This is a genomic window from Burkholderia latens, assembly GCF_902499045.1.
Classification (GTDB): domain Bacteria; phylum Pseudomonadota; class Gammaproteobacteria; order Burkholderiales; family Burkholderiaceae; genus Burkholderia; species Burkholderia latens.
The window spans coordinates 56,820-112,248 of record NZ_CABVPL010000018.1 but is presented as its reverse complement, the minus strand read 5'-3'; the positions used below and the strand labels follow the sequence as shown (position 1 = coordinate 112,248).

At 65.0% G+C, this 55,429-nt stretch carries 51 protein-coding genes and 1 pseudogene (1 of these 52 running past the window's edge); 24 read left to right on the top strand and 28 right to left on the bottom strand.

Translation table 11 applies throughout. The annotated features are described in order from the left end of the window. From BSE24067_RS15065 to BSE24067_RS15035, 7 genes are all read left to right on the top strand, one after another. Positions 1–1,159: phage tail protein (locus tag BSE24067_RS15065; protein WP_174904792.1), on the top strand; the 1,159-nt coding region annotated here is incomplete at its 5' end. A gap of 491 nt (positions 1,160–1,650) precedes the next feature. Further along, the gene (locus tag BSE24067_RS15060; protein ID WP_174904791.1) at positions 1,651–1,911 is read left to right on the top strand and encodes a hypothetical protein; all 261 of its coding nucleotides are present in this window, start codon (positions 1,651–1,653) and stop codon (positions 1,909–1,911) included. Between the two features lie 9 nt (positions 1,912–1,920). After that, a complete protein-coding gene (locus BSE24067_RS15055) occupies positions 1,921–4,311 on the top strand; it encodes a type VI secretion system Vgr family protein (RefSeq protein ID WP_279612900.1) in 2,391 nt (796 codons plus the stop codon). Positions 4,312–5,025: 714 nt separating this feature from the next. Continuing rightward, entirely contained in the window at positions 5,026–6,255 is a 1,230-nt protein-coding gene (locus BSE24067_RS15050) for an esterase/lipase family protein (protein WP_151063877.1), read from the top strand. A gap of 68 nt (positions 6,256–6,323) precedes the next feature. Further along, positions 6,324–7,541 (top strand): T6SS immunity protein Tli4 family protein, encoded by a 1,218-nt coding sequence (locus BSE24067_RS15045; protein WP_151063878.1) that lies wholly within the window; start codon positions 6,324–6,326, stop codon positions 7,539–7,541. A gap of 16 nt (positions 7,542–7,557) precedes the next feature. Beyond that, positions 7,558–7,821: a PAAR domain-containing protein gene (locus BSE24067_RS15040; protein ID WP_151063879.1), complete on the top strand. Its 264-nt coding sequence runs from the start codon at positions 7,558–7,560 to the stop codon at positions 7,819–7,821. An 88-nt stretch (positions 7,822–7,909) separates the two neighbouring features. Further along, the gene (locus BSE24067_RS15035; protein WP_151063880.1) at positions 7,910–8,164 is read left to right on the top strand and encodes a hypothetical protein; all 255 of its coding nucleotides are present in this window, start codon (positions 7,910–7,912) and stop codon (positions 8,162–8,164) included. Here the strand turns inward: BSE24067_RS15035 and BSE24067_RS15030 are convergent. After that, positions 8,125–9,312, bottom strand: coding sequence for a glycosyltransferase (locus BSE24067_RS15030; RefSeq protein WP_151063881.1), 1,188 nt, complete (start codon positions 9,310–9,312; stop codon positions 8,125–8,127). The genes BSE24067_RS15035 and BSE24067_RS15030 overlap by 40 nt on opposite strands. 428 nt (positions 9,313–9,740) lie before the next feature. Here BSE24067_RS15030 and ispH point away from each other — a divergent pair, with 428 nt between their 5' ends. Together ispH and hpnH are read left to right on the top strand one after the other, a co-directional pair. Continuing rightward, positions 9,741–10,682: a 4-hydroxy-3-methylbut-2-enyl diphosphate reductase gene (gene ispH / locus BSE24067_RS15025; protein WP_151063882.1), complete on the top strand. Its 942-nt coding sequence runs from the start codon at positions 9,741–9,743 to the stop codon at positions 10,680–10,682. 12 nt (positions 10,683–10,694) lie between these two features. Then, positions 10,695–11,855, top strand: a complete 1,161-nt coding sequence (gene hpnH, locus BSE24067_RS15020) for an adenosyl-hopene transferase HpnH (RefSeq protein ID WP_040138877.1) — start codon at positions 10,695–10,697, stop codon at positions 11,853–11,855. Between the two features lie 142 nt (positions 11,856–11,997). Here hpnH and BSE24067_RS15015 read toward each other — a convergent pair whose 3' ends face one another. The 4 genes from BSE24067_RS15015 to BSE24067_RS15000 all read right to left on the bottom strand — a co-directional run bounded on the left by BSE24067_RS15015 (position 11,998) and on the right by BSE24067_RS15000 (position 13,522). Beyond that, positions 11,998–12,258 carry a hypothetical protein gene (locus tag BSE24067_RS15015; protein WP_151063883.1) on the bottom strand — a complete coding sequence of 87 codons (261 nt, stop codon included), beginning with the start codon at positions 12,256–12,258 and terminating at the stop codon, positions 11,998–12,000. Between the two features lie 180 nt (positions 12,259–12,438). Next, positions 12,439–12,918: a hypothetical protein gene (locus BSE24067_RS15010; protein ID WP_151063884.1), complete on the bottom strand. Its 480-nt coding sequence runs from the start codon at positions 12,916–12,918 to the stop codon at positions 12,439–12,441. Then, positions 12,915–13,130, bottom strand: coding sequence for a hypothetical protein (locus tag BSE24067_RS15005; protein ID WP_151063885.1), 216 nt, complete (start codon positions 13,128–13,130; stop codon positions 12,915–12,917). Before BSE24067_RS15005 ends, BSE24067_RS15010 begins: the two co-directional genes overlap by 4 nt. A 14-nt stretch (positions 13,131–13,144) precedes the next feature. Continuing rightward, a complete protein-coding gene (locus BSE24067_RS15000) occupies positions 13,145–13,522 on the bottom strand; it encodes a hypothetical protein (protein WP_151063886.1) in 378 nt (125 codons plus the stop codon). Between the two features lie 505 nt (positions 13,523–14,027). On the opposite strand from BSE24067_RS15000, the gene BSE24067_RS14995 reads away from it, so the two are divergent. Together BSE24067_RS14995 and BSE24067_RS14990 are read left to right on the top strand one after the other, a co-directional pair. After that, positions 14,028–14,381 carry a DOPA 4,5-dioxygenase family protein gene (locus tag BSE24067_RS14995; protein WP_151063887.1) on the top strand — a complete coding sequence of 118 codons (354 nt, stop codon included), beginning with the start codon at positions 14,028–14,030 and terminating at the stop codon, positions 14,379–14,381. A gap of 166 nt (positions 14,382–14,547) precedes the next feature. Further along, entirely contained in the window at positions 14,548–14,979 is a 432-nt protein-coding gene (locus BSE24067_RS14990) for a nuclear transport factor 2 family protein (protein ID WP_151063888.1), read from the top strand. Positions 14,980–15,069: 90 nt separating this feature from the next. Here BSE24067_RS14990 and trhA read toward each other — a convergent pair whose 3' ends face one another. From trhA to BSE24067_RS14960, 6 genes are all read right to left on the bottom strand, one after another. Next, a complete protein-coding gene (trhA, locus tag BSE24067_RS14985) occupies positions 15,070–15,690 on the bottom strand; it encodes a PAQR family membrane homeostasis protein TrhA (RefSeq protein ID WP_151063889.1) in 621 nt (206 codons plus the stop codon). A 187-nt stretch (positions 15,691–15,877) separates the two neighbouring features. Then, the gene (locus tag BSE24067_RS14980; RefSeq protein WP_059598899.1) at positions 15,878–16,084 is read right to left on the bottom strand and encodes a YbdD/YjiX family protein; all 207 of its coding nucleotides are present in this window, start codon (positions 16,082–16,084) and stop codon (positions 15,878–15,880) included. Between the two features lie 12 nt (positions 16,085–16,096). Continuing rightward, the gene (locus BSE24067_RS14975; RefSeq protein ID WP_151063890.1) at positions 16,097–18,175 is read right to left on the bottom strand and encodes a carbon starvation CstA family protein; all 2,079 of its coding nucleotides are present in this window, start codon (positions 18,173–18,175) and stop codon (positions 16,097–16,099) included. 358 nt (positions 18,176–18,533) lie between these two features. Beyond that, a complete protein-coding gene (locus BSE24067_RS14970) occupies positions 18,534–18,962 on the bottom strand; it encodes a PRC-barrel domain-containing protein (RefSeq protein ID WP_151063891.1) in 429 nt (142 codons plus the stop codon). A gap of 393 nt (positions 18,963–19,355) precedes the next feature. After that, the gene (locus tag BSE24067_RS14965) at positions 19,356–20,486 is read right to left on the bottom strand and encodes a 3-deoxy-7-phosphoheptulonate synthase (protein WP_151063892.1); all 1,131 of its coding nucleotides are present in this window, start codon (positions 20,484–20,486) and stop codon (positions 19,356–19,358) included. A 184-nt stretch (positions 20,487–20,670) separates the two neighbouring features. Continuing rightward, a complete protein-coding gene (locus tag BSE24067_RS14960) occupies positions 20,671–21,381 on the bottom strand; it encodes a YceH family protein (RefSeq protein WP_151063893.1) in 711 nt (236 codons plus the stop codon). A 422-nt stretch (positions 21,382–21,803) separates the two neighbouring features. Here BSE24067_RS14960 and BSE24067_RS14955 point away from each other — a divergent pair, with 422 nt between their 5' ends. Further along, positions 21,804–22,568, top strand: coding sequence for an SDR family oxidoreductase (locus tag BSE24067_RS14955; protein WP_151063894.1), 765 nt, complete (start codon positions 21,804–21,806; stop codon positions 22,566–22,568). Positions 22,569–22,581: 13 nt separating this feature from the next. On the opposite strand, the gene BSE24067_RS14950 is transcribed toward BSE24067_RS14955, so the two are convergent. Genes BSE24067_RS14950 through BSE24067_RS14940 form a run of 3 tightly spaced genes read right to left on the bottom strand, consistent with a single transcriptional unit; the run spans position 22,582 to position 25,016 of the window. After that, positions 22,582–23,286 carry an MOSC domain-containing protein gene (locus BSE24067_RS14950; protein ID WP_151063895.1) on the bottom strand — a complete coding sequence of 235 codons (705 nt, stop codon included), beginning with the start codon at positions 23,284–23,286 and terminating at the stop codon, positions 22,582–22,584. Beyond that, positions 23,283–24,179 carry a dihydrodipicolinate synthase family protein gene (locus tag BSE24067_RS14945; RefSeq protein WP_151063896.1) on the bottom strand — a complete coding sequence of 299 codons (897 nt, stop codon included), beginning with the start codon at positions 24,177–24,179 and terminating at the stop codon, positions 23,283–23,285. Before BSE24067_RS14945 ends, BSE24067_RS14950 begins: the two co-directional genes overlap by 4 nt. A gap of 54 nt (positions 24,180–24,233) precedes the next feature. Then, entirely contained in the window at positions 24,234–25,016 is a 783-nt protein-coding gene (locus tag BSE24067_RS14940) for an aldolase (RefSeq protein ID WP_151063897.1), read from the bottom strand. A gap of 135 nt (positions 25,017–25,151) precedes the next feature. Here BSE24067_RS14940 and BSE24067_RS14935 point away from each other — a divergent pair, with 135 nt between their 5' ends. Both BSE24067_RS14935 and hutC read left to right on the top strand, forming a co-directional pair. Then, a complete protein-coding gene (locus tag BSE24067_RS14935) occupies positions 25,152–25,694 on the top strand; it encodes a helix-turn-helix domain-containing protein (RefSeq protein WP_151063898.1) in 543 nt (180 codons plus the stop codon). A 31-nt stretch (positions 25,695–25,725) separates the two neighbouring features. Further along, a complete protein-coding gene (hutC, locus tag BSE24067_RS14930) occupies positions 25,726–26,463 on the top strand; it encodes a histidine utilization repressor (RefSeq protein WP_151063899.1) in 738 nt (245 codons plus the stop codon). 108 nt (positions 26,464–26,571) lie between these two features. Here hutC and BSE24067_RS14925 read toward each other — a convergent pair whose 3' ends face one another. Beyond that, positions 26,572–27,420: a phytanoyl-CoA dioxygenase family protein gene (locus BSE24067_RS14925; RefSeq protein ID WP_151063900.1), complete on the bottom strand. Its 849-nt coding sequence runs from the start codon at positions 27,418–27,420 to the stop codon at positions 26,572–26,574. A gap of 47 nt (positions 27,421–27,467) precedes the next feature. Then, positions 27,468–28,271: an ABC transporter substrate-binding protein gene (locus BSE24067_RS14920; protein ID WP_151063901.1), complete on the bottom strand. Its 804-nt coding sequence runs from the start codon at positions 28,269–28,271 to the stop codon at positions 27,468–27,470. Between the two features lie 324 nt (positions 28,272–28,595). Between BSE24067_RS14920 and BSE24067_RS14915 the strand changes: the two genes are divergently transcribed. Both BSE24067_RS14915 and BSE24067_RS14910 read left to right on the top strand, forming a co-directional pair. Beyond that, on the top strand, positions 28,596–28,778 hold the full coding sequence (locus tag BSE24067_RS14915; protein WP_151063902.1) for a hypothetical protein: 183 nt from the start codon (positions 28,596–28,598) through the stop codon (positions 28,776–28,778). A 53-nt stretch (positions 28,779–28,831) separates the two neighbouring features. After that, a complete protein-coding gene (locus BSE24067_RS14910) occupies positions 28,832–29,704 on the top strand; it encodes a LysR family transcriptional regulator (protein WP_151063903.1) in 873 nt (290 codons plus the stop codon). Positions 29,705–29,782: 78 nt separating this feature from the next. Here BSE24067_RS14910 and BSE24067_RS14905 read toward each other — a convergent pair whose 3' ends face one another. Then, positions 29,783–30,967, bottom strand: coding sequence for an amidohydrolase family protein (locus BSE24067_RS14905; RefSeq protein WP_151063904.1), 1,185 nt, complete (start codon positions 30,965–30,967; stop codon positions 29,783–29,785). A gap of 93 nt (positions 30,968–31,060) precedes the next feature. Then, positions 31,061–32,260, bottom strand: a complete 1,200-nt coding sequence (locus tag BSE24067_RS14900) for an amidohydrolase family protein (protein ID WP_151063905.1) — start codon at positions 32,258–32,260, stop codon at positions 31,061–31,063. 500 nt (positions 32,261–32,760) lie between these two features. Here BSE24067_RS14900 and BSE24067_RS14895 point away from each other — a divergent pair, with 500 nt between their 5' ends. After that, positions 32,761–33,387 (top strand): outer membrane lipoprotein, encoded by a 627-nt coding sequence (locus BSE24067_RS14895; RefSeq protein WP_151063907.1) that lies wholly within the window; start codon positions 32,761–32,763, stop codon positions 33,385–33,387. A gap of 464 nt (positions 33,388–33,851) precedes the next feature. Then, on the top strand, positions 33,852–34,358 hold the full coding sequence (locus tag BSE24067_RS14890; RefSeq protein ID WP_151063908.1) for a GNAT family N-acetyltransferase: 507 nt from the start codon (positions 33,852–33,854) through the stop codon (positions 34,356–34,358). A 101-nt stretch (positions 34,359–34,459) separates the two neighbouring features. Here the strand turns inward: BSE24067_RS14890 and BSE24067_RS14885 are convergent, their stop codons facing one another. Next, on the bottom strand, positions 34,460–36,454 hold the full coding sequence (locus BSE24067_RS14885) for a glycosyl hydrolase family 28 protein (RefSeq protein WP_151063909.1): 1,995 nt from the start codon (positions 36,452–36,454) through the stop codon (positions 34,460–34,462). A gap of 325 nt (positions 36,455–36,779) precedes the next feature. Between BSE24067_RS14885 and BSE24067_RS14880 the strand changes: the two genes are divergently transcribed. Continuing rightward, positions 36,780–38,138, top strand: a complete 1,359-nt coding sequence (locus tag BSE24067_RS14880; protein WP_151063910.1) for an aspartate aminotransferase family protein — start codon at positions 36,780–36,782, stop codon at positions 38,136–38,138. A 71-nt stretch (positions 38,139–38,209) separates the two neighbouring features. On the opposite strand, the gene BSE24067_RS14875 is transcribed toward BSE24067_RS14880, so the two are convergent. The 8 genes from BSE24067_RS14875 to BSE24067_RS14840 all read right to left on the bottom strand — a co-directional run bounded on the left by BSE24067_RS14875 (position 38,210) and on the right by BSE24067_RS14840 (position 48,501). Beyond that, positions 38,210–38,827: a 3'-5' exonuclease gene (locus tag BSE24067_RS14875; protein WP_151063911.1), complete on the bottom strand. Its 618-nt coding sequence runs from the start codon at positions 38,825–38,827 to the stop codon at positions 38,210–38,212. A gap of 231 nt (positions 38,828–39,058) precedes the next feature. Continuing rightward, complete coding sequence (locus BSE24067_RS14870; RefSeq protein ID WP_151063912.1) at positions 39,059–40,780, bottom strand: tannase/feruloyl esterase family alpha/beta hydrolase; 1,722 nt, start codon at positions 40,778–40,780, stop codon at positions 39,059–39,061. A 33-nt stretch (positions 40,781–40,813) separates the two neighbouring features. Next, the gene (locus BSE24067_RS14865) at positions 40,814–41,962 is read right to left on the bottom strand and encodes a porin (RefSeq protein ID WP_151063913.1); all 1,149 of its coding nucleotides are present in this window, start codon (positions 41,960–41,962) and stop codon (positions 40,814–40,816) included. A 66-nt stretch (positions 41,963–42,028) separates the two neighbouring features. Beyond that, entirely contained in the window at positions 42,029–43,234 is a 1,206-nt protein-coding gene (gene mhpT, locus BSE24067_RS14860; RefSeq protein WP_151063914.1) for a 3-(3-hydroxy-phenyl)propionate transporter MhpT, read from the bottom strand. 218 nt (positions 43,235–43,452) lie between these two features. Further along, complete coding sequence (locus BSE24067_RS14855) at positions 43,453–45,369, bottom strand: feruloyl-CoA synthase (RefSeq protein WP_151063915.1); 1,917 nt, start codon at positions 45,367–45,369, stop codon at positions 43,453–43,455. Then, positions 45,366–46,814: an aldehyde dehydrogenase gene (locus tag BSE24067_RS14850; RefSeq protein WP_151063916.1), complete on the bottom strand. Its 1,449-nt coding sequence runs from the start codon at positions 46,812–46,814 to the stop codon at positions 45,366–45,368. The genes BSE24067_RS14855 and BSE24067_RS14850 overlap by 4 nt, the downstream gene beginning before the upstream one ends. 95 nt (positions 46,815–46,909) lie before the next feature. After that, entirely contained in the window at positions 46,910–47,740 is an 831-nt protein-coding gene (locus BSE24067_RS14845) for a p-hydroxycinnamoyl CoA hydratase/lyase (RefSeq protein WP_151063917.1), read from the bottom strand. Positions 47,741–47,988: 248 nt separating this feature from the next. Then, positions 47,989–48,501, bottom strand: a complete 513-nt coding sequence (locus BSE24067_RS14840) for a MarR family winged helix-turn-helix transcriptional regulator (RefSeq protein ID WP_151063918.1) — start codon at positions 48,499–48,501, stop codon at positions 47,989–47,991. Between the two features lie 230 nt (positions 48,502–48,731). On the opposite strand from BSE24067_RS14840, the gene BSE24067_RS14835 reads away from it, so the two are divergent. Genes BSE24067_RS14835 through BSE24067_RS14825 form a run of 3 tightly spaced genes read left to right on the top strand, consistent with a single transcriptional unit; the run spans position 48,732 to position 53,688 of the window. Next, positions 48,732–48,983 carry a PAAR domain-containing protein gene (locus tag BSE24067_RS14835; RefSeq protein ID WP_151063919.1) on the top strand — a complete coding sequence of 84 codons (252 nt, stop codon included), beginning with the start codon at positions 48,732–48,734 and terminating at the stop codon, positions 48,981–48,983. Positions 48,984–49,001: 18 nt separating this feature from the next. Beyond that, positions 49,002–52,847 (top strand): type VI secretion system Vgr family protein, encoded by a 3,846-nt coding sequence (locus BSE24067_RS14830; RefSeq protein WP_151063920.1) that lies wholly within the window; start codon positions 49,002–49,004, stop codon positions 52,845–52,847. A gap of 1 nt (position 52,848) precedes the next feature. Beyond that, positions 52,849–53,688 carry a hypothetical protein gene (locus BSE24067_RS14825; RefSeq protein ID WP_151063921.1) on the top strand — a complete coding sequence of 280 codons (840 nt, stop codon included), beginning with the start codon at positions 52,849–52,851 and terminating at the stop codon, positions 53,686–53,688. 58 nt (positions 53,689–53,746) lie between these two features. Here BSE24067_RS14825 and BSE24067_RS32545 read toward each other — a convergent pair. Next, positions 53,747–53,971: pseudogene (locus BSE24067_RS32545) on the bottom strand (SMP-30/gluconolactonase/LRE family protein); the annotation flags it as partial. Positions 53,972–54,020: 49 nt separating this feature from the next. Between BSE24067_RS32545 and BSE24067_RS32540 the strand changes: the two are divergent. Together BSE24067_RS32540 and BSE24067_RS14815 are read left to right on the top strand one after the other, a co-directional pair. Next, positions 54,021–54,662, top strand: coding sequence for a hypothetical protein (locus BSE24067_RS32540; protein WP_244130505.1), 642 nt, complete (start codon positions 54,021–54,023; stop codon positions 54,660–54,662). Then, positions 54,628–55,429: the 5' portion of a hypothetical protein gene (locus tag BSE24067_RS14815; protein ID WP_244130506.1), read on the top strand. Its footprint extends 74 nt past the window's final position; the window shows 802 of its 876 coding nt (coding positions 1–802); its start codon is at positions 54,628–54,630; its stop codon lies beyond the right edge, outside the window. Before BSE24067_RS32540 ends, BSE24067_RS14815 begins: the two co-directional genes overlap by 35 nt.

The window sequence follows — 55,429 nt, the reverse complement described above, 5'->3', positions numbered from 1 at the left end:
GGATGCCACCGCCGCGGCCGAAGCCGCCGCCCAACGCCACAACGAAGCCGCCGCGCAAGCCGAGGCCGCGGTCCAGCGGCACGCCGAAGCGACCGCGCTGACCGAAGCGCTCGCGCAGCGTCACGCCGATGCCGAAGCCGCGTCGCAGCGCCATGCCGCGGCGATCGCGGAAGCCGAGGCCGCCGCGCAACGTCATCACGCCGCCGCCGTCGAGGCCGACGCGGCCGCGCAGCGCCATGCGGCAGCGGCGGCTGCGGCGGAGGCCGCCGCGAAGCGCCACGCGGAAGCGACTGCCGAAGCAGAAGCCGCGACGCAGCGCCACGCTGCCGCGATCGCCGAAGCCGAAGCGCTCGCGCAGCGTCATATGCAGGCGATCGCCGACGCGGAGGCGGCTGCCAAGCGCCACGCCGAAGCGACCGCCGAAGCCGAAGCGATCACGCAGCGTCACACCGAAGCGATCGCGCAAGCCGAAGCCGCCGCGCGACGCCACGCGGACGCGACCGCGGAGGCCGAAGCCGTCAAGCAGCGTCACGCGGATGCGATCGCGCAGGCCGAAGCGGCGGCCGAGCGCCACGCGAAGGCGATCGCCGACGCGGAAGCGCTGGTCGAAGCGGTCGTGAAGGACGCCGCGACGGCCGTCGCGACCGACGTGGCCGCGACGGCTGCCGAGCACGCGGCCGAGCCGGCGGCGGCCGTCGCCGAGCCGGCAACGGCCGAAGAAGTCGCGCCAGCGGCGGGCGACACGATCACCGACGTCGTCGCGACGACCGCCGCCGATATCGACACCGCGATCGAACTCGCCCCGGCCGCCGAAGCAGCGAACGCGCCGGCCGAAAAGTCGACGCTGCACGTCGCGCGCCCGTCGCAGAACGAGCTGACGCTGAGCATCAACGGACAATCGATCACGCTGCATCCTGAACAACTGGGCCAGCTGATCGAAGAACTCGCGCATGCGCGCGCGTCGATGCAGCCGGAACCGCCGCCGGGCATTCCGGCCGGCTGGCGCTTCGTGACGACGAAGAACCCGATGATGGCCGTGCAGAAACAGTCGAACGGCGATCGCCTGCTGGTCGCGCGCCACACCGGCTACGGCTGGGTGCCGTTCACGTTCTCGCCGGACGTCGTGATCCAGATGTACATGATGCTGACGCAGCGGTAAGCGCGCGGCCCCTCCGCCATGTAAACCGTAAACGGCCCGACCGGCTCGCACCGACCGAACGCACCCCAAAATTGGATTATCTAGTCCAATCCTTGGGGTGTTTTTCATGGTGCGAAACCGCGCGGGAAATCCATGGGCTAAAGCGCCTGTCAGCCGCTGATTGGATGACGGGCCGTTGGAAATCGCGGACCTTCCAACAGATCACATCGCGTGGCGGCGCTTGACAACATTTCACAATCTAATTTCCAAGCGCATTAATAGGACAAGTTTGATTTCAGTCGCGGCACATCTGTCAAAGCTGACAGGATTACGAATAGCTCGATTGACAGTTGCCAACGTAGTTCGTAATGTCGAACTTTCGGCAGTGTGACGACTGGCTTTGCAATCTTCCAGATACATGACTGCATCACCGTAAGATTGAACCAGCGGTCGGCAAGCGGGGTAAGTTGCAAGGCGTGGGCGACCGTCGAGACCTGAGAGCATAAATAACAATGAATCCAACAGAACTTGTCCGCGTAGTAGCGGCGCAGTTTCAGAATTTTGAAAGACTACTGTCCGGCTTTACGCAATCCCGTCGGTTACTGCGAGTGCAGTTTGCGTCATCAATGGGTCTGCCAGGTGATTCCGTCTTGCCACATCAACTCACTGCAAGCGAAGGTATTTGTCAACCGCTCAAGGTGACCCTGCAAGCGCTGTCTAGCGATATCTCGATGCCACTGAAGACATTCATTGGCGCGCCGGTGGCGTTCTAGGTAGGCGACATCGCAGGCACTGAACGCACTATTTGCGCAATCGTTTGTGAAACACGCCAACTCGCTGCCGATGGTGGCTTTGTCCTTTACGAATTCGTGTGCGCCGATGCGCTTTCGTTGCTGGATCGACGCGTGACGTGGCGTGTATTTCGCGATGCATCCGTCGTCGATATTTCACACACGATCATTCAAGAGCACACGACCGGCAATCAGATCATCGGTGCAGCGTTTCGACTCGATACGAGCGCGCTTGGCACCTACCCAAATCGGGGATTCACGATGCAGGCGAAGGAAAGCGATCTCGCATTTCTGACTCGCTTATGGCGTCGCGAAGGCATTAGTTGGTACTTCACACATGAGATCGAATACGGCGCCCCTATTCACACGTTGCACCTTGTTGATAAAAACGACGCGTGGAAGGCAAACCCGGCCGGACTTGTACGCTTCAATCGAGCTGATGCAACGGAGCCGAACGACACGATTTTTGCGTGGGAAGCATATAGAGAACTTGCCCCCGGTACTATATACGCCGCATCCCATGATTATCAAACCGCCGGTGTCAAACAACTCGACGCCACGCCATCACAGGACCAAGGCGAACATGGCAAAGCCCTAGCCGCAACGCTGACCCAATATTGGTACGACTCGCCGCACATCGCGGAAAATGCAGACCACTACGAACAGGTTATGCAGCGTCGCCAACTTGCAGTTTCCCAAGGGGCGAAGCATTTTGCCGGCCAAAGTGTCGTCCGTGCGTTCGTGGGTGGCGCAGGCACGGTCTTTTCGATGGTCGGCCATCCGGAAATCGACAGGCATTCAGCCGAAGAGCGTCGATTCGTGTTGACGCACGTGGAAACACGCGTGCGGAACAGCCTTCTTCCGAACTCTCCTGGGAAAGGGAAGTTCGAAATCGAGGAAGATAGCCCGATCGTCAATCGCTTCGAGTGTGTTCGTGCATCGACGCATATCGTCCCGATGTGGGACGCGTCCTGCGTACCATCTGTCGGCCCCATCAGTGCGCGCGTGGTCGGAAACGGCGAAGTCGATGTCGACGAACAAGGACGCATATGTGTTCAATTCCTGTTTGCTCGACGAGACGATCATCGCGATAGCGGCGCAAGCGGCACACCACGCGATTCCGCACGTGTACGCGTCGCGCAACCATGGGCGGATGCACAATCCGGAACGGCGTTCTGGCCGCGTGTCGGTTCCGAGGTTCTCGTTCTATTCATGCAGAACGATCCGGATAAGCCGATCGTCGTCGCAAACATGTTCGACGCACGACATGCGCCGGTGCAGTTCGCCAGCGCGGGAAATCTGCCGGACAACGCGCCGCTGTACGGCATCCGGTCAAAGGAAATCGGCGGTTCCGGGTATGGCGAACTGCAATTTGATGATACGACTGCACAGACAAAGACCAAGCTATCGTCCGAACACGGCAAAACTCAGCTCAATCAGGGCTGGATCGGCCATCCTCGCGACAAGGGTGCATCGGAAAAGCGCGGCGAAGGCTTTGAACTTCGCACCGATCTATCCGGAGCGATTCGAGCCGCGCGAGGGATGCTGCTTTCCGCGGACGCTCGCAACAATGCAAGCGGGCGCGTGCTGGATCGAGCGGAATTGACCGGTCAGTTGGAACTGGCGCTATCTATCGCGAAAAGGCTGAGTGAACTGTCATCGACGCATGATGCTTACGAGACCGATACCGGACCGCAAGAAAAGTTGACGAACGGCATTCGAGAATGGGCAGACGACGGCGGAGTGGCGGCGATCGGGGTTACTGCGCCGGATGGTATCGCGATGTCCAGTCCGGCAAACGTTCTGACCGTCGCAGGCGGGCATGTTGAATCAGTGGCCGCACAGGACGCGAATATCAGCGCCGGCCGTCGCATTCTGATGCGCGCTGCGCAGGGGTTATCCGCATTCGCCAAAGCCGGAATGAAGCTCATGGTGGGATCGGGTGACCTGACCATTCAAGCGCATCAAGGCAAGGGCGAAATCGGCACGTCCGAGCGCTTGCATATTTACTCGCTAGAAAAACTGGTTCTGGAAGCACCGGAACTGGAACTGCGAACCAACGGCGCGGTGATAAAAATTGCGAATGGGAAAATCGTCCAGTCGTCAACAGGCGAGCATCGAATTGAATCGAGCGGCTTTCAGGCTGTCACGGGCGGTGGCGGCACGGCCGACCTACCGAACATGCCAACGTCATCCATGAAGACAGATGAACGGTTTAAGGTGGTCGGGCCAGACGGAAAGCCGCATGTCGGGCTCGCGCACAAGGTCATAGACGATGTCGGTGGCGTACGTGATCAAGGAAAGCTGGCGGCCGATGGCACGCACGCGCTAATTGCGGACGATAGCGAGATTCGTCCGATTAAATTCGTGCCGGTTGACTGAACACAAGATACGATCAATAGAAATGGCTACCGTTGGAACTGCAAACGATAATTCCGAGTGCGGAGTGAAACAAGCGTATCGTCGCGTCGCACTTCGGTTCGACGTGAACGGCAACCCGTACTTTGACAGCGTTACGAGTCCGGAATCGTTCAAAGTGTGCGCGCTCGGCAAACTGCCGCCGCGACACGTCATTCCGGTGATTTTCGTGCCTGGCATCATGGGAACGAATCTCTGTGGAAACGACAAAGCGACCAAGCCGGGCGAGCCTGCATGGAGCCCGCCGAATGGCAAGATGGCTGGCCTCGGGGAGTGGTTCCGACGACTACGTCAAAGCGCCGCAGCGAGACAGATGCAAATCGGCCCGGATCGCGTGAAAGTCGACAACCGGGGAAAAGTCAGCATACCGCGCTATTTATTCTCGTTGACGAATGACGAGGCGAAACGTAGAGGGTGGGGAGAAATTCATTTTGACAGCTATGGCGGAATCCTTGCAGCACTTGAATACGCGCTGAACGAACCGTTCATTGAACCCGAGCTACCTTCGGACGCGCAAAAGCCAAAGGAGGTGTGGCAAGTAGCACAGACACTCCAACGAATCGTAAAGGATCGAAAGATCGACGTTCGTCCCGAGTGGGGCCCGCAAGGCGTGACAATCGATCCGATTGCAGCCGATGAATTCTCGCGCGTGTCGCAGTACTACTATCCGGTGTGGGTGTGCGGTTACAACTGCTTGCCTCGAATGAGGCGTCTGCGGATCAACTTATTAAACGCATCAACGAAGCCGTCGAATACTACAAAAAGGGCTCTTATTGGATTTCCACCGGCAAAGTCATCGTCGTTACCCATTCTATGGGCGGACTCGTTGCACGCCGCGCGGCACAGAAACTTGCGGGCACGTCCGACAACGCCTCCTCAGACAACGACGACGCTTCAAGCAGTGAAGCACCCGAACAGGCTGACGTCTCGTACCGCACCCCTGGCGAACAACAAGCTTCCGACGATGTAGCCCCTGCCACAGGCAACGCCGGCCCAACAACAATTCTAGGCATCGTGCATGGAGTGCAACCAGTAGGCGGCGCACCTGTCGTGTATCGACGGTTTCGCGCCGGCACAGAAGTCAATGGGAAATTCAACATCGAAGGTGCATTGGTCGCGGAGATCATGGGGTGGAGTGCGGCCGATATTGTATGCGTGATGGGAAACTCATCCGGCCCTCTGGAACTATTACCAACGAAGAATTTCCCTGCAGGCTGGCTTAAATTCACGCGCCACGTAAATGAAAAGAAAGCTGATGCGATGCCATCGCTCCCCCTGTCCGATCCTTACAGCGAAATATACTCAAAAACAGTAAAAGACGTATGGTGGGGAATGGTGAATGCTGACCTCATAAATCCGGCCGGCCTCGATAAGGACAAAATATCAGATGACATTCAATTCTACAAACTAGCCATCGGTCGAGCAGAAAAATTTCACGACAACTTGCAACTATACTGCCACCCTACCACATATGCATATTACGGCGCCGATAAGAATCAGGTGGCATTTGGTCGCATCACATGGTCCACGAGAGATGACATTGGAGCAGAATTTGAATGGCAACTTCCTACGATAAAAACAAATGATTTCGATTTATTTGGACAATCAGTTTTGAGATTTGGCCATCAAAAATCCGTATTCAAACTGGAGAATGCTCCACACCCCCCTAAGGATGGACAAACGGGTGACGTGGAATTTTCCGGTGATGGGACCGTTCCCTTTGACTCGGGTAATATGATCGCAAAAGGCGACTCTAAGCCCATCACGTTCCGGATGTCGGGTTTCGACCATCAGATGTCATACAACAATGAATCCGTGCGCGAGTGTGTGCTATGGTGCATCGCGAAGATTGTACAGCTTGCGCCGCCAGTTCAGCAGTCTGGTGCATCCACTCAAGGAGGCGAATGAAGGTGCAGCGACTAATAGCATCGATATTTGTATTTTTTTCCGTGACTTGCATGGCTGGCGAATCGAACATGAACGAATCGAAAACATACTGTGTGGGGCGATATCTTGTCGATGTTCCGGCAAATATGACGCTATCCGCACAGATGGGCGAATATATGTTTGGCCCAGTTCAAACAAACACACGATATCCAAGCCTCGAAGCATTCCAAAAGAGAATGCTTAGCAGGGAATCTGGACTAAAGAAAGCAAAAGACAAGAGCGACCTGAAGTTCGATCGCGCCATCGACGTCGGCGACGCAAGCAAAATTCTCCTCAAATCGACGGTTTTGTATGGCACAAAAATCGAAGGGTTCGAGGCATATAAATGGATCGGCGGCCGAACGTTTTTCATGGATATTGAAGCTATCGATTCAAAAAATTATGCGGATGTTATTGCCAAACTGCAGACCAAGCTTTTACCCAGCCTTCGCGGTCGGCAGCCCGACGAGATTCCCAAGCCATCGGGATTCTGCATTCGAGACGGCTTCTTTGCCGATGACGGTCAATCGCCGCAGCATGAGATTGCGTCAGCTACATTCGAGTTGTCGAATTCACCTGGTTTGCTGATACACGTTGCGACAATGACGGCAAAGCCGGACGAAAAGACCTTGCTACAGCGGGTGGATAGCGGCGTAGCACCGGGGGCGCTGAAATCGCTGGTGTCTGGCATTCGCACGTTGCAACGTGGCGAACATGACGTGAACGGGCGTAAGGGGGAGGAGGGCTTGTGGTCGCTACCCACGGATGCGGGCTTCCGCGCTTATCAGTTCCACTGGGAGGCGCAGGGTGAACACTTGGCGCCACTGAAGCCGACGCTTTCAGTCGAATTGACGACTCGCGCCGACCAACGACCCGGCTTGACCGAGGAACAGGCAATCAAGCTATTCGAATCAATTGTGAATTCGGTGCGACTACGCCCAACATCTGGCGATGATCAGGTAGGCGAAGCGGGAACGCCGCCAGTTCCATTGAATACCATCGTTCGGACGGGAGCAGTTTGTCCGCAGAGCGGCTGGTGGACATGTCCCGAAGCGAATGGGCTTTCTGTCGTCGGCAGTCGCCGTCAATACTTCGAACTCGGGACGGTCATGCCATCAATCGAAATATTGAATCAGCCTGGCATTCTAGATCGCATGTTGGGTCGGGAGTCCAAGCACAGCGTACCGACAACGTGGACGCTTGTGGCTATTGACGACGCTGCGCCGCCTGACGCGATGGGTACGGGTACCCTCCCTCCGCAAGGGTGACGGAGAACGACGACCGATGCGCAACGTTATTCGAGTAGGTGATGCAACAGACCATGGCGGACAAGTGCTGGGCGGGGCGTCAAATTTCGACGTAGACGGAAAGGCGGTCGCACGTAAGGGCGACCCTTGTATCTGCCCGATCGAGGGACATCAGGTATGTGTGATCGCCGAAGGTGACCCGAATTTCGTTGTTGAAGGTCGTCCGGTAGCGTTCGATGGGCATAAAACGACATGCGGAGCAACGCTGCGATCTAGCATGTCGGGATTCGGCGTCACCTGATCTCTCTCATTCGTATTCGACGTGATGCGACAGAAACGCCGTATGACCGCTGCACAGCTCCGTCTGTTGATGGCTGCATGAGGCTCGCATGGTGTCCGTGAATCAAGGGGCGCTATTTGAACTCTCGTTCTACCCCGACGGCAAGACACAACTTGCAACGACAGTCATCTCGATCCCCGCACTCCGTCTGAGCGACGGCATGATGCAATCCGCCACCTTGCCGAAAACGAAACAGCCCGACCGGTTCGCACCAATCGGGCTGTTCACTTTCCGGTTACCGGAAGGCAACCTGCCGGGACACGCTCAGCGCTCCACCGGCGCCTGCACGCGCGCCTTCCACTGACCGCCCTTGCCGCGCCAGTAGCGCCACGCGGACGCGAACGTCGCGCCGACGTAGAACAGCGCGACGAGCGGCAGCGCGGGTGCCCACAGCGGCGAGCGGCGGTAATAGCGCAGCATCGGCGCATACGCCGTGCACATCGACGCCCACGCGAGCCACGCCGGCCATGCGCGCGCGCCGTACGCGAGCGCGGCCACCGGCGGCACGAGATAGATGATCGTCATTCCGAGCAGCGTGCCGGCGAGCAGCAGCGGCGAATAGTGCAACTGCGTGAACGCGGTGCGCGCGATCATGTTCCAGATGTCGCGCCAGCTGTCGTACGGACGCAGCGACACGCTGCGCTCGGCCAGGTCGAGCCGGATCGGATGCCGGCCGCTGCCGCGATGCTTGATCTGCGCGGCGAGGCTGCAGTCGTCGATCAGCGCGCCGCGAATCGACTCGATGCCGCCCGCCTCGTCGAGCGCGCTGCGCTTGACCAGCATGCAGCCGCCTGCGGCGCCGGCCGTCCGGTTGCGCGGATTGTTGATCCACGAGAACGGGTAAAGCTTCGCGAAGAAGAACACGAACGCCGGGATCAGCGCCTTTTCCCAGAACGAATCGCAGCGCAGCCGCACCATCAGCGACACGAGATCGCGCTGTTCGGCCTGCGCGCGCGTGACGAGCTGAGTCACCGCGTCGGGCGGGTGGCCGATGTCGGCATCCGTCAGCAGCAGGTAGTCGGCCGGCAGCCCGAGCGTGCGCACCGCCGCGATGCCCTGCGACTGCGCCCATACCTTCCCCGACCACCCGGCCGGCAGCGGCTTCGCCGACAGCACCGTCAGGCGGTCGGCGCGGTTGATCGCAAGCGCGGCCGCGCGGGCGGCGTCGGCGGTGCCGTCGTCGCTGTGGTCGTCGACGATGATCAGGTGAAACTCGCCCGGATAGTCCTGCTCGAGCAGCGACTTTGCCGCGTCGCCGATCACGTCGACCTCGTTGCGCGCCGGCACGACGGCAACGACCGCCGGCCAGCCGGCCTCGGCGGCGGCACCGCGCGCCTGCGGCGGCAACGTGCCCGCCGGCCGCGCGCGCCAGAAGCCGCCGCGCGCGACGAGCAACACGATCCAGATCAGCAACGACAGGCCGGACACCAGGAAGGTAAGGGCAAGCATCATCGGCAGGCCTCCTGCCGGATACCGGGACGCGCGACGCCGGATCGGGCGCCGCCGGGTGCGGTTTCAATAAGGGTCGGATTTAAAACACCCAGAACCGCATGCGCGGCAGGGCAATACGCGTAAGAATCGACGGTCATCGAATGGCCTTGAAATGAGCGCGATGCCGGGCGGCCGGACGGGCTGCCCGCGAAACCGCGCAGTTTACCGGGTTCCGCGCACGCGAGCGCCGACGCGTGTCTGCGCCGAATGCAACACGCCGAAACAGCACCAGAGCAAGGACGGCGCGATAGGGTTAAAATGCGCGATTAATTCGGGGTTCCGGGGCCTGGCCTGGCCGGTTCGTTCCTGCCTTCATAACATCAAGCCGGGGCGAGCGAGCTGTGCCAGCTCCTCGAACCTCGGCGTCTGTCGTCGGAGTTCGCTCACTTATGCGAGTCATCCTTGCCCAGCCCCGCGGCTTTTGTGCGGGGGTTGTCCGTGCGATCGAGATCGTCGATCGCGCGCTGCAACAGCACGGCGCGCCGGTCTATGTGCGTCACGAGATCGTGCATAACCGGCATGTCGTCGAAAATCTGCGTAATAAAGGGGCACGATTCGTTGAGGAACTCGACGAGGTGCCGCACGGCGCTGTCGCGATCTTCAGCGCGCACGGTGTCGCCCAGACGGTCGAACGCGACGCTCAAACGCGCGGGCTCGACGTGCTGGACGCCACCTGCCCGCTCGTCACGAAAGTGCACGTGCAGGGCCGCCAGTACGTCGCGGCGGGCCGCCGGCTGATCCTGATCGGCCATGCCGGCCATCCGGAAGTCGAGGGCACGATCGGCCAGATCCCGGCCGAGGTGATCCTCGTGCAGAGCGAGGCCGAAGTCGATACGCTGACGCTGCCGGTCGATACACCGGTTGCGTACGTGACGCAAACGACGCTGTCGGTCGACGACACGCGCGGCATCATCGAAGCGCTGCAGCGCCGGTTCACCGACATCGTCGGCCCGGACACGCGCGACATCTGCTACGCGACGCAGAACCGCCAGGCCGCCGTGCGCGAGTTGAGCGGCCAGGTCGACGTGCTGCTGGTCGTCGGTGCGACGAACAGCTCGAACTCGAACCGCCTGCGCGAGATCGGCACCGAAAGCGGCGTGCCGAGCTATCTGGTCGCCGACGGCTCGGAAGTGAAGGCCGAATGGTTCGCGGGCGTGCAGACGGTCGGCCTGACCGCCGGCGCGTCGGCACCCGAGGAAATGGTTGAGGATGTGATCGGCGCGCTGCGCGCGCTGGGGCCCGTCGAGGTCACGACGATGGCGGGCCGTGAAGAAAAAGTCGAATTCAAGTTGCCGGCGAAGCTTACGCAAGCTGTCGCCCGCGAAGTTTAAGGAGGACATCTCTTGTCTATTCCGCTGCTCCAGCAAGTCCGCGTCGGCGCATACATCATGCGCCAACACCTGTCCGGCAACAAACGCTACCCGCTCGCGCTGATGCTCGAGCCGCTGTTCCGCTGCAACCTCGCGTGTAACGGCTGCGGCAAGATCGACTATCCGGACCCGATCCTGAACCAGCGCCTGTCCGTCCAGGAATGCCTGGAAGCCGTCGACGAATGCGGCGCGCCGATCGTGTCGATCGCCGGCGGCGAGCCGCTGCTCCACAAGGAGATGCCGGAGATCGTCAAGGGCATCATGAAGCGCAAGAAATTCGTGTACCTGTGCACGAACGCGCTCCTGATGGAAAAGAAGATGGACGACTACGAGCCGAATCCGTACTTCGTGTGGTCGGTCCACCTCGACGGCGACAAGGAAATGCACGACCATTCGGTGTCGCAGGAAGGCGTGTACGACAAGGCCGTCGCGGCGATCAAGGAAGCGAAGCGCCGCGGCTTCCGCGTGAACATCAACTGCACGCTGTTCAACGATGCGATCCCCGAGCGCGTCGCGAAGTTCTTCGATACGCTGAAGCCGATCGGCGTCGACGGCATCACCGTGTCGCCGGGCTATGCATACGAGCGCGCGCCGGATCAGCAGCACTTCCTGAACCGCGACAAGACGAAGAACCTGTTCCGCGAGATCCTGAAGCGCGGCGAAGGCGGCAAGCGCTGGTCGTTCAGCCAGTCGTCGCTGTTCCTCGACTTCCTGGCCGGCAACCAGACGTACAAGTGCACGCCGTGGGGCAACCCCGCGCGTACCGTGTTCGGGTGGCAGAAGCCGTGCTATCTGGTCGGCGAAGGTTACGTGAAGACCTTCAAGGAACTGATGGAAGACACGAACTGGGACAACTACGGCGTCGGCAACTACGAGAAGTGCGCGGACTGCATGGTCCACTGCGGCTTCGAAGCCACCGCCGTGATGGACACGATCGCGCATCCGCTGAAGGCGCTGCGCGTCAGCAAGAAGGGCATCAAGACCGACGGCCCGTTCGCACCGGACATCTCGATCGCTAACCAGCGCCCGGCCGAGTACGTGTTCTCGCGCCACGTCGAGATCAAGCTCGAGGAAATCCAGCGCGCCGGCAAGGGCAAGCTGCAGAAGCCGGCGAAGCCGGCAGCGGCGGCCTGAGCGGGTTTCGCCGCGCGGGGGGTTCCCGCCTCGCGCACGCAGGCAGCTGAAAAGCGCCACGGAGTTCATTGGCTCCGTGGCGCTTTCGTTTTGTCCGGCGTCGACGAGCGATGCGGCGCGCTCGCGCACGGAATGCGTACGCTCAGTGCCTCGACTCCGCCGCCGCGATCAGTTGCCATGCGGCCGGGCCGGGATCGAGCAACGGATCCGACGGCGGATCGACGTCGTGGTGATGCGCTTCGTCGGACGGCAGCCGCTGCCCCTTCGCAATGCCGATTTCGTTGCCGCATACGGTGCAGCGGTAGATGCCCGCGACCGTCACCTCTCTGCCGGGCGGCAGGTTCTCGCTGAATGCGCGGCCGCTTCCGCACGTGAAGTAGCCGCCGATCCTGTATAGCGCCATCGCTCCTCCTGACCGAATCGAATGCGTTCGCGCCGACACGCGACACCGCCGCAAACGCGACGATGGAACGTCACCGGCCGAAACCGCTCGGTTTCCGGATGACATTAGACGGCGAGTGTCTGCGTTGCGAAATTGGACACGTATGAAACATGGGCCGCGGGCGGGTCGTACCGCTGCCGCTCAATGCAGCGCGGCCGGCGCCCGCATCTTCGCCGCGGCTTGCGCGACCAACGCCGGCTGTTCAGCCGACGCGAACGTGCAGACGTGGCGCCACAGCTCCGCGAGCCGATGCCGCGTGAGCGTCGCGACGCACGCGTCGTTTGCCGCGAGTATCCGTTCGAGCACCGCGCACTCGTCGTCGTGCAGCGTCCATACGCCGCTTTCCGCCGCGCGCTCGACACTCGCGTCCAGCGCGCGCTCCGCATCGACGCACAGATCGATGCTCGCGTCCGGCGACACTGCATCGTCGAGCGCGAGGAACACCAGGTAGACGCTCGTGCGCAGCCGCATCAGCAGCGCTTCGCTACCGTGCTCGCCGCGCAGCGCAACGAGGGCCATGTGGCATTTCAGCGAGATGTCGCGCACGTGCGCGGGCGGCAACGGCAGCAGCCACTCGCGCGTCAGCGGTGGATGGCGACGGCCTTTTCGGGCAGCCTTCATGACCCGCTCTCGCTCGCGGCCCCATCGGCCGCATCGAACGCCGGCCATGCGATGCGGCATGCGCGGGCGGTACGGCGCGCGTCGCGGCTGCCGTCCGGGCGCTGCCGGACGTCGTGCACGTCGCCCAGCCGCCGCGCCGCATACGCGCCGGGCAGCCGCCGGAGTGCCGGCGACACGCGCAGCACGCGGGGAAATCGGTTGGAACATTCCATGCTCGCCTCCCGCATCAGAACGTGTTTTCGCCCTTCAGGTAGTACGCGGTCTTCACGAACAACGCCTTCACTGGATGTCCGCTTTGCGCGGCGCCGGCCGCGCGCGCTTCCATCGCGGCCTTCTCTTCGCGCGACCGGTCCGGCACCGGGTTCCTCACGCGTTCGAGCGCCCGCTGCATCGCGAGCGGATAGTTCTGGTCGCCGGCCGTCGTCGCGCGAAAGCCCGCGCGCGTCATCTGCATCAGCTCCACGCCGGTTTCGGCACGCGCCGCCGACCAGCTCAGCGGCGCGACGTCCGACTGCCGCCCGGTATCGACGGACTGCGCGAAGCTCGCGGCAGGCAGCGCGGCGAGCGTGACGGAGAGCGCGGCAACGGAAACGAGGGATCGCATATTGGGCTCCATATGGTTGTGTCCGCATCGATCGTCCGTGCCGATGCGGTGTAACCATCGTATGTCGCATGGGAGTGCGCTTGAATAGCCGAATCCGCAATTGACATTTTCGGCACTGACGCCGGCGGTCCGATCCGCGCCGCTCGCCAATGCTGCGCGACCGGAATTTCTCTATTTCATTCAATTACCTGATGGCGTTTTGGCAGACGATTCGACGCGACCCGCGAATTGCCTTTGCAGTTTTTGAAATGACGTATTGCTGCCGCAATTTCCGCCGAAGCTCCGGCTGGCGCGGCTTTCCGGCGGGATGCGGCAAGCCTCCACGTCCGCCGGAAAAGTCTCATCGGTCGAACGCGTTTCTCTGACGTACGATAATCTTCGGCACCGGTTGACCGGTGGGCGGCAAGACGCGTCGAACCAGTCCGCGCGATAATTGCGCATCGCGCCGCATCGCGCCGCATCTCGCGGCTCGCACGCGTTCGCTTCCCTGTTCTCGAGCTCCGCCATGTCCTCCATCGACACTTCCGCCATCGACAGTTGGCACGCACACGTCTACTTCGACGCCGCCAGCCGCGACGCGGCCTGGGCGTTTCGTCTCGTCGTCGAAGCACGCTTCGGCACGGTCATCGAGCTTGGGCGCTTTCACGAGCGGCTGGTCGGCCCGCATCCGGCGTGGTCGTATCAGATCGCATTCGGCGCCGCGCAGTTCGACACGATCGTGCCGTGGCTCGTGCTGAATCACGGCGCGCTCGACATTTTTCTGCATCCGAATACGCACGACGAGTTGCGCGATCATCGCGACAGCGCAGTGTGGATCGGCAAGTCGTATGAGCTGAATCTCGGCGCGCTGGGCGGCTGAGCGCTGAGCGCTGGGGCTGAGGCTGAGCGCAGAGGCTGGCGGTTGGCGGCTGACGCCATCACGTTCCCGCCGCGCGCGCGACATCCACGTTTCGGCCCGGGATGAAACGTCCGGCGGCATGGCGCCGATACAGTCGTTCCGTCATTCACGCTTCCCGGAACCCGCCATGACACACGCCGACACCGATGCGCAACGCATCCATCACGACTGGCACACCGCCGTCGTCGCGCGCGATCTCGACGCGCTGATGTCGCTCTACGCGGACGACGCGATCCTCGAGACGCCGCTCATCGTCGTCACGCTGCCCGATCACGGCTCGGGCGTGCTGCACGGCACGGCGGCAATCGCCGAATTCTTCGCGGCCGGGCTGCGCAATCCGGCAAACAAGCTCGGGCGCTGGCACCGAACCGGACTGTTCTTTTCGAACGGCCGGCAACTGACCTGGGAATATCCGCGCGAAACGCCGGAAGGCGATCAAATCGATCTCGTCGAGGTGATGGATCTGCGCGACGGACTGATCGCGCATCATCGCGTCTACTGGGGGTGGGTCGGGTTCAACGCGCTGCGCAACGTCATGCCGGCGGCCGGCCGCCGCTGATGCAAACGACCGCGAAGCACACGCGGCGCGCCCGTTCCGGCTCGCACGGCCGCCGCATGCGGCCACGCGCTCGCCGCGCCGCCGCGCCGCTCACGCGACATACATCGCGACACTGACGAACTGGCACAGGCTGCCGGCCAGCACGAACAGATGCCAGATACCGTGTCCGTGGCGGATACGCTCGTCGTTGATGAAGAAGTAGATTCCCGCGCTGTAGATGACACCGCCGGCGACGAGCCACACGGCGCCCACCGGCGGCAGCGCATGGATCAGCGGACGAATCGCGACGAGCGCGAGCCATCCCATCAGCACGTACAGCACCATCGATACGATTCGCGTGCGCCGGCCGAGCGTGAGTTCCTGCGCGATCCCGAATGCGGCGAGCCCCCAGCTCACGCCGAACAGCGACCAGCCCCACGGGCCGCGCAGCGTCACGAGCGAAAACGGCGTGTAGCTGCCCGCGATCAGCAGATAGATCGCCGAATGGTCGCACTTCTGCAGGATCGCCTTCAGCCGCGGATTGCGCACGCTGTGATAAGCCGTCGAGACCGCGTAGAGCAGGATCAGCATCGCGCCGTACACGCTGAAGCTCACGATCTTGTAAGGATCGCGGTCGAGCGCGCCCATCGTCACCAGCGCGACCAGCCCTGCCACCGACAACACCGCGCCGACGAGATGGGAAATACTGTTGAAACGCTCACCGGCATGCACGACGGGTTCTCCTGCGCGGATTCATCGGAAAAATCGATGAGCCATATGATACCGGTGGCCCGATCACGCCGCGCCGAAGCCGGTCAAGCGCAGCCGCGATCGCCAAAGAAAAAGCGCCGCGAATCTCTTCGCGGCGCTTCGTGGTCCATCACCGGACGACCTTACCGTCAAGCCACAGCAGCCCGGCTCAGCAACACTTCCCCGCCCCCGATCCGTACCGCGCGTTCTGACGCTCGCGGAAGAATGCCTCGTACGTCATCGGCTCGCGGTCCGGATGGGTTTCGCGCATGTGCGCGACGTAGGTGTCGTAGTCGGGCAGGCCGACCATCAGCCGCAACGCCTGCCCGAGGTAACGCCCCGCACTGCGCAGGTCGCTGCCGAGATCGGTGAACATCGCGGCCTCCCGTTATCGTCCGCTGCCGAGCGCCTGCGCGGCCGGCATCGGTTCGTACGGCGTTTCACGCACGGTCGGCTTCGACTCGCGGCGCGCGCGCAGCACGGCGAGCAGCCCGTACACCGCGATCGCCACGACGACGAAGATGAACAGGCCGGCGAGCGCCGCATCGATGTAGTCGTTGAAGATGATCCGCTTCATCTGCGCGATCGACTTCGCGGGCGCGAGCACCTTGCCCTCGTCCACTGCAGCCTGCAACTTCGCGGCGTGCGCGAGGAAGCTGACCTTCGGATTCGCATCGAAGATCTTCTGCCAGCCGGCCGTCAGCGTGCAGATCAGCAGCCATGCGGTCGGCACGATCGTCACCCACGCATAGCGCTCGCGCTTCATCTTGAACAGCACGACGGTGCCGAGCACCAGCGCGATCGCGGCGAGCATCTGGTTCGAGATGCCGAACAGCGGCCACAGCGTGTTGATGCCGCCGAGCGGGTCGACCACGCCCTGGTACAGGAAGTAGCCCCACGCAGCCACGCACAGCGCGGTGGCGACGAGGTTCGCGGGCAACGACTCGGTGCGCTTGAGCGCCGGGTGGAACGTGCCGAGCAGGTCCTGCAGCATGAAGCGGCCCGCGCGCGTGCCGGCGTCGACGGCCGTCAGGATGAACAGCGCCTCGAACAGGATCGCGAAGTGATACCAGAACGCCATCATCGCTTCGCCGCCGATCACCTGGTGCAGGATGTGCGCCATGCCGACGGCCAGCGTCGGTGCGCCGCCCGCGCGCGCGATGATCGTCGTTTCGCCGACGGCCTTCGCCGTCTGCGTGAGCATGTCCGGCGTCAGCACGAAGCCCCATTGCGTGACGGTGTTCGCGACCGCTTCGGGCGTCGAGCCGAGCACGGCGGCCGGCGCGTTCATCGCGAAGTAGATGCCCGGCTCGATCACGCATGCGGCGACCAGCGCCATGATCGCGACGAACGATTCCATCAGCATCGCGCCGTAACCGATGAAGCGCGCGTTGGTTTCATTGTCGATCAGCTTCGGCGTCGTGCCCGACGAGATCAGCGCATGGAAGCCCGACACCGCGCCGCACGCGATCGTGATGAACAGGAACGGGAACAGGTTGCCCGACCATACCGGGCCCGTGCCGTCGACGAACTTCGTCAGCGCGGGCATCTTCAGTTCCGGTGCGACGACCAGGATGCCGATCGCGAGGCCGAGGATCGTGCCGATCTTCAGGAACGTCGACAGGTAGTCGCGCGGCGCGAGCAGCAGCCACACCGGCAGCACCGATGCGACGAAGCCGTAGCCGATCAGGATCCACGTGAGCTGCGTGCCGCTGAACGTGAACCATGCGGCGAGCGCGGGCGAATCGTGCACGGTCTGACCGAACGCGATCGACGCCATCAGCAGCACGAAGCCGATGATCGACACTTCACCGATGCGGCCCGGGCGGATGTAGCGCGTGTAGACGCCCATGAACAGCGCGATCGGAATCGTCGCGGCGACGGTGAACGTGCCCCACGGCGAATTCGTCAGCGCCTTCACGACGATCAGCGCGAGCACCGCGAGGATGATCACCATGATCAGGAACGCGCCGAACAGCGCGATCACGCCGGGCACCGTGCCGAGTTCCATCTTGACGAGGTCGCCGAGCGAGCGGCCGTCGCGGCGCGTCGAGATGAACAGCACGATGAAGTCCTGCACCGCGCCGGCGAACACGACGCCGGCCAGGATCCACAGCATGCCGGGCGTGTAGCCCATCTGCGCGGCGAGCACGGGGCCGACGAGCGGCCCGGCGCCCGCGATCGCGGCGAAGTGATGGCCGAACAGCACGTACTTGTTGGTCGGCACGTAGTCGAGGCCGTCGTTGTACTTGACCGCCGGCGTCATCCGCAGCCCGTCGAGCTGCATGACATTGCTGGCGATGAAACGGCTGTAGAAGCGATATGCGATCAGATATACGCAGACCGCGGCGATCACGATCCACAGCGCGCTGACGCGTTCGCCGTGCGCGAGTGCGATCGTCCCGAACGCGAACGCGCCGAGCAGCGCGACCGCGATCCAGAGCAGGGTACTGGAAGCCCGATTCATGGCGTCTCCTGGTCTCCAATGTGTTTTTGAGTGGATGCGGCGAGGGGCCGAATCCGCGTGACGTCGATGCGTCGTGCCGCGGCTCGGAAAGCCGCGGCGGTGGGGCGTAGTATTCCGCGCGACGGGGGAGGCTTACAAGCGCACAACTACGTATGCGGGGCTACGTAGAATTACGTAGACGCGGAGTGCGGCACGGCGCCAGGCCGCTCGCCGGGCCGCGATCGATGCGCATCGGCGCGTTGTCGGGCAGGCGATTGCGCTCCCTTTGATGGGGACCGTGCAATTCGCGAGGCCAGCACGCGGCCACGCATGCCGCACGGTGGGTAAGGCCCGGCGCGTCGCGCCCGGCCCGCCTGGATCAGTGCTTGTCGTCGACCTTCTTCGGCTTCGGCGTCGCCGGCACCTTCGCGTACTGGAACGCCGGCGTCGCCTTCAGCGCGTCCTTCGTCGCGCCGGGCAGGTAGATGTTGCCGTTGCGCACGTCGAGCGACGCGATCGGCACCGCGACGTCGTGCGCCGCCACGCCGAGGAACCCGCCGGCCGACACGATCGCCGCCGACACCGAGCCGTCCGGCGCGACGATCAGGTCGCGCACCTTGCCGACTTTCTGGTTCGCGTCGTTGTACACGGTCTTGCCGAGCACGCTCTTCTTCACGCTCCAGCCTTCGAGCAGCGCCTGCGATTGCTCGACGGTGACGCTGAGCGGCTGCGCGCCGGCGATCTGCGCGTGCGCGCTGACACTCGATGCAAGGACGGTTGCTGCGATGAGGGTTTGGTAGAGCTTCATGTGAGTTGCACTCCGGTTCGGTTGTTGTTGATTCCGGGAACGAGGCGACGCGGGCGCAACGGCTGATCGGTGAGCGCCCTGCGCTTCGTCGGTCGCGTGACGGCCGGCCGCACCGCCACTGCGTGTGTGCACGATGGACCGGCGTGGCCGGCCGCAGCGTGCAACACATGGTTCATGGTAGCGACATTCGGCGGAACGTGCGTTGGGCGTGCAATGACGCAGGCGGGTCGGGCAGGACGAAGATCAATGATCGCGCGCATGGAGGGCGCGCGCGACGCGCAACGATACGCGCTGCGGCATATCGATCACGAGAACATCTGTGACAGGCGAACGGTGTTCACCGGTGCATCAGGGTGCGCGGCGGACGCCACCCGCCCACGCAGCCGCATTGCGTCACGCGTTACGCGAATACACCCTGCGATGCCGCACCGCCTCGGCCAGCACGTCGAGCACCGGCTCCGTCTGCGCCCAGCTCAGGCACGCATCGGTGATCGACACGCCGTACTGCAGCGGCACGCCCGGCTTCAGATCCTGCCGCCCCGCCTCGATATGGCTCTCGACCATCACGCCGACGATCCGGTGCTCGCCCTGCGACAACTGCCGCGCGAGATCCTGCGCAACCTCGATCTGCCGTTCATGCGACTTGTTCGAGTTCGCATGCGAGCAATCGACCATCACCTGCTCGCGCAGCCCGCTCTTGCGCAGCACCGCGCAGCTCGCCTCGACGTGCCCGGCGTCGTAGTTCGGCCCGTTCTTGCCGCCGCGCAGGATTACATGCGCGTCGTCGTTGCCGCGCGTCTCGAAGATCGCGGCCATCCCCATCTTCGTCATCCCCATGAACGCATGGCTCGCGCGCGCGGCGACGATCGCGTCCGACGCGACCTGCACGCCGCCGTCGGTGCCGTTCTTGAAGCCGATCGGGCAGCTCAGCCCCGACGCGAGCTGACGATGGCTCTGGCTCTCCGTCGTGCGCGCGCCGATCGCGCCCCACGCGATCAGGTCCGCGATGTACTGCGGGCTCAGCAGGTCGAGGAATTCGGTCGATGCCGGCAGGCCGAGCGCGTTGATGTCGAGCAGCAGCTGGCGCGCGGCGCGCAGCCCTTCGTTGATGCGGAAGCTGCCGTCCAGCCGCGGATCGTTGATGTAGCCCTTCCAGCCGACCGTCGTGCGCGGCTTCTCGAAGTACACGCGCATCGTGATCAGCAGGTCGTCCTTCAGCGCATCGGCGGCGGCCTTCAGGCGGCGTGCGTAGTCGAGCGCCTGGTCATGGTCGTGGATCGAGCACGGGCCGACCACGAGCAGCAGCCGGTCGTCGCGGCCGTGCAGGATGTCACCGATCGCGCGGCGCGTGTCCTCGACGAGCGTCTGCGTGGCGGCGGGCACCGGCAGCTCGTCCTGCAACAGCGCCGGCGAAATCAGCGGACGCACCGCGCCGATGCGGACGTCGTCGATTCGCGTGGTGTCCTGCGTCGCGTCGGCGCTGCCTACCTCGCGATCGTGGGAAGGATTGTCGAGGTTCTGCATGGGAATTCTCCGGGGACGTCTGGAACGATGGGCAGCCTCGATTATGGCACTCGCGTGGGGCAGCAGCCGGCCGCGGCCGGGGTCGGGGGTCGCTCGTAACGCGGCTTCGATCAGCGGCGCGAGCCGGGTTCGTGACCCGGCTCGCCCGCCGGCGCACCGGTGTCGTGCCGGCCGGGTCGGCGCGTCAGCCCGCGGCGCCCGGCGTGTCGACGTCGATGCCGAGCTCGGTCGCCATCCGCTGGACCAGCGCATTCAGCCGCGCCACTTCGTCCGACAGCCGCTTTTGCTCCGCCTTCAGCGCCTCGAACTCGGACGGCGGAACGGAATCGGCGCCGCCGCCCGTATCGGCACCGGCGTAATCGGCGACGTTCACCTCGCCGCACATCAGGTGCATCCAGCGGTTCTCGCGCGCACCGGGCGCGCGCGGCAGCCGGACGACGAGCGGCTGCGCCCGCGCGGCCAGTTCGTCGAGGAATGCCTCGACCGACGAGATATCGGCGAAGCCGTGCAGGCGCGCACTGTTCAGGCGGAGTTCTGCGGCCGTCTGCGGGCCGCGCAGCAGCAGGATCGTCAGCAGCGCGATCGCCTGGCTCGGGATCCCGAGCACGCGGTTCATGTTGTGCTCGAAACGCGGCACGCGGCTGCTGCTGCCTTCCATCACGAGGCTCAGGTGCTTGAGCCCGTCGAGCGCGGTCGTGACTTCGTCCTCGCTGACGTTCATCACCGGCGAACGCGCGGTTTTCTGGTTGCAGCCGGCGGTCAGCGCGTTCAGCGACAGCGGATAGGTGTCCGGCACCGTGTGCTGCTTCTCGACGAGCACGCCGAGGATCCGGGCTTCGAGGGGCGTGAGTTCGCGCAGGGCGCGTGGCGTGGGCATGTCCGGCGTGGTGTTCATGATGGCGTCGCAGCGTGCAGCAGGTGGAGGGAAACGGTCGCCGCCCGTCCGGCGGCGCGAACGAGCGAGCCATATGATAGCTCGCGACGTGCGGCACGATGCCGGTCGCCGACACCGCGCGCGCACTTGTCGCGGCGGCTTTCGTCCAACGGACTGAGCGCGGCGCGGCGCGCGGTGCACGCCTTCGGCGTCGCGAATGCTTGCTCGTTGCGTCGGGCTTCGTGCCCCGCGCACGACATCACGTTCGCGTTTGCGCGCGGCCCGGGCCGGCGCTACGATACGCGTTCACCCGAACCCGCGGCGCCGCGCGCGGCCGCCTTCGCAGGCAACGCTGTCGCAGCGCATCGCCCGTCGCACACGCCGGAACGTCGCGCCCGCGTCCTTCTCGTCAACACGGTTCACCCGTTCACTCGTCCATCGCCATGATTGCATCCTCGTTAGCGCCGAACGTGCGCGCCATCGTCACCGGACACACGCGCGGCCTCGGCGCGTCGCTCGCCGAACAATTGCTGCAGGAAGGCGTCGCCGTGCTCGGCGTGTCGCGCAGCCGTCATCCGTCGCTCGCCGCACAGGGCGGCGAGCGCTTCGCCGAAATCGAACTCGACCTGTCCGACACATCGGCCGTCGCGACCTGGCTCGCCGGCGACACGCTGCGCAGCTTCGTCGACGGCGCGTCGATCGTGCTGCTCTTCAACAACGCGGGCATCGTCGATCCGATCGGGCCGCTCGCGACGCAAGACCCGGCGCTCGTCGCGCGGGCGGTCGGCGTGAACGTCGCGGCACCGCTGATGCTGTCGGCGGCGCTCGCGCAGGCGGCATCGGCGCCGACCGAATGCCGGATCCTGCATGTGTCGAGCGGCGCCGCGCGCAACGCGTACGCGGGCTGGAGCGTCTACTGCGCGACCAAGGCCGCGCTCGATCATCACGCGCGAGCCGTCGCGCTCGACGCGAACCGCGGGCTGCGCATCTGCAGCGTTGCGCCGGGCGTCGTCGATACGGGCATGCAGGCAACGATCCGCTCGACCAGCGAAGCGAATTTCCCGATGCGCGAGAAATTCGACCAGTTGAAGGCAAGCGGTGCACTGTCGACGCCCGACGCCGCCGCGCGGCAACTGATCGGCTATGCGCTGAGCGATGCATTCGGCGCCGAACCGACGGCCGACGTGCGCAATCTGTCGGCAACGTAAGCCGCAGCGGCCCTCATCCTCCGAGCCGCTTCGTCCAGTCTTCGACCCGGCGTTCCATCCGGCGCTTTTCGAGCATCCTGCGCCAGCCAGGCGTCAATACCGGAACGTCGCACAGCGCATCGAGCGCGGCCATGTCGAGCGTGCGCCGGTACAGTACATCGAGCACCGTCGACAGCGGCCATTGCGAATACTGGCGCTCATGCAGTGCCAGCACATCGCCCGGCGCGACCCAGCCCTCGCGCAGCACGCGGTAGTACCAGCCGGTCCGGCCGCTTTGCTGCACGAGCGCGGCCATCCGCGGATGGCCGAAACGCACGTTGAGCTTCCAGCACGGCTGCCGCGACTGCGACACCTGGAGCACGGCGCCGCCCAACGTGAACACGTCGCCGAGACACACGTCACGCTCGGTCATGCCGTGCGTCGACAGGTTTTCGCCGAATGCGCCCGGCTGTGCGAGCACGTCGCGCATGCCGATCTGCGCGGACCACCACGCATAGTGATCGTGCGCGTAGTGATGGACGGCCTTGTCGGGCCCGCCGTGATGCCGCGCGTCGGCCTGCTCGTCGCCCGCAAAACCGAGCGCGCCCAACCACAGGCGCGCGTCGACCGGTTGCTTGTCGATCGCGCTGACGTGCGGCGCACCGGCCAGCGGCCGGCTTGTGCCGACCCGCACCGCGGCGACGGCGGCCGCGATCGCCGGCCGTGCGCCGCCGCTCATGCCGCCACGCTGACCGGGAGTGCCGCCAGCACGCGTTCGAGTTCGCGCGTGCGCACGTCGCCAAGCGGCAGCAACGGCCTTCTCGGCTCGCCGGCATCGAAGCCGCGCAGCCGCAGCCCGGCCTTCACGGTCACCGGCAGCCCGCCGTTGACGATGAACTGCAGCAGCGGCAGCTGCGCATGGAATACCGACCTTGCGCGCGCGAGATCGCCCGCGCGCATCGCATCGACCAGCGCGAGCGGCAATGCGGCATTCAGGTTCGGCGCGGCCGTGCACCATCCGGCCGCGCCCGCCGCGAGCGCGGCCAACGCCATCGGATTGCTGCCGTTGTAGAACGGGATCGTCCCGTCGCTCAACTGCGCGAGCCGGTGCATTCGTCCGATGTCGCCGGTGCTCTCCTTGACCATCGTCACGTTGTCGACGGCCTTGCAGATCGTCACGATCAAATCCGGCGACATGTCGACGCCGCTCGTCGCGGGATTGTTGTACAGCATGACCGGAATGCCGATCGCGTCGCCGATCGCGCGGTAGTGCGCGACGATTTCGTCGTTGCCGAGCTTCCAGTACGACACCGGCAGCACCATCACCGCATCGGCGCCGGCCTGTTCGGCAAAGCGCGCGCGGCGCACCGCACCCGCGGTCGTGAGATCGGAAATGCCGACCACGGTCGGCACGCGCCGGCGCACCGCGCGAATCGACGCGGTGGCGACCGATTCCCATTCGGCATCGGACAGGTACGCGCTTTCACCGGTACTGCCCAGCGGCGCAATTGCATGGACGCCATCGGCGATCAGGCGCTCGATCAGCGCGTCGAGCGCGCTCAGGTCGACATTGCCGTCGGCGGAGAATGGCGTAACGGGGTAGGCGATGATGCCTTGCAACAGGATTGACACGATGTGGATTCCTCAATTATTGATTGATCGGCACGGCGGAAAAGAACGGCCCGCTCACGCGATGCAGTCCCGATGTGTGCGCAACGCGCGTCGCGCGTAGTAGTCGAACGTCACGGCGTCGCGCTTCGGCTTCGAAATCCAGTCGTGCGCTTCGCGGGCCAGCGCCGGCGGAACCGGCTTGATCTCGCCGGCCGACATCGCCAGCAGTTGCAGCTTCGCGGCCCGCTCGATCAGCAGCGCGAGCATGCACGCTTCCTCGATCGTCTTGCCGACCACCAGCTGGCCGTGATGCGACAGCAGGATCGCGCGCTTGCTGCCGAGCGCCTTCGAGATGATCTCGCCCTCCTCGTTACCGACCGGCACGCCCGGCCAGTCCTTCAGGAACGCGCAATCGTCGTACAGCGGGCAAGTGTCCATGTGCGACACGACGAGCGGTTGCTCGAGCATCGACAGCGCGGCGACGTGCGCGGGATGCGTATGGATGATGCAGTTCACGTCCGGCCGCTCGCGATAGATCCACGTATGGAACCGGTTGGCCGGATTCGGAATGCCTTCGCCGTCGACGACGTCGAGATCCTCGTTGACGCGCAGCAGGTTAGCGGCCGAGGTCTCGTCGAAGCCGAGCCCGAGCCGCTGCGTGTAATACGTGCCGGGTTCGTCTGCGCGGCAGGTGATCTGTCCGGCCAGGCCCGAATCGTGGCCGGCGTCGAACAGGATCCGGCACGTGAGCGCGAGCTTTTGCCGGGCCGACCAGCCGCTGTCGCCCACCTCGCCATCGAGCCGCCGCTCCGCCAGCGCGACCAGCGCCTCCTTCGTCAAATTCAGCGTTTCCGCCATGTTCGCCTCCTGAATTGCATCGAGTCGGCCACGCCAACCGCAGCCGTCTTCCCGACGATTCAGGACACACGATACACCTTATGACACTTTGTGTCATGCGTTACAATCTTTTTTTCGAAGAACCTGTGGCGCCCCATGACGATTCGCCTGAAGCTGCTCCGAAAACAGAAGGGCTGGACGCTCGACGTGCTGGCCGACGAGACCGGCCTCACCAAGAGCTACCTGTCGAAGGTCGAGCGCGGCCTGAGCGTGCCGTCGATCGGGGTGGCGCTGAAACTGTCGAAGGCGCTGAACGTCGACGTCGAGCAGCTGTTCTCGGAAAGCCGCAATCGCGAGCTGATCACGGTCACGCGCGCCGGCGAGCGCACGGCGATGGGTGCGGCGGCCGACAGCCGCGCGCATCACTTCGAAAGCATTGCGGCCGGTGTCGCGCCGAAGAAGATGCTGCCGTTCGTCGTGCATCCGCCGCACGAATTCGCTGCGTCGACGTTCCGTGAACACGAAGGCGAGGAATTCCTGTTCGTGCACAAGGGGCGCATCGAAATCGAATTTCCGAACGAGACGGTGCAACTCAAGACCGGCGATTCAGTCTATTTCAACGCACTCATCCCGCACCGCACGCGCAGCCTCGGCGCCGCGCGGGCGGAGATTCTGGTCATCGTCAGTCACGACGACTAGCCTCGTCACTTCTTCGCGCAAGGATCCACCGATGGTCACGAAGACCACCGCACCGTTCCAGCAGATCAAGACGCTCGTTCGCCAGAACGTCGATGCAGGCGACTGGCGCCCCGGGGACCGCATCCCGTCCGAACTCGATCTCGCCGCGCAATTCGGCGTCGCACGCATGACGGTCAACCGCGCGCTGCGCGAGCTGACCGAGGAAGGCGTGCTCAAGCGCATCGCGGGCGTCGGCACGTTCGTCGCCGAAGCGAAGCCGCAGTCGAACCTGCTGATGATCGCGCACATCCGCGACGAGATCCGCGCGCGCGGGCACGAATACACATGCCGCGTGCTGAGCCAGTCGCGCGAGCCCGCGTCGTTCGACGTCGCAGCCGCGTTCGGGCTGGCGGTCAACACGCCGGTCTTTCACGTGGTGTGCGTGCACGAGGAAAACGGCCGCCCGATCCAGCTCGAGGACCGCTACGTGAATCCGGCCGCCGCGCCGGAATTCATCGATCAGGATTTCCGGACCGAGCCGCCGTCCGAATACCTGTTCAACAACGTGTCGCACTACGAACTGGAAATCGAGCACGTGGTCGATGCGTCGCTGCCGACCAGCGAACAGGCGCGGCTGCTCGACATGCGCGCCGACGAGCCGTGCCTCACGCTCACGCGCCGCACGTGGACGAACGGGCTGCCGGTCACGTTCGTGCACTTCCTGCATCCGGGCAACCGCTACCGGCTCGGCTCGCGCTTCAAGCCGGGCGCGGGGCGTCACCAGACCTGAGGAGCGTTCGCCGGCACTGCAAGCGATCACGCGCGGCAGCCGCTTCATCGCGAAGCGGCTTGCGCGCGCGTGACGTCGCGTGATGCCATCGATTGCCGCCGACGTCAATCAGATCGACCCGACCTGCCCTGCGCCGCGCGACCACACGACCGGAAACAGCGGATGCTCGAGCGGCGCGCCGGCCGACAGTTCGTCCGCCAGCCCCGGGAAATCGGGCGACGTCTTCCAGCGGCGCGGCGCGTGGCGGATATCGTCGCCGACGAAGCGGATCGAGAACGCGCGCCGGCGGTTCTGCGTGCCGCCCGACGCGTGCAGCGTCAACATCCTGAAGCACACCATGTCGCCCGGCTCGAGCGCCCAGTGGCGGATCGGGAACGCCGAACGGTCGGCTTCGATGTCGGGCAGATCGGCGAGGCTGCCTTCCGGGAACCACTTCGCCTCCTTGTCCATGAACGTGCGCGGCATCAGCCACGGCCCCAGGTGCGACCCCGCGACGAATTCCAGCGTCGATTCGAGCGGTACCGGATCGACCGGAATCCACATGCTGACGTTGTCGTCGCCTTCGATGTTGTAGTACGGCTGATCCTGGTGCCACGGCGTGCGCTGCCGCGTGCCGAGCTCCTTCACGAGCAGATGGTCGTGATGCAGCCGCACCGTCCGCGTGCCCATCAGCGCGGCCGCGACGGACGGCGCCGGCGAACGCACGATGAAGTCGCGGTACGCGCTGTTGTGCTGCCAGTTGCAGAAGTCCTCGAAGAACCAGCCCGGATCGTCGGGCCGGCTCGCGACCTTCGCGCGTTCGCTCGGCTGCGCGAGGTTCGCGTCGATGCCGGCACGCAGCGCAGCCACTTCGTCGGGCGAGAAGATGCCCTTGATGCACACCGCGCCTTCGTCGCGGAACGCGGCGATCAGTTCGGGCGTCACGGCTTTCGCGACGCGGTCCTGGATACTCGTCATGGGTTGCCTGTCGATTGAATGAATCACGGGATCATCGAGCCGTCGCGTCACGGTGCGGACGTGAGCTGCTGCTTCGCGCCGTAGATATCGAAGTCGAAGTACTTCGCGGCGATCTTCTGGTACGTGCCGTTCGCGCGGATCGCCGCGATCGCGTCGTTCAGCCTCTTCTTCATGTCCGCATCGCCCTTGCGCACGCCCATCGCGACGCCGTAGCCGGTGATGCGCACGTCGGTCACGTCGGGGCCGGCGAACGCGTAGCCCTTGCCGCGCGGCGTCTTCAGGAACGAATAGCCGGCCTGCGTCTTGTCCTGGAAGGTCGCGTCGAGCCGGCCATTCACCAGATCCTGATAGACCTGATCCTGGTTCTGGTACGACACGATCGTCACGCCCTTCGTCGCCCATTCGGCCTTCGCGTACGCCTCCTGCGTAGTGCCCTGATCGATCCCGACGCGCTTGCCGGCGAGCGATGCGGCGGTCGGCAGCAGCTTCGAGCCGACCGGCGCGACGAGCGCGCCCGGCGACGCATAGAGTTTGTTCGAGAAGTCGATCTGCTTGAGCCGTTCGTCGGTGGCCGTCATCGCGGACATGATCACGTCGAACTTGCGCGCGCGCAGCGCCGGAATCATCCCGTCGAAGCTCTGCTCGACCCACACGCATTTCGCGCGCAGTTGCTCGCAGATCGCATTGCGCAGGTCGATGTCGAAGCCCGCGAGCGAGCCGTCGGGCTGCTTCGCCTCGAACGGCGGATAGGTGGGATCGATGCCCCAGCGGATCGTCGCCGTGTCCTGCGCGAACGAGACGAGCGGCGCGAACGCCAGCGCGGAAACGAGAAGCTTTGCAGTGCGGATCATGACGGGGTGTCCTTGTGGTCTCGACGTGGCGGGCAAGCGCCGGGCGTCCGTTGGGAAGCGGTGCGCCGGGACGCCCCGGCACGGGTCGCGAAAGACGGGGACTTCGATGAAACTGCGGTGCAGTCTAGACTGCTTAATTTTCGAGCGCAAGCGCGGAACACGGCGATGAAGCGAATGAGCATCGGCCGCATGCAAAGATCGCGTTGGAATGACTCAATAACGCACTTTTACTTGATACTTGATTGACGTTATAGATTTTTACCGCGTTTACCCGATGGAGCACACAGTCTGTCGAGAGCGCGTTTCCGGATCTCCACAACGCGGATGTTTCGCAATACGATCACGCGCGCACCGGAGCGGATTTCAAACGGCGCGGTCGCAGCCTATACCGCGTTGAATGTATTCATCTCCATCGAGGAGCAGCGCACGGCCCTGCCCATCGCGCGAATCGTGCCGCGCGCCGGGTCCGGCGCAACCGCGATTGCCCGCCGGCTCGGGCCGTGCTAAAAGTCGTCGCACATATTTAAAAGTGCAATGCTCGAATCCAAAAAAGTGCGGAAATGAATAGACCTTTGTTCGACCTCGACCTGCTGCGTGCGCTCGTGATGGTCGCCGACTGCGGCAGCTTCACGACTGCGTCCGCGCGGCTGCATTCGACGCAGTCGACGGTCAGCCAGAAGGTGCGGCGGCTGGAGGAGATCGCCGGACATCGCCTGCTCGATCGCGGCACGCGCGACGTGCGGCCGACCGACGCCGGCGTGACGGTGCTCAGCTACGCGCGGCGCATGATCGCGCTGAATGACGAGATGCTGGAAGCGCTGTCGGGCGCGACCGTCGCGCAGACGATCCGGCTCGGCGTGCCCGACGATTTCGCGGCCGGCCGCACGACGCACGCCCTCGCCGCGTTCAAGCGCGACCATCCGCAGGTAAAACTCGAGGTGACGTGCGGACTGAGCCGTGACATCTGCGCAGCCTACGATCGCGGCGAGCTCGATCTCGCGCTGATCAAGCAGCGGCGCGGCAGCCGCGAGGCAGTGGTGCGCTGGCCCGAGAAGCTGCGCTGGATCGACAGCGCGCGGCATCCGACGATCGACCTCGACCCGGTGCCGATCGTCGTGTTTCCGCCGCGCGGGCTCTATCGCGACGACATGATCAAGGCCATCGAGGAGCGTGGCCGCCGCTGGCGGATCAGCTTCACGACGTCGAGCCTGAGCGGCATCCAGGCGGCGGTGGCCGACGGGCTCGGAATCAGCGTGCTGCCCGCGCGCGTCGTGACCGACGAGCACGTGGTGCTGACCGAGGCGCACGGCGGCTTCGCGCCGATCGAGCACATGGATGTCGCGATCCTGCATCGGCCGACCGCCGATCCGATGGTCCGCGAACTGACGGAGGCGCTCGCGGCGATGCTGGAGCACGAGGACGAGCAGGAATGAGCGCAGCGCTGCGAACCCGCGTCAACCGAATGCCGGAACATCACCGGACTTGAAATCCGTCAAGACGCTGCGCCCGCGTCAGACGAGCGCACCGTCGCGCGCGGCGATCTTCCCCGACGACACGACGAGCCGCCGCGTCGGCCGCGCGACGACGGCCTCGGCGAACGTCAGCGCGTCGACGAGCACGACGTCCGCGCGGTTGCCCGCTTCCAGGCCATAGCCGGTGAAGCCGCACCCGCGCGCCGCGCCGTGCGTCACGCAGTCGAGCGCGACTTCGAGCGCGTCGTCGCGACGGAAATCGTTGCGCATGCCGATCAGCATCGCGCGCTCGAGCATGTCGGGCGAGCCGTACGGCGTCCACGTATCGCGCACGCCGTCATTGCCGCCGATCACGGTCACGCCGGCCGCGCGGCACGCAACCAACGACGGCACCGGCACCGCGGCCGGCGCCGTCGTGACGATCGCCACGCCGAGTTCGGCCATCCGCGCGAGCAGCGCGTCGCGCTCGCGGTCGGCGATATCGCCGAGGCAGAAGCCGTGACTGATCGTGACCTTGCCCTGCATGCCGAGCGCGGCCGTGCGCTGCAGGATCAGGTCGAGCGAGTACGCGCCCATCGAGCCGCGTTCGTGCAGATGCAGGTCGAGCCCGCGGCCATGGCGCTCCGCGATGCCGAACAGCACGTCCACCGCCTCGACCGGATCGCCTTCGATCGCGCACGGGTCGAGCCCGCCGAGCAAATCGGCGCCCGCGGCCAGCGCGTCGGACAGCAACGCGGCCGTGCCGGGCCGCTTGAGCACGCCCGACTGCGGAAACGCGACGATCTGGATGTCGACCTGGCCGCGCAGCGTCTCGCGCGTCGCGAGCACGCCGTGCAGATGCCGCAGCCCGGCTTCGGTGTCGATGTCGACGTGCGTGCGGATGCGCGTCGTGCCGGCGGCGAGGAATGCGCGCGACAGCGCGAGCGACGCGGCGCCCGCATCATGGCCGCTCGTCGCGCGGTACTTGCGTTCGTTCTCGATGCGGTCGATGAGGCGCGGCCCCACCGCGTTGCGATACCACGGCATCCCCCAGTGCGTCTTGTCGAGATGTGTATGGCCTTCGACGAGGCCAGGCAGGGCGAGCGCATGCGCGCCGTCCTCGATCGCACAGCCGGCGGGCGCGTCGAGCGACGGGCCGATGCGCGCGATGCGGTCGCCTTCGATCAGGATGTCGAGCGCGTCGTCGGCGTGCGTGCGGACGTTGCGGATCAGCAGGGTCGTCATGTCGGTTTCGCGGAGCGGTCGGTGAGTCGGTCGGTGAGTCGGTCGATTAGTGCCGAGCCGTCGCGATGCACACACCGCGACGGCGGTCGTTCGTCATCGCTTAAAACTCGGTGCCGGGACAAACGGCGCGCCGGTATCGGCTTCACCGCGGCGGAACACCCAGCGTTCGGCCGGCACGCCGGCGACAGCCGCCGCCGCATTCGGCGCGCGCACCGCGACGAAGCTCGCGTCGCAGCCGACCGCGATCCCGTAATTCGTCTTGCCGATCGCGCGGGCGCCGGCGTGCGTCGCCATGTCGAGCGCGATGCCGAGCGCTTCATCGGTGTAAAAGCCCGAGCGGTAGCCGACCATCATCGCGCGCTGCAGCATGTCGCCGTTGCCGTACGGCCACCACGCATCGCGAATGTTGTCGTTGCCCGCGAACACGTGCACGCCCGCATCGCGCAGCTGCCGCACCGGCGGGAATGCGCAGTCGCCCGGCGCGTTGGTCAGGATCGACACGCCGGCGTCGGCGAGCGCCGCGGCCGCACGCTCGACGTCGCGTTGATCGACCTGGCCGAGCGCGTACGCATGGCTCACGTTCACGCGGCCGCCGAGGCCCGCCGCGCGCGTGCGCGCGGCGATCCGCAGCAGTTGCGCGATACCGGTCTCGCCCGGTTCGTGCAGGTGGATGTCGATCTTCACGCCGCGCTTTTCGGCGAGGCCGAACACGACGTCGAGCTGGCCGTCCGCATCGCCGTCGAGCGTCGTCGGATCGATCCCGCCGACCACGTCCGCGCCTTCGCGCACGGCCGCATCGAGGATCGCCGCGGTGCCCGGGCAGCTCACCACGCCGGCCTGCGGAAACGCGACCAGTTCGATATCGACGATCTCGCGCCATTGTTCGCGCGCGGCCATCACGGCGTGCAGGTTCGACAGGCCCGTCGTCGCGTCGACGTCGACATGGCTGCGCATCGCGATCGTGCCGAACGCGGCGGCCTGCCCGATCAGCGCGTTCGCACGCTCGACGATCGGGAGCGCGGCCGCGAGCTGGCGCTTCTCGGCCGCGAGCCGCTCGCGCAGCGAGCCGACCGGTTCGTGCGGCACCCAGCGGTCGCCGACGAAGCTCTTGTCGAGATGGATGTGGCCGTCGACGAAGCCGGGCAGCACGACGCGGCCGCCGAGATCGATCGTTTCCGCGCCCGGCGCGGCGGTGCAGTCGGCGCCGATCGCGACGAAGCGGCCGTCACGGGCGACGAGGTTGATGGGCTGGCCGCCGGCATCGACGGCATGGGTGAAGAAGCGATCGGTCATGGCATGGAACGGGTCGGGCGGTCGCTGCGCAACGCCGGCGCGGACAGGGGCAGGCGCCGCGGCCGTCACGGCGCGACCGTGCGGGGAATGCGGTCACGATATCGGACGGGACGGCCAGTGGCCAATTAAATGTCGCGATGCTGCGCATTCGATTTCGCGATGTGCGGCGCGGAATCGCACATCGGGGGGCCGAGAGACGCGCACGGTCGCGGCGGAATCGGCGGAAATGCCGACGTGTGCGCAATGGGCGGCGGCGCCGGAATGCGGGCGTCGGAACGGAGCTCCTGTCGCCGTAGCGCGCCGGCTCCACGGTCCCGCTCGGGCGGCCACTCTCACGACGATCCACGCGCCGATCCGCACACCGATTTGCGCGGCAACAGACTTTACACGTTGTTACCCGGCCGCACCGGACGCGCATCCGCCCTTTCCTTATACTCACGCCGAATTCGCCACCCGTCCCGGAATTCGTCGGCGAACACGTTGCCGATGCAGGAATCATCATGATGCGCATGCCTTCCACGAAGACCGTTCTGTTCGCCTCCGTCGTCGCCGTGGCGGCGCTTCCGCTGACCGCCTGTGTCGCGCCCGGTTACTACGGCGCGCAACCGGGCTATCCGCAGCAGCAATACGCGACACCCGGCTACGCGCAGCCCACGTACTCGCAACCGGGCTACGTGCAGCCGCAGCAGCCGGCCTACCCCAACCAGGCGCCGCAGTACGACCCGTACGGCAATCGATACGGCAATCAGCAGCCTTACGGCGGCCAGTACGGCAACGGCTACGGCACGCAATACGGCACGGTCGCGAACATCCAGCCGGTGAGCGGCTCGGTCGGCACGTCGGGCGTCGCGGGCACCGTCGTCGGTGCGCTGGTCGGCGGCCTGGTGGGCAACCAGTTCGGCCGCGGTCACGGCCGCGATGCGGCCACCGTGATCGGCGCGCTCGGCGGTGCCGTGGCCGGCAACCAGATCGGCCAGCAGATGGGTGCGGCGCAACCGCCGAGCAGCTATCGGATCGACGTGCGGGTCAGCGACGGCTCGATGCGCTCGTTCGACGTGCAGTCGCCAGGCGACCTGCGCCCGGGCGATCGCGTGCAGATCAACGGCAATCAGCTGTCGCGGTATTGATGCGGCGTGCGTGCGCCCGACCTGGTCGGGCGCATCCCACATACCGCAGACATCACACGCATCACACGCATTTCATGCGTGCCGGCGCGGCGGCTGGCGTGTGTCGCTTCATCGCCTTTCCGTCCGTCGGCGCCGCGTCCCTGTCGCGTACGACACTCCATCGTCACTTCCCGCATATCGCATCCCGCGTGGGTCCGGCTCGCGTCGAACGCGGCAGCCGGTATGCGCCCGTCCGATTCGCTTCCGGGCACATGCGCGAGCGGAGTGTGCGATTGCCGGCCGGCTCATCGCACGCACGCTGATTCATTGCTCGTGCGACACCGCCTCTGCCATTCGACGGCGCCGATGGAGCCCGTCGATCGCACCAGCATATGCAAGCGTTTCCCCTTAGCATTGTCGATGCGCTGCCACCCGGCGCGCCGCAGATTCCGCTATCTCCGGCAATCCCACGACAACCCGCACCGATGATCACGATCCGCCTGCTCGATGCCGCCGACGCGGCGCAATTCCGCACCGTCCGCCTCCACGCGATCGACACGTCGCCGACCTCGTTCCTGCCGACCCGCGACGAAGAAGCCGGCATCCCGATCGATGAATTCGCGACGCGCATCACGCCGACCGGCGTGCAGGCCGTGTTCGGCGCATTCGACCGCGACACGCTCGTCGGCATCACCGGCGTGCGCCGCGATGCGCGTGCGAAGATCGCGCACAAGGCGCTGATCTGGGGGGTGTTCGTCGACCCCGCGTATCGCGGGCGCGGCATCGCGCAATCGCTGCTCGACAGCGCCACCGCTCACGCGGCGCACGCGTGGGGGTGCAAGCAACTGACGCTGTGCGTGAACGAGATCAACGGCGCCGCGGAGCGGCTGTACGCATCGCAAGGCTTCGTCCGGTTCGGCACGGAACCGCGCTCGCTGTTCGTCGATGGACGTTTCTACGACGAACACCACATGATCAAGACGCTGGCGTAGCGCGTTCGCGTGCATCGCGGCCGCCCGCGAACGCGTTTCCGCCTGTCCGTCTGTCCGTCTGTCCGTCTGTCCGTCTGTCCGCCTGTCCGCCTGTCCGTCCGTCACCGCTTGTCGGTGATCGTCGTATTGACCACCTGCCCGGCGATCGTCACGTTGGTCAGCGTCATCGCGCTCACGTTGAACGCATAGATCGGCCCCGGCGACGTGACGGTCGCCGCGCCCGACGCGACGGGCGTGCCGAAGTCGCAGTTGCTGATCGTCACGCCGGAGATCGGCTGCACGGCGGGCGTCGGCGGCGTGCCGTTGTAGTCGAACGCGACCGGCCCCTGCGCGACGATCGCCTGGAAGCACGATGCGGTCACGCCGTTCAGCGTCACGTTGCTCGCCTTCACGTCGGAAATCGTCACGTTCTGCACGACCGGAGGCCGCGTGCGCACCGCATCGTTCGCGGGCTGGTAATCGCAATCGAACGTGACGATGCCGCCCTGCGCGGCCGACGGGTTGCCGGCCGCCGGCGTGACTACGCCGAGCGGCACGCTCGCGTTGACGGGGCTGCCGGCGAGCAGCGCGCTGCCGTAGCCGCCGCCTTTGAGCGTCACACCGTTCGGCAGCGTGACGCCCTTCACGTGGAAGTCCTTCACGTAGCCGCCGCGGTTCATGTTGGTCTTCACGCGAATCGCGATGTTCAGCGGGTTGGTCTGCCAGTTCGCGTTCAGCATCGACAGGTTCGTCGCGTAGATCTGCTCGACACCGCCGCCCATCTCGCTGCCGAGCGTGATGCCGCCGTGCCCGCTGTTCATCGTGCAGTTGCGGATCAGGTGCCGCTTCGCAGGCCCGTATTCGGTGTCGCGGTCCTTGCCCGACTTGATCGCGATGCAGTCGTCGCCGGTGTTGAACGTGCAGTCTTCGCACAGCACGTCGGTACACGCGTCGGGATCGAAGCCGTCGTTGTTCGGGCCGATGCTGTTGGTCGTCACGCCGCGGATCACGACGTTGCGCGAAGCGGTCGGATGGTGCTGCCAGAACGGCGTGTTCTGCGTCTGGTAGTTCTCCATCAGCACGTTGGTGCAGCCGATGAATTCGACCATGCACGGCCGCAGGTAGTGGCCGAGACCGAAGATGCGCTTCTCGACCGGCACGCCGGCCTCGGACAGCGCGGGCAGGTAGTTCTGGTCCTGCTGCCACGGCGTGACGGGCGACGTCAGCAGCGCATAAAGCGCATCGGGAATCGCGGGCGCGACGATCCGCAGGTCCACGTTGTTCGGGTTCGCGTAGTTCTGGGCCGGCACCGCCGCGCCTGCGCCATACGCGCCCGACGAACCCTTGTAGGTCCACCAGCACACGCTGCCGGCGCCGCTGCCGGAGAACGGCGTCATTGCCTGCCCGTTCAGCACCGACGTCGGCCCTTCGCCGGTCAGCGCGATGTTCGTCGCGTTGCGCGCATAGACAGGTGCGCCGTAGTTCAGGCAGTCGTTCGCCTGCCAGCGGCTGTAGTACAGGCGGCCGTTCGCACCGCAGTCGACGGGGCCGTCCTTCGCGTAGTCGGCCGGATTCGGGCTGAAGTAGATCGTGCAGTTCGCGCTCAGATGGAAGTTCACGTTGCTCTGCAGCACGATCGGCCCCGCGCAGTACCAGGTGCCGGCCGGCACGATCACGCGGCCGCCGCCTTCGCGTACGCATGCGTCGATCGCCGCGAGAAACGCCGGGCGCGAGTCGAACGAGCCGGGCGCGGTCGTCAGTTCGGAGCCGGGGCTGACCGGCGATTTCGCTGCCGGGTACGGCGACGTCTGCGCGACGGTCGCGCATGGACGCGCGCCGTAGTGCGTGGCGTCGAAGTCGCGTCGGCGAAATGCGAGACGCGACACATGCGCGAGCGACGCGGCAATGCGCGCCGCCGCACCGTGCTCGCCCCAGATCAGGTCGACCGCCGCATGGGGCAACGTGCCGGCCGCCCACGCGCCGGTGGCCGCGAGCGGTCCGCCGAGCACGGCGCCGCCGGCGAGCGCGCCGCTCCAGCCGATGAAGTCGCGGCGCGAGACCCGCTTCGGTGAATCCGACCGGGCGGACGAAGACGAACGGCGACGGGTTGCGGCCATGGGCACTCCTTCAATGGGGTGTGGGGATTGATGCGCGGGCGGCGATCTCGATTCATACGTCGTCGTACTACATCGGGCAGTCTAGACGCGATCGCTGCGCAGGATGAATCTGTCGTTTACCCTGTCTTCACTGACGCACCGACCAAGATGTGTGCACACACTCACCTCTGTTCGCCGATCGAAAGACATATGTTGTCATATCTTTATGCGCACAAACTGTCCGTGTGACGGCGCCACGGTCGAGTCCGGATCGACCCTGCGCATGGAATATGACAAGCTCGCGGAGGCATCATCGAACCATTCAACCCCGTCACAGGAGCCTCAATTGCAGACCCGCCACGGAGTCGACCTCATCCGCGCCCGCGCGCTGTTCGATCGCGAGCGCCACGCGTTCACCGAAGCCATGCCGATCTCCCGCGCGTTGTCGGCGGAAGCGGCCGAGCACCTGCTGTTCGGCGTGCCGTTGCACTGGATGCAGGACTGGTCGACGCCGTTCTCGCTGGTCGTGAAGGAAGCGCGCGGCGCGACGTTCACCGACGTCGACGGCCACCGCTATGCGGACTTCTGCCTCGGCGACACCGGCGCGATGTTCGGCCATGCGCCCGAGCCGGTCGCCCGCGCGCTCGCCGAACAGGCGACGCGCGGCTATACGACGATGCTGCCGAGCGAGGACGCCGCATGGGTGTCGCGCGAACTCGCGCGGCGCTTCAGGTTGCCGGTCTGGCAGTTCGCGCTGAGCGCGAGCGACGCGAACCGCTTCGTGCTGCGCTGGGCGCGCGCGGCCACCGGCCGCAACACGATCGTCGTGTTCAACGGCTGCTATCACGGCACGGTCGACGACGTGTTCGTCGATCTCGTCGACGGCCGCGCGGTGCAGCGCGACAGCCTGCTCGGACAATCCCATGATCTGCTCGCGAACACGCGCGTGGTCGAGTTCAACGATCTCGACGCGCTCGAAGCGGCGCTGAAGAATGGCGACGTCGCATGCGTGCTCGCCGAGCCCGCGATGACGAACATCGGGATGGTGCTACCCGATCCCGGCTTCTGGGACGCCGCGCGGGAACTGACGCGTCGCTACGGCACGCTTCTCGTGATCGACGAAACGCACACGATCAGCAGCGGCCCGGGCGGGTACGCGGCCGCGCACGGTCTCGAACCGGACGCACTGGTGGTCGGCAAGCCGATCGCGGGCGGCGTGCCGTGCGCCGTGTACGGGTTCAGCGCCGAATTCGCGGAGCGCGCGAAGCAGGCGAAGCTGAACGCGCCGCCCGGCCATTCGGGCATCGGCACGACGCTCACCGCGAACATGCTCGCGATGCATGCGATGCGTGCGACGCTCGCCGAGGTCGCGACCGACGCCGCGTATGCGCACATGTTCGAACTGGCCGCGCGGCTCGCGGCGGGGCTCGAAGGTGCGATCGCGAAGCACGGGCTGCCATGGTGCGTGACGCGCATCGGCGCGCGTACCGAATTCCAGTTCACGCCCACGCCGCCGCGCAACGGCACGCTCGCGGGCGAACAGCTCGACAGCGAACTCGAGCACATCGTGCATCTGTATCTGCTGAACCGCGGCGTGCTGATTACGCCGTTCCACAACATGATGCTGGTGTGCCCGCAGACGACGGCACACGACGTCGACACGCTCGTCGCGCAGTTCGACGCGTGTGTAGGGGAACTGGTTTGACGCGCGAGCGCGGGGCCGCACGTCGGCGTTCACCGCGTCGGCCCCGCGACCGCGCCGAGTAACGCCGCGCGTCAGCGCGCGCCGGCGGCCAGCGAACTGAAGAACGTCGCGACCTTCGCCTTGCTCGTCGCCTGCAGTCGCGACATGAGCCCGTGATCGACCTGACGCAGCCCGTATGTTTCGCCGATGTCGCGCTGCATCCGGCACCACAGATGGCTCGCGATCTCCGCGTCGACCATCGCGCGGTGCACGCGGCCCGTCTGCGGCAGGCGCAGCATGTCGGCGAGGCTCGACAGCCGGTGGCTGCGCGCGTCCGGATAGATGCGCCGCGCGACGAGCATCGTGCACGCGAACGCGTGGTCGGCCGCCATCCCGAGCATCCCGAGCTCGGCCTGCCAGAAGCGCTTGTCGAAACCGGCGTTGTGCGCGACGACCGGATGGTTGCCGACGAACGCGGCAGCTTCCTTCATCACCTTCGACACCGGCGGCGCCGACGCGATCATCTCGTTCGTGATCCCGGTGAGCGCGACGACGTCGGACGGAATGCGGCGCCCGGCGTTCATCAGGCTCTGGTAGCGGTCGACGATCTCGCCGTCGCGCAGCAGGACCACGGCGATCTCGGTCGCCCTGTCGCCCATGTTCGGGGAAAGCCCGGTTGTTTCGAAGTCGAGTACCGCTACGGTTTGCATGGTCGAATCGGAGGAAAGATACCTGGCGGCGCACGTCGGTCGGGACGTGTCTCGCCGACGCGAAAGCGCCACAGTGTATCCCCCTGATACCGCATCGAGCGGCAAACGCAACCGTCATGCGCGACGCATCGCCGTTTCCGTACCGACCGGCCGGCACGCTCATCCCCCGCTGCGGGACAACCGCGAATGTATCGAGGCATCCGCGCGTCGATACATTCGCCCTTCTCTACGTCATCGACAACTGAAGCTCGCCGCGGAATTCACGTCCCCCGAGCCGTTGTAGCGCGCGACCTGCGGATACGGACACAGCGGACGCGTGCGCCCCGCGCCCCACGACGCCGGCACGTCCGCGTTCGGCACCGCGTTGGTCGTGTCGCGCGCGGCCGCGACGATCGCCGCGGGCGCCTGCCCCTGTTCGACCCACGCGACGAGCGGCGTCAGCATGTCGAACTGATCGGTAGCCGGCCCGCCCGAGCAGTGATTCATCCCCGGCACCGGATAGAACCGCGCGAAGCTCGACGCATCGCCGCCGTTCGCCTGCGCGAGCCGCGCGTACCAGTCGCTCGTGTCGTTGAACGAGAACACCGGATCGCCGGTGCCGTGATAGACGAGCAGCTTCGCACCGCGCGACTTCAGCGCGGACAGGTTCGTCTCGTCGGGCGGCGTCATGAACGACCACGACGATTGCGTGTACGTGCCGTTGGTCGCGAAGATCGCCGGCGCGTCGTTGTCCATGTCGAAGCCCAGCGCGAAGCCGGCGAGATTCGCGAGCGTCGCGGCGGTCTTCGGCGGCGTCATGAACGTGAACGCCATCGCGGCCGGGTCGAGCACGACCGAATTCGACTGCTTCCACGCCGCCCAGCCGGGGCCCGACATGCCCGGATCGTACGGAAAGCTCGCGTAGAGCGCCGTGCCCGCGCTGTTGCGCGCGCCCGCGAACACGTTCTCGATCGCGCTTTTCTGCGCGGCCGTCAGGCACGCGCCGGTGCGCGTGCCGTTCGCGCAGGTCGGGATGTCCGCGTCGACGCTGAAATGCGCCTGGCACGCGGCGACATCCTGCACCATCCCGTCGGCCACGCCGTCGAGCGCATCGCATTTGTCGAGAATCTTCGCGCCGACGAACTGGCGCTCGGTGTCGGTGAAGCCGCTGCGGATGTCGGGCAGCCCGTTCGCGCCGGTCGCGGACGCGATCTTCGCGAACTGCTGCGCGCCGTACATCTCGCCGATCGCCGCCTTCGGCAGGTGGAAGCCGGGATCGCCGGCGATGATCCCGTCGTAGTCGCCCGGGTTGCGCACGGCCGTGACCATCGCGTGACGGCCGCCGTTCGAGCAGCCGCCGAAATAGCTGCGATCGGGCGCCTTCCCGTATGCGAGCCGGATCACCTGCTTCGCCATCGGCGTGAGCGCATCGACGGCGCCGTAGCCGTAGTCGAGCCGCGCCTGCGGATCGAGGCCGAACAGCGGATTCTGCGCGGCGCTGTGCCCCGAGTCCGAGCTGATCACCGCGAAGCCCTGGTTCAGCGCGTCGGTCAGCGGGCCGCCGCCGATCTCGCCGGTCGCGGTCAGCACGTTGCCGTCGAGCCCGCCGTTCGCCTGGTAGAAGAAGCGGCCGTTCCACGCCTTCGGCAAGCGCATCTCGAAGCCGATTGCATAGGTGTTGCCGTCCACCGCGCTCACGCGCTCGTTCATCTTGCCTTCGATCACGCAGTGCTCGGCGATCGGCTTGCCGGCCACCTTCAGCGTACCGGCGGCCGCGGTCGTCACCGACGTGAACGACGTGTTCGCATACGCGAGCTTCGCGGCGAGCGCGTCGCAGGTCTGCGCCATCGCGGCCGGCGTCGCGGCGCTCAGGTGCGTCGGCGCGGCGCTGATCGAATCGTCGCCGCCGCAGCCGGCGAGCATCGCGGCGGCTGACAACGGCGCGATATAAAGGAATGCAGATTTTCGGTTCACGCTAACTCCCGTTCAATTCGTCACGCCGCTGGATCAGAACATGTGCCGCACGCCGACCATCGCGCCGAGTTGCCCCATTCCCGCGCCGGGCGTCGTGCCGGGCCCGCCGCCGCTGACCGAGTAGCGCGCGTGCGCGCTGTTCCACAGATACGACGACTGCGCATAGACGGCCGTACGCTTGGTCAGCAGATAGGTCGCGCGCAGCGTGGCCATCGTCGCGCGCGTGTCGTGCGCGCTGTTGACGATCCGGTAGCCTTCGCCGTCGACGACGAAGTCGGGCTTCACCGCATACGACGCGCCGACGAAGAACAGGTCCGAATGCGCGCCGGGCGCCGCCGGCGAACCCGTCGACACGCGCCGCCCGATCCAGCCCGCGCCGATCTTCGCGCCGGCCGCCTGCGCATACGCGCTCACATGCGTGCGCGCATCCTTGCCGCCGCTGCTGGTAAAGGGGACGGGCGCCACGCCGTCGAAGAAGTTCGCGGCCGCGCCGGTGCCGCCGCGCTGTTCCTCGTACGACGCCGCCGCGCCGAAATACGCGCTGTCGTACTTGAGCATCACCGACCAGTTGCGGCATTGCACCGCGTCGCCCGGCACCTGACCCGCGCACGTGCCCTGCCCCGGCGAGTTGCCGGTGCCCGCGCCATCGCGGCCGAACGAGTACGCGGCGCCCAACGTCACGCCGCGATATGTGCCGACGTAGGTCACGGCGTTGTCGGCGCGGCCGTTCGGCACATACGCGTCGAACGAGCCGAGCCCGTAGATGTCGGGGCCGATGATGTCCGCGCCCTGCAGCGCGAGGTAGGTCATCGTGTACTGGCGGCCGAACGCGAGCGTGCCGAAGCCGCTCTTCAGCCCGACGAATGCCTGGCGCCCGAACAGCCGGCCGCCCTGGCCGAGGTCGCCGCCGCGCACGTTGAAACCGCTTTCGAGCGTGAACACTGCCTGGTAGCCGCCGCCGAGATCTTCGGTGCCGCGCAGCCCCCAGCGCGACGGCAGTTCGCCAGTCACGCCCGGCATCCGCACGACGTGGTCGCCCGCCGCGTTCGCGTGCGACACGAACTCGACGCCCGTATCGATGATCCCGTACAGCGTCACGCTCGACTGCGCGTGCGCGCCCGGCGCGGCGAGCGCGCAGCACGCGCCGGCGGCCAGCAGGCCGTTCCTTGTCTTCGTCTTCATTTCGTTGCGTCTCCAGACCGTGTTGAATCGCGCGCTCTGACGGCGCGCATCGAAAAAAACGAAACGTCAGTCGCCGGCTTGCGGACGGCGAATCAGCACGAATGCAGCGAAGGCCGCGACGAGCGTGACGGGAATGCTCGCGCCGATCACGACGGGCGCGCTGCGGCCCGCGGCGAGCAGCGTCGCGGCCGCGAGCGGGCCGACGACGGAGCCGAGCCGGCCGACGGCCACCGCCGCGCCGACGCCGGTGCCGCGCATCGCGGTCGGGTAGTAGATCGCAGCGAGCGCATACAGTACGGACTGCCCGCCGACGACGAACATCCCGGCCGCGAACGCTGCCGTCGCGAGCGACGCGAAGCCGGGCGCAGCCGCGAGCGCGGCGAGCGACAGCACGATCCCGACATACATGCCGCCGACCACGCGCGACGCGCGCATCCGGTCGAGCGCCGCGCCGATGCCGAGCGCGCCGAGCCCCGCGCCGACGTTGAACGCGATCTGCACGAGGCCGACGTGCGCGCGATCGAGCCCGCGCGCGGCCATCAGCGACGGCAGCCAGTTCAGCAGGAAGTACAGGACGATCAGCGTGCAGAAGTAGCTAACCCAGAGCGCGACCGTCGACGTCGTGCGGCCGTCGCCGAACAGCGTGCGCGCGACGCTGGCGCGCGCGGCCTGCGTGCCGGCGACGTCGAGATACGCGCGCGATTCCGGCAGGAACCACACCAGCAGCGGCACGAGCAGCAGCGGCCCCACGCCGCCGACGTAGAAGATGTGCCGCCATTCGGTGTCGCCAGCGAGCAGCACGCCGATCAGCGACGCGATCACGCCGCCGAACGGGATCCCGCAGTACATCGTCGCGACCGCGCTGCTGCGCGAGCGCGGCTCGACCGCTTCGGACGACAGCGCGATCAGGTTCGGCATCGCGCCGCCGAGGCCGATGCCGGTCAGCACGCGCACGACGACGAGCATCGCGAACGTCGAGACCTGCGCGGTCGCGATCGACAGCAGTCCGAACAGCACGACCGATGCGATCAGCACGCGCTTGCGGCCGATCCGGTCGGCGAGCCGCCCGCCGAGCATCGCGCCCGGCAGCAGCCCGAACGTGCCCGCGCTGAACGCGATGCCCATCTGCGATACGGACAGCCCGAATTCGCGCGCCATCCGCGGCGCGGCGACGCCGACGGACTGCAGGTCGAGCCCTTCGAGGAGTGCGATCGCGAAACACAGCGCGAGCGTGGTCGCGACCGTGGATTTTTCGGCAACGTAAGTGTTCATGTCTCCAGTCCCATGTCTTGTAGTCGGTCGGCCCAGCAACGGCCGCCGCGCGCCGCCGCCGGCCAGTGGCGGTTCGGCGCGCGAGGTGTCGCATGAATGGCCGCCTTTATCAGGCAACCTGATTCACTGGCCGCAAGAATGCCCGCCGGTGTCGTGGCCGGCCGGTCGTTGTGCCTGCTTGGTACTGCTTGCTGCTTGGTGCTGCTTGCTGCCGGTCGCTATTTCGACGCGCCGTCCGCGTAAATCACGTCGGGATCGCGCCGCGCCGGGTCGTACAGCGCATCGATCGTCGCCGCGCGATGCTTCTGCACGGCCGCCTGGTTCAGCGAGCCCTTGTCGGTCACTTCGCCGAGATCGAGCGACGGCGGCGTGTCGATCAGCCGGATCCGCGCGACGAACGTCGAGCCGCCGCTCGCGTTCCGGTTCAGCGCGGCGAGCCACGCCGCGAATGCCGCGCGCACGGCCGGCGCGCGCAGCACGTCGGTCACCGAGGCATCCGCGGCGAGCCCCGCCAGCGCACGGCACGCGTCGACGCGCGGAAACACCAGCAAGCCGATGTCATCGCGATCGATGCCGGTGACGACCACGTCCTGCACGTACGGCGCGCCGGTCGACACCGCGTTCGCGCGCAATGGCCCGACGCTGACGAACGTGCCGCTGCTAAGCTTGAAATCCTCGGTCAGCCGCCCGTCGAACATCAGCCCCAGCTCCGGCCGCTCCGGATCGGCAAAGACGCCGGCGTCGCCGCTGCGGTAATAGCCTTCTTCGTCGAACACGTCGCGCGGATCGACGTCCGCGTGCCAGTAGCCGCGCATCACGTTCGGCCCCTTGAAGCGCAGCTCGTGCTTGCCGCCGCACGGCACGAGCTTCGCGTCGCAGCCGGGCGCGGGCAGCCCGATGTAGCCGGCGCGCATCAGCGGCCCCGTCGTGAACAGGCACGACGGCGACGCCTCCGTCATCCCGAGGCCGGCCATGATCCGGATGCGCTCGCCGCAATGCGCTTCGGTCACGCGGTCGAGCCGGTCCCACGCGGCCTGCGACAGCCCCGCGCCGCCGAAGAAATACAGCTTCACGCGCGAGAAGAACGTGTCGCGCAGTTCGGCGTCGCGTTCGAGCGCGGCGGTCAACTCTTCCCAGCCCTTCGGGACGTTGAAGTAGATCGTCGGCGCAATCTCGCGAAGGTTGCGCACCGTTTCGTCGAAGCGGCCGGGCATCGGGCGGCCATCGTCGATGTACAGCGTGCCGCCGTTGTACAGCGCGATGCCGAGGTTGTGGCTGCCGCCGAACGTGTGATTCCACGGCAGCCAGTCGACCAGCACGGGCGGCTCGCGCGTGAGTTCCGGCATCGTCTGGCGCAGCATCTGCTGATTGCTGCACAGCATCCGGTGCGTGGTCGGCACGGCCTTCGGCAGCTTCGTCGAACCAGACGTGAACAGGATCTTCGCGAGATGATCGGGGCCGACCGCGTCGTGGATCGCGTCGATCGTGCGCGGGACGGTGGCGACGAGGCGCGACAGCGGCACCGCGCGGCCCGCGGCATCGACGTCCGCATCGCGAGCGACGATCAGCGCCGCATCGGCCGGCAGCGTCGCGTCGAGCGCACGCGCGAACGGCGCGCGTTCCGCGACGAACACCGCGCCCGGCCGCAGCACGCCGAGCGTATGACGCAGCTTGCCGTAGTCGGTCGACACCAGCGAATACGCGGGCGAGATCGGCGAGTACGGCACGCCGGCCAGCATCGCCGCGAACATCATCTGCAGGTGCTCGAGGTCGTTGCCGGACAGCACCGCGAGCGGTCGCTGGGCCGACAGCCCGAGATCGACGAGGCCCTGGCCGAGCGCTCGCGCGCGTTCGAGCATCTGCGCGTAGGTGATCTCGATCCAGCGGCCGTCGGCGCCGCGCCGCGCGGCCAGCACGCGGTCCGGATGCGCTTGCGCGCCGCGCACGAGGCAGTCGGTGATGCGCGTCGGGTACTCGCCGAGCGGCTCGCGCGAACGCAGATACCACGTGCCGTCGTCAGTGCGGCGAATCTCGGCCGCGCCGACCGCGACGGCGGCCGCGCGATAGCGTACGGCGCGCGTGTCGTTCACCGGGCTGCTGGCGGGCGTCGCTACATTCATCGTCGGCTCGCTCATATCGGGTAATGACGCGGCGTGGTCTGCACGGTGATCCAGCGCAGCTCGGTGAATTCGGCGATCGACGCGCGGCTGCCGAAGCGGCCGTAGCCGCTCGCCTTCGTGCCGCCGAACGGCATCTGCGCTTCGTCGTGCACGGTCGGCCCGTTCACGTGACAGATCCCCGATTCGATTCGCCGCGCGACCGCCATCGCACGCGCGATATCGCGGCTGAACACGCTCGCCGACAGCCCGAACTCGCTGTCGTTCGCGAGCGCGACCGCTTCGTCGTCGCTGTCGGCGCGCAGGATCGCGACGACCGGCGCGAACGACTCCTCGCGATAGAGCCGCATATCGCGCGTGACGCCGTCGACGATCGCGGGCTGCATCGTCGCGCCTTCCACACGGCAGCCGAGCGGCAGTTGCGCGCCGTGCGCACGCGCATCCTCGACGAGCGACGCGGCGCGCGCGGCGGCGGCCGCATCGACCATCGTGCCGAGCGCGTGACCGGCCTGCGGATCGCCGGCGATCAGCGTGCGCGCCTTCGCCGTCAGCCGTTCGACGAGCGCATCGGCAATCGGCCGCGCGGCGATCACGCGTTCGGTCGACATGCAGATCTGCCCCTGGTTGAAGAATGCGCCGAACGCGATCGCGTCGACGGCCGCATCGACATCGGCGTCGTCGAGCACCAGCACCGGCGCCTTGCCGCCGAGTTCGAGCAGCACGGGTTTGAGATGCGCGGCCGCGTGGCGCGCGATGATGCGGCCGACGTGCGTCGACCCGGTGAAGTTGATCCGCTTCACGTGCGGATGCGCGATCATTCGCTCGACGAGTTCCGGCGCATCGGCCGCCGCGTGCGTGATCACGTTCACCACGCCCGCGCCGAGCCCCGCTTCGTCCAGCACCGCGCCGATCAGCGCGTGCACGCCCGAGCACGCCTCGGACGCTTTCAGCACGACCGTGTTGCCGCACGCGAGCGGCATCGCCAGCGCACGCGTGCCGAGAATCACCGGCGCGTTCCACGGCGCGATCCCGAGCACCACGCCGCACGGCACCCGCATCGCGAGCGCGAGATTGCCCGGTACGTCGGACGGAATCACGTCGCCGTCGATCTGCGTCGTCATCGACGCGGCCTCGCGCAGCATGTTCGCCGCGAGCGTCACGTTGAAGCCGAGCCAGCCGGGCGTCGCGCCCGTTTCGGCGACGCCGGTCTCGATGAACGCGTCGATACGCGCGTCCATCAGGTCGGCCGCCTTCAGCAGCCGGCGGCGCCGCTCGGTCGGCGCGAGCGCCGCCCATGCGGGGAATGCGCGTTGCGCGGCGTCGATCGCCGCGTCGGCGTCGGCGATGCCGGCCGCCGGCGCGCGCGACGCGAGCGCGCCCGTCGCGGGGTTGAAGCGGTCGAAGGTGCGGCCGTCGCGGGCGGTGCACCACTCGCCGCCGATCAGCATCCGTCTGTCGGTCATGTCGTCTCCTGCCTTGCCTGTCTCTTGCGATTACGCCGGCGGTCGCGCCGGCGGCTGCATCAACGCTTGTATCGGCGCTTGTATCAGTGCTTGTATCAGCGCTTGTATGCCTGCAAGCCCGGCTTGATCGTCTTGTCGTCGAGGAACTGCTTCAGGCCCTGCTCGCGGCCGCGTTCCGGGTCGCGCAGCTGCGCCTGGTCGAGCTTCGCATACAGGTAATCCTCGCACTGCTCCCACGTGAGTTCGCGCGAGCGCTTGAAGCCGTGTTTCGCCGCGCGCAGCACGACCGGGTTCTTGTCCATCAGCCGCGCGGCGAGCGCGATCGTCGCGTCGCGCAGCCCGGCGAGCGGCACGCTGCTGTTCACGAGGCCCATTTCCGCCGCTTCGACGCCGGTGAACGTGTCGCCGGTCATGATGTAGTGCAGCGCGCGACGATGCCCGACCGTATCCGCCATCGCCTTGCTCACGAGGTTGCCCGGCGGGATGCCCCAGTTGATCTCCGACAGCCCGAACACCGCTTCGTCGGCTGCGATCGCGAGGTCGCACGCGACGAGCGGCGAGAACCCGCCGCCGAAGCACCAGCCGTTCACCATCGCGATCGTCGGTTTGTTGTACATCCGCAGGCGGCGCCACTGCCATTCCGATGCGTCGCGGCGCACCTTTTCCTGCAGCGCGTCGGAGCCGCCGTCGATCTCGCGGAAATATTCCTTCAGATCCATGCCGGCCGTCCATGCGGCGCCTGCGCCGGTCAGCACCAGCACCTTCGCCTCGTCGTCGAACTCGACCGCGTCGAGCACCTGCAGCATTTCTTGGTTCAGCGTCGGGCTCATCGCATTGCGCTTCTCCGGGCGGTTCAGCGTGACCCACGCGATGCCGGCCTCCACTGTCACTTCAACGGTCTGCCAGCGGTTGTCGTACTTGCTCATGTTCTGTTCCTGTCGTTCGTTTCCAGTGCGATTCGGTGCGCAGCACTTCTGCTGCGGACGACTTCATTTAATATCAGGCTACCTGATATTGCAAGCGGCATGAGCGCCGGTGTAAACCCGGAGCGGGAGGCGAAGCGCTTGGGGAAATCAGGGAGCGGTCGAACGACCGGCGGCGGCGCGTGCATGGCGAACGCGGGCCGCACGGGTCCGCGTCGTGCGGGTTCGGAAGAGATCGGCGGCCGTGGGGATCAGCCGCGCAGGTTGCGCGAGAACAGTTCGAGCGCGCGCTGCACGTGCGCGGCGTCGTCGGCCGAGATGTCGCCGAGCATGCGCGCCTCGAGCGGGCGCAGCACGGCTTCGCATTCGCGCAGCATCGCCGCGCCTGCGTCGGTCAGCTTCAACAGGATGATGCGGCCGTGCGACGGATCGGCCTCGCGCGTGACGAAACCGCGGGCGGCCATCACGCTCATCACCTCGTTCGCCGATTGCGGCGTGATCCACGAGCGCTCGGCCAGTTGCGCGTTCGACGATGCGCCGCGCGCCTCGAGCACCGACAGCGCCGTGTATTGCGCGAGCGTGATGCCGAGCGGTGCGAGCGCATCGGTCATGTGCCGGCGCAACAGCCGGTCGAGGCCGCCGATCACGTAGGTCAGGCGCTGTTGCACGCGCGCCTTCGGCTTGTCGCTCATCGCGCGGGTGGTCTTCGCGGCGGGTTTCGCGGCGTGTTTCGGATTCGCGGACTTGGTCGGTGCGGAACTCATGGCGCGGGCAGGGTGGAATTGCGGGCCATCTTACCAGCAGGCGGGGAGTGAAACGCATGTCGGGACATCGACCCCAACGCGCGTTCATATTCACCACGGAATCATATAAGTACGAATATATCGGTCGATCTACTAATCAAATTATCGAAAACGGCCAATTTCCATCTTGAAAATTGTGCGGCGCTCCGTGCCGAGGTAAAAGGACGGCTTCATCCTCGCACGAGTCATCGATGAAGAACGCACAAGGCCGCGCCATGATTCGCTTGGGAGACGCCACCGATCATGGCGGCACCGTCATCGAAGCCGCCGGTGATCTCAAGCATCTCGGCATTGGCGTGGCACTGGCCGGACACGGCGTGACCTGCCCGAAATGCGGTGACGTCTTTCCGCTGCTGGCAAGCGGCCCACGCACGCACCGCGGCCGCCTGGTCGGGTATCTGGGCGACAAGACCGGGTGCGGCGCGACGGTCGTCGGCGCGTGACGCAAGAGGTTCACAATCATGCCGATCCTGAACCAGACCCGTACGCTGTCCATCTCGGGCGCTGCGTTACCCACTTACGGGATGGATGCGCTCCCTGTATTGGTTCCGGCGCGATTGCAAGGCACCGAAGCCATCGGTCGTATTGACGAATGCCGTTATCTCGTTACGCTGCGAACCGATGATGCTTACGCATTTTCGCCGAGCGCCACGGCCAATCTGGATCTGGATAAAGTAGTCGGCACCGAAGTCACCGTGTCCATCCAACTCGACGGCAAAGGCCGTTTCGTTCCCGAGTTGGCGGACAGTAGCGAACTCGACAATATCGGCGCCGGCACGCGCGAAATCACGGGGCTCGTCGAAGCGGCACGGATTGTCGGCCAGGACCAGGATTCGATCCTGTACGAACTCGAATTGCGCCCGTGGCTCTATCGCGCAACGCTGACGCAGGACAGCCGACTCTTTCAGGAGATGAACGTCGTCGAGATCACCGACGCCGTGCTGTCGAAGTATCCGTACAGGGTCGACAAGCGTCTGACGGGCGCATTCCGCGGGGGTTATCCGAAACGCGACGTACAGCGTCAGGCGTTCGAGTCGGACTGGGCGTTCCTGCAGCGACTGTGGGAAGAATGGGGCATCTGGTGGTGGTTCGAGCACGAGGGCGGCCGTCACCGCCTGATCTTGTGCGACACGATCGGCGGTCATCACGCCCATGCTCCTGCGTATGAGACGCTGCGCTATCTGCCGCCGGACAGCAAGCAAATTGACGAAGAGCACATTCATGCGCTGTCGGTAACAAGCCGCCTGACGGCCGGCCGTGTGACCGTGACGGACTATGACTACACACGCCCGCGCGCGAAGCTGGCGGTTACCGAGGAGAACCCGCGCGACACGGCGAACGCCGACGGGGAAATCTACGCGTGGGGCCACTACAGCCAGCCGCTGGCGGGCGCACAAGGTCTCGCGGGCCAGCCCAACGAGACGGATCTGGAAGCGCGCCACCTGGCTCGCGTACAGCTTGACGCACAACGCTGCGCGGGGCTGCGTGCCAACGGAGCAGGCAATCTGCGCGGGCTGACTGTTGGTCGCACATTCACCTTGACCGGATACCCGCAGCAAACCGCGAACCGTGAATATGTGGTCGTGTCCTGCGCGCTCGACATCGAGGAAATCGGAGTCCGCGCTGGGCTCTCGCAAACGTACCGCGTCGAAACGGAGTTCGAACTGCTACCGGCGAATGAGCCGTTTCGCCTGAAGCGCAGTGTCGACAAGCCGGTATTAAGTGGTCCCGAGAAGGCCGTCGTGGTCGGCCCCGCCGGACAGGAAGTTCAAACGGATCAATACGGTCGGGTCAGGGTGCAGTTCGAATGGGACCGTCAAGGCCTGCACGACGAGCGCTCCGGAATCTGGCTGCGCGTGTTGTCACCATGGCAAGGCATCGACTTGGGCGCCACGTTCATCCCCCGGATTGGCCACGAGGTGGCCGTCATGCACTACTACGGCGATCCGGATTTGCCCGTCATTGCGGGTAGCCTCGTGAACGCATTTCGTCAGCCGGCACTGGACATGCCGCACAACCAGGGCGTGTCGATACTGCGTGGCCGCGAGCACCACGGCACGGCATCCGGTCACATCGCAATCGACGATACACAGGGGCAAATTCATACCCAGATTGCGAGCGATGCCGGCACGTCGCAGCTCAGTCTCGGCAACCTGCGGCGCATGCTGAAAAAGCAGGGGCGCGCCGAGGCGCGCGGCAAGGGCTTCGATCTGCGCACCGATGATTGGGGCGTGATGCGCGCGTTGAAAGGCCTGTTCGTCACGACAGATGGTCAATCAGGCGGCGCGGGCCACGCGAAGGACGCGAAGGAGGCAGTCGGTCGGCTCGCGCGGGCGCGAGACCTGCAAGAGAGCCTGTCCGCGCTGGCGCAACGGCACGACGCGCAACGACACCGCGCCGATCAAAGCGAGGTCGTCAAGGCCATCAACGCGCGCAACGATGCAATCAAGGGAAATCCATCAGGGAATCCGGACCACTTTCCCGAACTCACGGAAGCCGACATCGTGCTCGCCGGACGAGCGGGCATCAGTCTGGCTGCCGAGCGCAGCGCCCATATCGCCAGCAGCGAGGATGTCGCCGTGACGAGCGGCCGGCATGTCGGCGTGGCGGTCGGCCGATCGCTGTTCGCCAGCGTAGTGAACACGTTCGCGCTGTTCGTGCACAAGGCGGGCATGGCATTGGTTGCCGCCGGCGGCAAGGTGCGTGTCGAAGCGCAGAACGACGGGATTGACCTGACGGCCAAGCGTGCGATCCGGATCACCAGCACGGCGGACAGCATTCATCTGCATGCGGCGAAGGAAATCGTGCTGCACGCCGGGAGTACGGAGGTGTGCATCAGTGAACGCGGTTATGTCGTGCGCACGGCCGGCGAGCATAGGGTCCATGCTGGCAGTCACCAGACGGACACCGCGCGGTTGCGACCGATACGCTTTCCGGTCACGCCCGACAATCCTGGGAGGTTTGCCGCGCACTTTGTGCTGCTTGAGCACGCCAACGGGTTCGCGCTACCGAATCAGCCGTACCGGATCACGCTCGACAACGGCCGGGTGATCGAGGGGGTGAGCAACGATCGCGGCGAAACGAAAGTGGTAACGGACCACGAGGTCGCGTTCGGCATGGTCGAGATACTGGCCGCAAGCGACCCCGACAAGGTGATTGCCGTCAATCGGGCGGCCGTCGTGCGCGACAACACGGTGCCCTATACCGCCAAGGGGCCGAATGCGGATAAACGGGCTACGAAGATCCGAGGCAAGACGGTCAGCACACCGGAACAGGGAGCGACGTCGGAGAACCAACGACCGGAGTTCGCAGCCTGTGATCCGCTCAATTTTGGATTGCGCTTCCATCACTTCATCGACGGGGCCAACCAGGCCGACGTCGATGCAGGTATGCCGGTGCGCCGGGATGTCGTGTATCCGGTGACGAAGGCCTATACGGTGGCGATCAAGGAATTGCTTAAGGGCATCAAATGGGAGAAGTACAAGACGCTGGACGGCTCCGTTCCGATTGAACTGAAAGAAGGTATTGCGAAGCGATGCAGTCAAATTCTTGCTGATGCACTTGGTACAGGGCCATTTGCATTACCTAAGGAATACGTGGAATCGGCGGGGGCAATTCCGACCATCGATGTCGTGGATGCAGAACAAGGGAAAGCCCAATACAACATGCGCCTCGACGTAAGCGCATCGTTTGTAACCAAGGAATGGGTCATAGCACTTCAGGAGAAAGAGGTTGCGAAAATTATTGCTGTAGCAAACGATACAGTCGAGTTAGACGGACAGCTAAAGGCATTTTCTGACATCCTGTACCACGAGGCACGACACTGCCAGCAGACGTTCTGGATGATAGCGTTGCTTCAGCAACATCCAGATGACTATGCAATGTTTGCGCACATAGCAAAGATTTACGAACGCAGTATCCGTGAAGATGTCTTGCGAGCCGCCGAGAAGATCCATATTCCAGAAGATGCTCGAGTGACAGCGGGGTTGCATCGCATGTTTATTTTCCACTACTACTGGGTTATTTCATACATGCAAAGCCAAGCCGGAGGGTCTTACGCAAGACTCGACGTGCCGATTGCACGAGCCGAAGTTTGCAAGTTGCTGAAGGTATCACCTGAAACAGCTGAAAAAATGGTGAATTTCGAAAAAGGCTATCGGAGCCAACTACATGAAGAAGATGCCTATGCGTGTGCAGGTGTGGTGCAAGACTATTGGAGCCGTCCTGATGGCCCTTTCGTGCTCAACCCCGGCACATGCACAGCCGACTACGTCGCTTCCCTCAAAATCGTCGGCACAAGGAATTGACATGACGCATCAAGCTGACGAGCAACGTGCGATGGTACGCAGTATCCTGAAAGAGGCGATGGCGATCCTACGTGATGACAAATCATTTGATCCAATGCATATTATATTTGGGAGAAATCTAGATGCTACAAAGCACAATCGATTAGAGGGGCGGCGCTACCTTTACGTCAGCCCGGTGTCACCTTCAAGCACCGTAGTCTTTACGACATTCGATGATCCAGAAGACTATAGTGTTGATCGCCAGAACGTAAAGATTGTCCCGGGGGCCGTGACGACTCGACTAAGCCCGATGATCGCGGGTCTGCCCGATACCGAAATAAAGTCCCTTCTTCAACTGGAAGACTATTGGGTGGATTCAAATGGAAATCGAGAATACGGTAACGAAATAACGACACGGTCTCCAGATATGCCGAATTTGCAATCTTTTCGCTACCGATCGAAAGATGTTCCGGGCAGCAAGTTCCAAGTCAATGTTGAGCTTTTTTATGCAAATCCATCGGATGGCTCATTTCCTCAAATGCTTTCCAAAGTTATAATAAAACGCGCCTACGCAATTCTGACGCCTGAGGAACGCGAACAGCGCCGCCTGGAAAAACAACAAGCGAAGCGCCACAAATACGGGCTGATGAACCTGTGTACAGGCATGCTATGCCCGGAAACGGGAATATGGCAGGGCTATACCAAGACATCCAATTCGGATATCCATTTGATCCGGAAGGGGCAAAAATTTCCCGACGTTCGCAAACTGACCCCGCGCGAGCAGGTGGAACGAGGCCAGTACACGAACCTCTTTGCGGCGGGCCAGTGGATGTGGGTGGAAGAATATAAGGAGCGGTCGTAAGCGAGGTGTGACGTGAAACAGTACGGGTTCCTGTTCGGCTGTTGCCGGGCTCTTCCCGTCAACATCCGCCATTCAGATCGCGGTCCCCCGCGAATCGAACCGTCGGGAGCCCCGCATAGCGCGTCTGCGCGACGAACACGCCGCCAGCGTGCGCATCGCCTGCCAGCGCGTCATCCCTCAGGTCAACACGTGCACTCGTCATATATAACCCGCCGTCACCGTCGATTGCGACACAGCTCGGCTGCGCGGTCGGCACTTCGACGCGATCCGTCGCGACGCCGTCCGTCCGATTCGACATTATTAATGAAAAGAATGGCAACTCCCGATACAGCATGCGCCGCGACGTTAGCGCACAATTTATCGGTATACCGTGGGTAATCACTACCCAGGAGAGAGAAATTACGAACATCGTTGCATCGTCGAACAATGCAGTTGCGCTGGATGGCACCCTGAAAGCCTTCGCGGATTTGCTTTATCACGAAGCGCGACATGGCCAGCAAACATTCTGGATGACGGCCTTGCTTCAACAACATTCGAGCGACTACGCGATGTTCTCGCAGGAAATACAGGTGTACAGAAATAGTATTCGAAGGAATGTCTTTAACACAGCCGAGAAGACGCCACTTCCAGACGATGCGCGGGTAATGGCGGGGTTGCATCGCATGTTGATTTTTCATTATTACTGGATGATTTCCCACATGCAGAATCAAACAGGCAGCGCCTATGTAAAGCCCGACGTGCCGATTGCACAGGCCGAGGTATGCAAGCTGTTGAGAGTGTCGCCGGAAACGGCGGCCAATATGGTGAGTTTCGAAGAGGGATACCGGAGTCAGCTACATGAAGAAGACGCTTATGCGTGTGCGGAAGTGGTGCAAGCCTATTGGGACCGTCCTGATCGTGCTTTCGTGCGTAATCCCGGTACATGCACAGGAGAATACGATGCTTCACTTGACGCCATTGGGGGAGGGATTTGAAGTGCAGGCGACAGACGAGGAGCAGCGTGTCGTGCTGCGAACCATTCTCGAAACAGCCATGGCGATCCTGCGCGATGATGCGCCATACGATCCGCACCATATCGTCTTTGGAACAAATTACACGACGTGGACACGTCCTCCTGCAAAATGGTTTCTCTATAAATACAGAAACCGCGCACTGCACGGAACGAAGATCGAGTTTTCCACGGGTGAGAACCCGGAAGACTATAGCGATAATCGCGACAAAGTAAAAATTGTTCCCGGCGAGGTACGAATCGTCGTTGATGCGAGGGTCGCCAGTTTGTCCGACACAGAAATCAAATCGCTTCTGCAGTTGGAGGATTATTGGGTTGATTCACGTGGGAATCGTTATTATGGAAACGAATTAAAGGGACGCACTCCGGATGCTCCTAACTTGCAATCCTTTCGCTACCGCTCAAAAGATATTCCGGGCAGCAAATTCCCGATCGATGTCGATCTTGGTTACATAAACCCGATAGATGGCTCGTCTCCACAGCAATTGTGGATAGTCGACATGCGCCGCGCATACAAAATCTTGACACCGGAGGAACGCAAGCAGCGCCGCCTCGAAGAGCGACGAGCGAAGCGGCAGAAATATGGGGAAATGAATCTGTGTACGGGCATGCTCTGCCCTGAAACGGGGATATGGCAGGGATACAGCACAACGTCGGAGTCGCATCGGTTGCTCGTTCGAAAAGGGCAAACATTCCCCGAAGTTCGCAAGTTGACTCCGCAGGAGCAAGCAC

Bases quoted from the DNA above. Each gene is read 5' to 3' on its own strand.
- BSE24067_RS14905 (WP_151063904.1), bottom strand. From the start codon at position 30,967: ATGACGACCCTGCTGATCCGCAACGTCCGCACGCACGCCGACGACGCG.
- BSE24067_RS14850 (WP_151063916.1), bottom strand. From the start codon at position 46,814: ATGACCGACAGACGGATGCTGATCGGCGGCGAGTGGTGCACCGCCCGC.
- BSE24067_RS14895 (WP_151063907.1), top strand. From the start codon at position 32,761: ATGATGCGCATGCCTTCCACGAAGACCGTTCTGTTCGCCTCCGTCGTC.
- BSE24067_RS14910 (WP_151063903.1), top strand. From the start codon at position 28,832: ATGAATAGACCTTTGTTCGACCTCGACCTGCTGCGTGCGCTCGTGATG.
- BSE24067_RS14940 (WP_151063897.1), bottom strand. From the start codon at position 25,016: ATGGCGGAAACGCTGAATTTGACGAAGGAGGCGCTGGTCGCGCTGGCG.
- BSE24067_RS14960 (WP_151063893.1), bottom strand. From the start codon at position 21,381: ATGAACACCACGCCGGACATGCCCACGCCACGCGCCCTGCGCGAACTC.
- BSE24067_RS15000 (WP_151063886.1), bottom strand. From the start codon at position 13,522: ATGCGATCCCTCGTTTCCGTTGCCGCGCTCTCCGTCACGCTCGCCGCG.
- BSE24067_RS15005 (WP_151063885.1), bottom strand. From the start codon at position 13,130: ATGGAATGTTCCAACCGATTTCCCCGCGTGCTGCGCGTGTCGCCGGCA.
- BSE24067_RS14965 (WP_151063892.1), bottom strand. From the start codon at position 20,486: ATGCAGAACCTCGACAATCCTTCCCACGATCGCGAGGTAGGCAGCGCC.
- BSE24067_RS14830 (WP_151063920.1), top strand. From the start codon at position 49,002: ATGCCGATCCTGAACCAGACCCGTACGCTGTCCATCTCGGGCGCTGCG.
- BSE24067_RS14980 (WP_059598899.1), bottom strand. From the start codon at position 16,084: ATGTTCACCGATCTCGGCAGCGACCTGCGCAGTGCGGGGCGTTACCTC.
- BSE24067_RS14900 (WP_151063905.1), bottom strand. From the start codon at position 32,260: ATGACCGATCGCTTCTTCACCCATGCCGTCGATGCCGGCGGCCAGCCC.
- BSE24067_RS15035 (WP_151063880.1), top strand. From the start codon at position 7,910: ATGGTGTCCGTGAATCAAGGGGCGCTATTTGAACTCTCGTTCTACCCC.
- BSE24067_RS14995 (WP_151063887.1), top strand. From the start codon at position 14,028: ATGTCCTCCATCGACACTTCCGCCATCGACAGTTGGCACGCACACGTC.
- ispH (WP_151063882.1), top strand. From the start codon at position 9,741: ATGCGAGTCATCCTTGCCCAGCCCCGCGGCTTTTGTGCGGGGGTTGTC.
- BSE24067_RS14950 (WP_151063895.1), bottom strand. From the start codon at position 23,286: ATGAGCGGCGGCGCACGGCCGGCGATCGCGGCCGCCGTCGCCGCGGTG.
- BSE24067_RS14835 (WP_151063919.1), top strand. From the start codon at position 48,732: ATGAAGAACGCACAAGGCCGCGCCATGATTCGCTTGGGAGACGCCACC.
- BSE24067_RS14845 (WP_151063917.1), bottom strand. From the start codon at position 47,740: ATGAGCAAGTACGACAACCGCTGGCAGACCGTTGAAGTGACAGTGGAG.
- BSE24067_RS15040 (WP_151063879.1), top strand. From the start codon at position 7,558: ATGCGCAACGTTATTCGAGTAGGTGATGCAACAGACCATGGCGGACAA.
- BSE24067_RS14840 (WP_151063918.1), bottom strand. From the start codon at position 48,501: ATGAGTTCCGCACCGACCAAGTCCGCGAATCCGAAACACGCCGCGAAA.
- BSE24067_RS14875 (WP_151063911.1), bottom strand. From the start codon at position 38,827: ATGCAAACCGTAGCGGTACTCGACTTCGAAACAACCGGGCTTTCCCCG.
- BSE24067_RS14915 (WP_151063902.1), top strand. From the start codon at position 28,596: ATGTTTCGCAATACGATCACGCGCGCACCGGAGCGGATTTCAAACGGC.
- BSE24067_RS15060 (WP_174904791.1), top strand. From the start codon at position 1,651: ATGAATCCAACAGAACTTGTCCGCGTAGTAGCGGCGCAGTTTCAGAAT.
- BSE24067_RS14825 (WP_151063921.1), top strand. From the start codon at position 52,849: ATGACGCATCAAGCTGACGAGCAACGTGCGATGGTACGCAGTATCCTG.
- BSE24067_RS14925 (WP_151063900.1), bottom strand. From the start codon at position 27,420: ATGACGAGTATCCAGGACCGCGTCGCGAAAGCCGTGACGCCCGAACTG.
- BSE24067_RS15010 (WP_151063884.1), bottom strand. From the start codon at position 12,918: ATGAAGGCTGCCCGAAAAGGCCGTCGCCATCCACCGCTGACGCGCGAG.
- BSE24067_RS14885 (WP_151063909.1), bottom strand. From the start codon at position 36,454: ATGGCCGCAACCCGTCGCCGTTCGTCTTCGTCCGCCCGGTCGGATTCA.
- BSE24067_RS14970 (WP_151063891.1), bottom strand. From the start codon at position 18,962: ATGAAGCTCTACCAAACCCTCATCGCAGCAACCGTCCTTGCATCGAGT.
- BSE24067_RS15030 (WP_151063881.1), bottom strand. From the start codon at position 9,312: ATGATGCTTGCCCTTACCTTCCTGGTGTCCGGCCTGTCGTTGCTGATC.
- BSE24067_RS14865 (WP_151063913.1), bottom strand. From the start codon at position 41,962: ATGAAGACGAAGACAAGGAACGGCCTGCTGGCCGCCGGCGCGTGCTGC.
- mhpT (WP_151063914.1), bottom strand. From the start codon at position 43,234: ATGAACACTTACGTTGCCGAAAAATCCACGGTCGCGACCACGCTCGCG.
- BSE24067_RS14890 (WP_151063908.1), top strand. From the start codon at position 33,852: ATGATCACGATCCGCCTGCTCGATGCCGCCGACGCGGCGCAATTCCGC.
- hutC (WP_151063899.1), top strand. From the start codon at position 25,726: ATGGTCACGAAGACCACCGCACCGTTCCAGCAGATCAAGACGCTCGTT.
- BSE24067_RS15015 (WP_151063883.1), bottom strand. From the start codon at position 12,258: ATGGCGCTATACAGGATCGGCGGCTACTTCACGTGCGGAAGCGGCCGC.
- BSE24067_RS14955 (WP_151063894.1), top strand. From the start codon at position 21,804: ATGATTGCATCCTCGTTAGCGCCGAACGTGCGCGCCATCGTCACCGGA.
- BSE24067_RS14990 (WP_151063888.1), top strand. From the start codon at position 14,548: ATGACACACGCCGACACCGATGCGCAACGCATCCATCACGACTGGCAC.
- BSE24067_RS14975 (WP_151063890.1), bottom strand. From the start codon at position 18,175: ATGAATCGGGCTTCCAGTACCCTGCTCTGGATCGCGGTCGCGCTGCTC.
- BSE24067_RS14935 (WP_151063898.1), top strand. From the start codon at position 25,152: ATGACGATTCGCCTGAAGCTGCTCCGAAAACAGAAGGGCTGGACGCTC.
- BSE24067_RS14855 (WP_151063915.1), bottom strand. From the start codon at position 45,369: ATGAGCGAGCCGACGATGAATGTAGCGACGCCCGCCAGCAGCCCGGTG.
- BSE24067_RS32540 (WP_244130505.1), top strand. From the start codon at position 54,021: ATGCGCCGCGACGTTAGCGCACAATTTATCGGTATACCGTGGGTAATC.
- BSE24067_RS15045 (WP_151063878.1), top strand. From the start codon at position 6,324: ATGAACGAATCGAAAACATACTGTGTGGGGCGATATCTTGTCGATGTT.
- BSE24067_RS14920 (WP_151063901.1), bottom strand. From the start codon at position 28,271: ATGATCCGCACTGCAAAGCTTCTCGTTTCCGCGCTGGCGTTCGCGCCG.